Below are 56,513 nucleotides of genomic sequence, written 5' to 3' on the forward strand. Positions count from 1 at the left end.
GCCTCGGCCTGGTCGACGGGACCCGGAACTTCCTGGAGACCTTGGAACCCCGGCAGCTCGCCGAGTACCTGATCGGCGGCCTCGCCACCTCGGATCTGCCGGAAGACTTCCGCACCGGCTACATCGGCCTCGCCCGGGAGGCGACCGGCGCCCGCGAGTACCTGATGCCGCCGCTGCCCAACACCCTCTACACCCGCGACACGACCTGCTGGCTGTACGGCGGTCTGACGCTGAACCCGCTGTACTGGCCGGCGCGGCACGACGAGACCCTGCTGATGAAGGCGATCTACCAGTTCCACCCCGACTTCGCCGGCTCGACCGTGTGGTGGGGTGACCCGGAGCTGTCGTGGGGACGGGCGACGTTCGAGGGCGGCGACATCATGCCGGTCGGGAACGGCGTCGTACTGATGGGGATGAGCGAGCGGACCTCGCGGCAGGCGATCACCCAGGTCGCGGCGGCGCTGTTCGAGAAGGGTGCGGCCGAGCACGTCGTGGTGGCCGGGATGCCCAAGCTGCGGGCGGCGATGCACCTGGACACCGTGCTGACGTTCGCCGATCGCGACATCGTCACGGTGTACCCGGCGATCATGGACGCCGTCCACACCTTCTCGTTGCGGCCGGCGGACACCGCGCCCGGCGTGGAGGTGGTGGACGAGGGATCGCGGCGGTTCGTGGAGGTCGTGGCCGCGGCGCTCGGGCTGCCGGCGCTGCGGGTCCTGGAGACGGGCGGCGACGTGTACGAGTCCGAACGCCAGCAGTGGGACAGCGGCAACAACGCGGTCGCGGTCGAGCCGGGCGTGGTCTTCACGTACGACCGGAACACCCGGACGAACACGCTGCTGCGCCAGGCCGGCGTCGAGGTGATCACGATCGTCGGCGCCGAGCTGGGCCGCGGCCGCGGCGGCGGTCACTGCATGACGTGCCCGATCATCCGCGATCCGGTCGACTTCTGATGGCCGAGCCGGTGCAGTCCAGCCCGCGGCATCATCGGGACTGGTCGCCGCTGCTGGTGGCCGTGCTGGTCCTCGGGATCGTCGCGGTCGTGGCCTCGGTCGGGTGGGCACGGAGCAGCGTGCGGCGGTGTGACGCCAAATCCGTGGCGGAGACCGCGATGCCGTCGGTGGTGACGATCTACGTGCAGTCCAGCACGGGCGGGGGCGGCAACGGGTCCGGTCAGTTCCTAGACACCGAGGGACACATCCTGACCAACAACCACGTCATCTCCGCGGCCGCCACCGGCGGCACGATCACCGTGCTGCGGCCGAACGGCGAGGAACTGCCCGCGACCCTGGTCGGGCGGGACATCCAGACCGACCTCGCGGTCATCTCGGTCACGCCGAAGTCGGCGGTCACGCCGATCGAGTTCGGTCCGGCGCCGGACGTCGGCGACCAGGTCTTCGCGATCGGCGCCCCGCTGGGCCTGACGGACACGATCACGGCCGGCGTGGTGAGCGCGCTCGGCCGGTCGGCCCGGGTCCCGGCGGACAACAACACGACTGCGTTGCTCACCTCGGCGATCCAGACCGACGCGTCGATCAACCCGGGCAACAGCGGCGGGACGCTGGCCGACTGTCGTGGCCGGCTGGTCGGTGTGCCGACAGCCGGCGCGACCGCCAGCGACTCACGTGGGGTGCCTGTGGCCGGGAGCATCGGGCTGGGGTTCGCGATCCCGGCCGACACGGCACAGACGATCGCCGACAAGCTGATCGCGGACGGCCGGGTCGTCCACGGGTACTTCGGGTTGGCCGTCGTACCCCTGTCGCGCGGTGACAGCGCCATCAACCCGGACGCGCTCTACGTGGTGGCCGCGCCCCCTGCTGGGCCTGGCGCGGCGGCCGGTCTGCGCCGCGCCGACGTGATCACCGCCCTCGACGGCGAGGCCGTCACCAGCGCCGACCAGCTCCAGGAGATCTCCCTGAACAAGCAGCCGGGTGCGACGGTCCAGGTCGACTTCGAACGCGCCGGCGTGGCCCAGACGACGACGGTCACCCTCGGCCGGCAGCCGGACCCGGCCTTACCGGGAACCGGCTGACTGTCGGTGGCGCCGTTTACGGTCGGAGGATGAGATACGGCTTCGTAATGGCGTACGGCGATGCACGGGCGGCGGCTGAGTTGGCGGCGCTGGCCGAGGAGCACGGGTGGGACGGGTTCTTCGTCTGGGAGTCGATCTGGGGGATCGACGCCTGGGCGATGCTGGCCGCGGCGGCGATGACGACCGAGCGGATCCGGCTCGGCACGATGCTGACGCCGTTGCCGCGCCGAAAACCGTGGGACGTGGCCGGGCAGACATCGACCGTGGACAACCTGAGCAACGGGCGGGTGAACCTGGTGGTCGGGCTCGGTGTCACCGGCGAGGACCGGTTCTGGCTGTTCGAGGACGATCCGGGGCGCAAGGTCCGTGCGGAGCGGATGGACGAGTCGCTGGAGATGCTGCAGCACCTGTGGCGCGACCAGCCCTTCGAGTTCGCCGGCAAGCACTACCGCTCGCGCAAGATCCCCGACCTGATGCCGCCCGCCCCACCGCCCCCGGTCCAGCAGCCGCGCATCCCGACCTGGGTGGTCGGCGCCTGGCCCCGCCCGAAGTCGATGCGCCGAGCAGCCCTCCAAGACGGCTGGCTCCCCAACTACGCGCCCGTCCTCCAGCCTGGCGAGACCCCTGGTGAGCTGACTCCCGAACACCTCACCGAGGCCATCACCTGGATCCGCGAGGAACGCGCCACTCACGGCCTGACCATGGACGACTACGACATCGTGGTCGAAGGCACCACGAAACCCGACGACGCCGACACTGTCCGCCCGTGGTCCGAAGCAGGCGCCACCTGGTGGATAGAAGCCGACTGGTCCTCCATGGACCCCACCGAAGTCCGCGCCGCCGCCGAAAGCCGTCTCAAAGCAGGCCCACCCCGCGTCAGTAGGTGAGCGGTTGGACGGTGCCGGTGGTGCCGTTGAGGGTCAGTGGCTGGCCGTCGTGGAGGGTGGTCGTGGCGTGGGGGACGCCGAGTACGGCGGGGATGCGGTGCTCGCGGGCGACGATTGCGGCGTGGGAGAGCAAGCCGCCGGTCTCGGTGACCACGCCGGCGACGACACCGAACAGCGGAGTCCACGCCGGGTCCGTGAACCGGCACACGAGGATGTCACCGGGCACCACCCGACCGAAGTCCGCAGGCCCCCGCACGACCCGAGCAGTCCCCGAAGCCACTCCAGCACTCCCACCGGTCCCACGCAGCCCAGGCATTTCGCTGGTGTGGTCGGAGGTTGGGAGCGGAGCTGTGATCGGTCGGGATTGCAGGAGCCAGAGTTGGTCATTCGACAAGGCGAACTCGATGTCTTGTGGGGCGCCTAGGTGGTCGGCGACGTCGGCGGCCAGCTGGGTCAGGCGTAGCAGTTGCGAGTCGCTGAGGCAGAGGCGATCGCGGTCGGCGGAGGGGACCTCCGTCGGGGTGCGGCCGTCGAGGCGGGTCTGTTTGGTGCCGAGGCGGCGGCTGAGGACCTCGGACCGGGTGGTTTTGAAGGTGTCGGGGGTGACGTGGCCGCGGACTACGGACTCGCCTAGACCCCACGAGGCTTCAATCACGGTTGGGGTTCCGGTGAAGACAACTCCGGCGACGTCGGCGTCGACGTGTTGCTGGACCAGAACGGCCATCTCCGGGAGGCCGGTCGAGCGGTAGGCGATCGCGCGGTCGGACCAGAGCGACGCCCAGACAGCAGACACGCAGGCGGCGACTCCCGCGCGGCCGACGGCCAGGAACGAGTCGTGCTGACCGGCGGCTGACGCAGTCGCGGTGTCCTCGTTCGACGCCGAGGAGCGTACGGCGAACGCGTGGCTCCCGAGCCCCTCCAGAGCTGCCTCCACCTCGTCCAGCACGTCTGATGGCAGCCGTTGCGAGGCGACCAGACGTCGTACCTCGGCTGGGCCGTGTTCGGACAGTACGGCGGGCAGGTCCAGACGGCTCGTCACCGCTCGATAGACCTCGACGGGTACGACGAAGCCGGCCGGGACCGGGAAACCGGCGCGGAGCAGCCGGCCGAGGACGGCAGCCTTGCCGCCGGCCTGCTCTGGGGCGGCCTCGGTGAGGGGGACGATCACGAGCACCTCTTCAACACGATGTTGACAACATTCTGTTGAATGATCCAGGGTTCTGGGGTGGAGAGCAACTACCTCGATGATCAAGCGCAGGCTCGACGGGAGCACGACGCGCGCCGTCTCCTGCTCGAACGCGGCGCCGACCAGTTGGCCCGGCGTCCGTGGCAGCACGGCTCGATGCCGCCGTCCGCGGTCGACCTCATCCAGTTCGTCCTGTGGCAGTCCACCGAGGAGCAGGCGGAACGGGACGCGGCGCTGGCCGGCCTGCGATTGCTGGCGGCAGCGCGGGCGGAACTCGAGCAGCTCGAGACCGGGCTGATGTTCAGCGCCCGCGGGCTGGGGCTGACGTGGGCCGAGATGGCACGGGCGCTCGGTCTGAACTCCCCACAGGCGTGCCAGCAGCGGCTAGACCGCCTGGCCGCACGGAGCATGCCGTCGACCGATGGGGAGGAGAGATGACCCACGTGTCCACACCTGAGTTGCTTGCGTTGCACGCGGTGCGCCTGTTGGGGGTGGCGGACGACGAGGCGGTTGCGCGGCGGTTTGCGCTCGACCACGCGGTTGCGAAGGAGCTGCTGCTCGACGGCCAGGCCTTCGGTTGGGTGACCTGGAGCGAGTTCGCCGGCATCGGCGGCTGGTCGCTGACAGCTGCCGGTCGCGCCGAGAACGAGCGCGGGCTGAAGGCCGAGCTCGAGGCCAGAGGTGGCGTGCAGGCCGTCGAGGACGGCTACGGGGAGTTCCTACCGCTCAACGCCCGCCTGCAGAAGGCCTGCACGCAGTGGCAGTTGCGACCCACGGCCGACGACCCGCTCGCGTTCAACGACCACACCGACGCGGGCTGGGATCAGCAGGTCGTCGACGAGCTGGCGGACCTGGCCGACCGCCTGCAACCACTGGCCGACCAGCTCGCGACCCTCCTGGACCGGTTTGACGGCTACCACCGAAGGTTCGCCGCCGCGCTCGACCGCGCCCGAGCCGGCGACCACGCCTGGATCGACCAGACCAGCGTCGACTCCTGCCACAAGGTCTGGTTCGAGCTCCACGAGGACCCGATCGCCACGCTGAACGTGTCCCGAGGCTGAACGCGGGCTGGTTACGCTGGTGGGGTGCGCTCGCGTCCGACACTGCAATGGGTTCCCGGCCCTGACGTGTTGGCATTGGAGCCTGGTACGGCGGATGTCGCCCCGATCGCGGACGTCGTGGCCGCCGGCGAGGTCGTCGTACTGACCGGCGCGGGCATCTCCACCGAGTCGGGGATCCCGGACTATCGCGGTGAGACCGGCAGCCTGCGGACCCACACACCGATGACGTACGGCGACTTCGTGGCGAGCGAATCGGGTCGCCAGCGGTACTGGGCGCGCAGCCATCTCGGCTGGCGCACGATCGCGCGCTCCGCCCCGAATGACGGCCACCGAGCCGTCGCCACCCTCCAGGCGAGCGGCTACCTCGACGGCGTCATCACCCAGAACGTCGACGGCCTCCACCAGGCCGCCGGTGCGCGGGACGTGATCGAGCTGCACGGCAACCTCGACCGGGTGCTCTGCCTCCAGTGCCGGACGACGTCCGCCCGCGAAGCCCTCGACCAGCGGCTCCGCGCTGCGAACCCGGAGTTCGAGGCCGAGGTCACCCGGATCAACCCGGACGGCGATGCGGAGCTCCCCGAGGAGGCCGTGCGCGGCTTCCGGGTCGTGGACTGCACGGTCTGCGGGGGAGTGCTGAAACCCGACGTGGTGTTCTTCGGCGAGAACGTGCCGAAACCGCGGGTCGAGCGCTGCTACCGCCTGATCGACGCCGCGGCCTCGCTGCTCGTTCTCGGCTCGTCCCTGACCGTGATGTCCGGCTTCCGCTTCGTCCGGCACGCCGCGAAGGCGGGGAAACCGGTCCTGATCATCAACCAGGGCGTCACCCGCGGCGACCCGTACGCCGCCCAGCGCGTGAACCTCCCGCTCGGCCGGGCACTCATCGAGCTGACGCAGCTGCTCTGAAAACACCACCGGGCCGTGCCACGCGTGAGGTGGCTCGGCCCGGGGTCCGCCGTACGGATTGGAAAGGGTCAGCGTTGCGCGCTGGTCCGTAGGCGGTCTGGGGAGGCCTCTACGGCCTTGGGTGAGGCTGCCGCTTGCCGCGCCAGTTCCTTGCCGCGGGCAGCCCACGCGGCTTGCTCGGCGGCGGTCACCACGGCCGGGTCGCCACTCAGCGTCTTCGCGGTCAGCGACGCGACGCCGGCCTGTCCTTCGTAGCGCGGGTGGTAGTTCAGTGCCCGCAGCGGGTTGATTTCCTTGCCCTGGATCCACGCCTGACCGTCCGGAGCGCAGGCGTCATGGCCGGTCGACGGCCCGAAGGTGTCGACGTACGTCGCTCCGGTCGCGGCAGCCGCGGACGCGATGGCGCCGTTCAGGGCCTGCTCGATCGAGTACAGGTAGGCGTAGTCGCCGTCCGCGAACGGCAGGATCGCCGGGCAGGTGCCGTGCTCGGGCGCGATCTTCGGGTAGCCGATCAGCGCGATCGTTGCCTTCGGCGACCGCTCCTTGATGCCTTGGACAACGGCCGTGATCCGGACCTGGGTCTGGGCGATCCGCGCCCGCAGCGTGTCGACGCCGTCGACGGTGAAGTGCGCCTTGCAGGGCGCGCCGGCCGGATCACTGGCCCGCAACCCCGGGCAGGTGCCGATGATGTCGCCGAACACCCCGAAGTCGTTGCCGCCGATCCCCAGCGTCACCAGGTCTGTGTCCGGCCGCAACGCGTCGAACTGCGGGCGGGCGGTGCCGAGGACCGTGCTCTGCGGCTGCGTCATGTTCGTGGTGTCCGCGCCGCCGCAGCTCACGTCGGTGAGCTGGTAGACCCGCAGTTGCGCGGCGAGCAGCTTCGGGTAGTTGCCGAAGGACCGCACACAGCCGAGGGACAGCAGGTCCGGCAGCGGAACGAGCGGCGCCGACGTGTAGGAGTCGCCGAGGGCCACGTAGTTCTTGAAGAGCGGCTCCTCCCACGAGGCGGAGGCCGGCGTGGCGGCGATCGCCGTACCGGGAAAGAGCAACAGCGCCACGGCAATGGCGGCAACTCGACGGAGCTTCACCGGTGACCTCCCCGGAATCGACGGTGCCGACACACCCTAAGTTGAGTGACACGCCGATTACAAGGGGTGACCGTGGACCTGCTGCGCCCACCGCGGCTGTGGCATGGAATCCTGCTGTCATGCGTGTCTGGCACGGTTTGGACCAGGTGGAGCCGGAGTTCGGCCCCTCGGTCGTCACCATCGGCAACTTCGACGGCGTGCACCGGGGACACCAGGAGGTGCTCGCGCACGCCAAGGCGCGAGCGGCCGAGCTGGGTGGCCTGCCGGTGGTCGCGCTCACCTTCGACCCGCACCCGATGGCCGTACTGCGGCCGGACCGGGCGCCCGCGATGCTGAGTGAGCCCGCGGACCGGGCCGGGCTGCTCGGCCGGCACGGCGCCGACGCCGTGCTGATCCTGCCGTTCGACAAGGACGTGTCGAACTGGTCGCCGGAGGAGTTCATCGAGCGCGTCCTGGTCGGCACGCTGCACGCCAAGGCGGTCGTGGTCGGCGAGAACTTCCGCTTCGGCCACAAGGCCGCCGGGCACGTGGACACGCTGGTCGAGGCCGGGGCGACGCACGGGTTCCAGGTCGAGGGGCTGAGCCTGGCCGGGGACGCGCAGCCGTGGTCGTCGACGTACATCCGGGGCCGGATCGCCGAGGGCGACGTCGAGGCGGCCGCGGCGGCGCTCGGCCGGCCGCTGCGGGTCACCGGCGTCGTCGTCGAGGGGGACAAGCGGGGCCGGGAGCTCGGGTTCCCGACCGCGAACATCCCCGCCGACCCGCAGGCCGCGGTCCCGCTGGACGGCGTGTACGCGGGCTGGCTGACCGTGCTCGAGCCGGCTCCGGGCGGGCCGTCGTACCCGGACCCACTGCCGGCCGCGATCAGCGTGGGCAGCAACCCGACCTTCGACGGCGTGGACCGGCGGGTGGAGTCGTACGTGCTGGACCGCGACGACCTGGAGCTGTACGGCGCCCGGATCGCGGTGGACTTCGTCGCCCGGCTGCGCGGCACCCAGATCCGGTTCGACACCGTCGACGAGCTGATCTCCCAGATCAAGTCCGACGCCGACCAGGCACGCCGCATCTTGACGGGGAATTAGGGTGACGCGTCCACGGACTGATACGCTGGCTGCTGCCGTCTGAACGGCCGCGGACAGAGAGTGCTCGGGTGAAGAATGCCCCGGTGCGCCGCGCAACGGAAATCGAGAGGAACTCCGTGTCATCTGTTGATGCCGCCACGAAGAAGAAGATCATGGGTGAGTACGCCCTGACCGAGGGTGACACCGGGTCTCCCGAGGTCCAGGTCGCGCTGCTGACGCACCGCATCACGCACCTCACCGAGCACCTGAAGGAGCACAAGCACGACCACCACAGCCGTCGTGGCCTGCTGCTGCTCGTCGGCCAGCGCCGCCGGCTGCTGAACTACCTGGCGAAGAAGGACATCAACCGCTACCGATCCCTGATCGAGCGGCTCGGCCTCCGCCGTTGACGTCGCGAGGAGCGGCCCCCGACCCCGGGTGGCCGCTCCTGGCGTATCCGCGCCCAGGCACGGATCCCACAACTGAATAACGAAGCACGCAAGACGAACGAGGCGACGCGAAGCGCGTGGCGGGAGGACGACCGGTCCTCGGTAGTGGCCTTCGGGTGCGGCTGGAACACAGCCACCCGCGGGCCTCGATCGAAGACCGGCACCCCGGAAGCTCGCGCCTCGCAGTCGTCACACTGTGAGAGAGGGGTATCCCGTGACGGGATCCACCGGTACGCCCATGGAGGGCGCCGAATTCGCTGAGGCCGTCATCGACAACGGCAGCTTCGGCACCCGCACCATCCGCTTCGAGACGGGCCGCCTGGCCCAGCAGGCCGCCGGTTCGGCGGCCGCCTACCTCGACGGCGACACGATGGTGCTGTCGGCCACCACGGCCAGCAAGAAGCCCAAGGACCAGTTCGACTTCTTCCCGCTGACGGTCGACGTCGAGGAGCGGATGTACGCCGCGGGCCGCATTCCCGGCTCGTTCTTCCGCCGGGAGGGCCGTCCGTCCGAGGAGGCCATCCTGACCTGCCGGCTGATCGACCGCCCGCTGCGGCCGTCGTTCGTGTCCGGCCTGCGCAACGAGATCCAGGTCGTCATCACGGTCCTGGCGCTGAACCCGGACAAGCTGTACGACGTGCTCGCCATCAACGCGGCGTCGATGTCGACCCAGCTGGCCGGCCTGCCGTTCTCCGGCCCGATCGGCGGCGTCCGCGTCGCCCTGATCGAGGGCCAGTGGGTGGCGTTCCCGACCCACACCGAGCTCGAGGACGCGGTCTTCGACATGGTCGTCGCGGGCCGGGTCACCGACTCCGGTGACGTCGCGATCATGATGGTCGAGGCGGAGTCCACCCCGGGCACCTTCGACGCGGTCGCCGGCGGCACCCAGGCGCCGACCGAGGAAATCGTCGCCGAGGGCCTGGAGGCCGCCAAGGGCTTCATCAAGACCCTGGTCGAGGCGCAGGCCGACCTGGCCGCGCGGGCCGCGAAGCCGACCGCCGAGTTCCCGGTCTTCCCGGACTACGCCGACGACGCGTTCGCCGCCGTCGAGGCCGCGGCCACCGAGGAGCTGGCGCAGGCGCTGACCATCGCCGGCAAGCACGAGCGCGAGGACGCCACCGACGCGGTCAAGGCCGCCGTGGTGGACAAGCTGGCCGCCGACTTCGAGGGCCGCGAGAAGGAGCTGTCCGCGGCGTTCCGGTCGCTGACCAAGAAGCTGGTCCGGCAGCGGGTGCTGAAGGACAAGGTCCGCATCGACGGCCGCGGGCTGGCCGACATCCGGCCGCTCAAGGCGCAGGTGCGGGTGCTCCCGCGGGTGCACGGCTCGGCGCTGTTCGAGCGTGGCGAGACCCAGATCATGGGTGTCAGCACGCTGAACATGCTCCGGATGGAGCAGCAGCTCGACACGCTCTCCCCGGAGACCCGCAAGCGCTACATGCACAACTACAACTTCCCGCCGTACTCGACCGGTGAGACCGGCCGGGTGGGTTCGCCGAAGCGCCGCGAGATCGGTCACGGCGCGCTGGCCGAGCGGGCCCTGGTGCCGGTGCTGCCGTCGCGTGAGGACTTCCCGTACGCGATCCGCCAGGTCTCCGAGGCGCTCGGCTCGAACGGGTCGACCTCGATGGGCTCGGTCTGCGCCTCCACCCTGTCGCTGCTGTCCGCCGGTGTGCCGCTGAAGGCGCCGGTCGCGGGTATCGCGATGGGCCTGATCTCGGGCGAGGTCGACGGCGAGACGGAGTACGTCGCGCTGACCGACATCCTGGGCGCGGAGGACGCGTTCGGCGACATGGACTTCAAGGTCGCCGGCACCAAGGACTTCGTCACCGCCCTGCAGTTGGACACCAAGCTGGACGGCATCCCGGCCAGCGTGCTGGCCGGCGCCCTGAAGCAGGCCAAGGACGCGCGGCTGACCATCCTGGACGTGATGGCCAAGGCCATCGACGCGCCGGGTGAGATGAGCGAGTTCGCGCCGCGGGTCATCTCGGTGAAGGTCCCGGTCGACAAGATCGGCGAGGTCATCGGCCCGAAGGGCAAGATGATCAACCAGATCACCGAGGACACCGGCGCCGACATCTCGATCGAGGACGACGGCACCGTCTACATCGGCGCGACCGACGGCCCGTCGGCCGAGGCCGCCCGGGCCGCGATCAACGCGATCGCGAACCCGACCATGCCGGAGAAGGGCGAGCGCTACCTGGGCACGGTCGTGAAGACGACCAACTTCGGTGCGTTCATCAGCCTGCTGCCGGGCAAGGACGGCCTGCTGCACATCTCGAAGCTGCGTCCGCTGGCCGGTGGCAAGCGGGTCGAGGCGGTCGAGGACGTGCTCTCGGTCGGCCAGAAGCTGCAGGTCGAGATCGCCGAGATCGACGACCGCGGCAAGCTCTCGCTGATCCCCGTGATCGAGGGCGAGGACGAGAAGAAGTCCGACGAGAAGGGCGCCGAGTCCGCCGAGTGACCCGAGCGATCACCAGCACCCTGCTGAGCCCGGAGGCGGGCGGTCCGGTGAAACGGACCGTCCTGCCCTCCGGGCTCCGGGTTCTGTCCCAGTCAGTCCCCGGCTTCCGGACCGTCACGTTCGGGGTCTGGGTCGGCGTCGGCTCCCGCGACGAGCCGGAGCAGCTGGCCGGCGCCACGCACTTCCTCGAGCACCTGCTGTTCAAGGGCACCGAGCGCCGCGACGCGCTGGAGATCTCCGCCTCGATCGACGCGGTCGGCGGCGAGATGAACGCGTTCACCGGCAAGGAGTACACCTGCTACTACGCGCGGGTGCTCGACTCCGACCTGCCGCTCGCGGTCGACGTCATCTGCGACATGATCACCTCCGCCACGATGACCGCCGCGGACGTGGAGAGTGAGCGCGGCGTCATCGACGAGGAGATCGCGATGCACGCCGACGAGACGTCGGACCACATCCACGACCTCTTCGCCGAGCAACTGTGGGGCAAGTCGCCGCTCGGCCGCTCGATCACCGGTACGCCGGAGACCGTCGCCGGGCTGTCCCGCCAGCAGGTCGTGGGCTGGTACCGCCGCCGCTACAAGCCGTCCAACATCGTCGTCTCGGTCGCCGGGAACGTCGACCACGCCGACGTGGTTCGCCTTGTCCGCAAGGCGTTCGAGCGGCACTGGGTCACCGGCGCGGCCGAGCCGGCTCCGGTGCGACGCGGTGCGTCCAAGCCGGTCCCGACGTACGGCGGGGTGCAGGTGCACCACCGCGACGTCGAGCAGGCACACCTGGTGCTCGGGATGCCGGGCCTGGTCCGCAGCGACGAGCGGCGGTACGTCGCCGGCGTGCTGCACGGGATCGTCGGTGGCGGCATGTCGTCGCGACTGTTCCAGGAGGTCCGGGAGAAGCGCGGCCTGGCGTACTCGGTGTTCACGTTCGGCTCGGCGTACGCCGACTCCGGCATGGTCGGCGTGTACGCGGGCTGCCTGCCGAAGAAGGCCGGCGAGGTGCTCGACGTGGTCCGCTCCGAGCTGGAGTCGATTGCCAGCGGCAACATCACGCCGGACGAGCTGCTCCGCGGCAAGGGCCAGATGCGCGGCTCGGTGGTGATGGGCCTGGAGGACACCGGCGCCAAGATGACCCGGATCGCCAAGGCCGAGCTGGTGTACGGCGAGCTGCCCACCGTCGACGAGATCCTGCGCCGGATCGACGCCGTCACCCTCGACGACGTCAGCCGGCTCGCCGCCGACCTGTACGCCGGCGCCCCCGTGCTGACCGTGATGGGCCCGTTCGACGAGGACACCACGGCCTTCACCCTCTGACCGCGCCGGGCGCATACTGGCGCCAAGGGGGCGGTTATGAGCACTGTGGCAGCGGACGTACATGCACTCAACGAGTTGGCCGCGGACTTCCGTGGCGACCTGATCCAGCCGGGGGACCCGGCGTACGACCAGCTCCGGAAGGTCTGGAACGGGTCGATCGACCGTCGGCCCGGGCTGATCGCACGCTGCACCGGAGTGGCCGATATCCGGGCGGGATTGACGTTTGCCCGCCGTACCGGCGGACCGGTGGCGGTTCGTGGGGGCGGGCACAGCTTCCCGGGGCACTCGACCTGTGACGGCGGGGTCCTGCTGGATCTCGCGCCGCTGAAGGGCATCCGGGTCGATCCGGTACGGCGTACCGCGCGAGCGCAGGCGGGTGTGCTGCTCGGGGAACTCGATCGCGAGACGCAGGCGTTCGGACTGGCCACGCCGGCCGGCATCGTCACCCACACCGGCCTGGCCGGGCTCACGCTCGGCGGCGGGATCGGGTGGCTGATGCGCAAGTACGGGCTCACCATCGACAACCTGCTCTCGGTCGACCTGGTCACCGCCGAGGGCGAGCTGCTGACCGCGAGTGAGGACGTCAACGCGGACCTGCTCTGGGGGATCCGCGGTGGCGGCGGGAACTTCGGCATCGTGACCGAGTTCGAGTTCCGGCTGCACCCGGTCGGCCCGATCCTCTACGCCGGCCCGATCATGTGGCCGATGACCGAGTCGCCACGGTTGCTGCGCTTCTACCGCGAGTGGATCACCGACATCCCCGACGACCTCACCACGGCAGTCATGCACCGGTGGATCCCGGCGGTGCCGGCGATCCCGTCCGAGCTGCACGGCCTGCCGGTCGTGGTCGTGCTGGCCTGCTACGCGGGCTCGATCGAGGACGGCGAACGGGTGCTGGCGCCGCTGAAGGCGTTCGCCCCGCCGCTGCTGGACCTGTGCGCGCCGAAGCCGTTCGTCGACCTGCAGGCGATGTTCGACCTGAGCTTCCCGCACGGCCGGTGGTACTACATGCGCTCGTCCGACGTCGCCGAGCTCACCGACGACGTGGTCGACGTCGCGGCCGCGCGCGGGTTCGCAATCAACGGGCCGCTCACGTCGTACCCGATCTTCCACCTGGGCGGCGCGATCTCCCGGGTCCCGGCGGACGCCACCGCGTTCGGCGGCCGTGACAGCGGACACACCTTCAACTTCGTCGGCTCCACGTTCGGCCCGGACGGCTTCGAGGAGCAGCGCCAGTGGACCAGAGACTCGTGGCAGGCGCTGGAACCGCACCAGACCGGCGTCTACGTCAACTTCCTCGGGGACGAGGGGGCCGGCCGCGTCCAGGACGCGTACGGCGCGACGACGTACGACCGCCTGCAGGCCCTGAAGCAGAAGTACGACCCGAACAACCTCTTCCACCTGAACCAGAACATCACCCCGCACTGATCGGCGTCCGGGAGCGACTGCTCGATGAGGTAACTCCGGTGTGATGGCCTAAGGTGTCCGCCGTGAGGTCGGAGGCCGGAGCGAACACGTTGCGTAGGCAAACCGTGTTGCTTCTTGGCGTAATCGTGGTCGCGGGTGGGCTCGCCGCGTGGTGGGTGCTGTCCGCGGGACGGGTCGCGAACGAGGGGTTCGACCTCACTGACGAGGGCTACTACCTGCTGTCGTACCGCTGGTGGGACCAGAACCCGCTGGCGCTGACCGGGGTGCAGTACCTGTACGGGCCGATCTTCGAGTGGCTCGGGTACGACATCGTCGGGTTGCGGTTCTTCCGGCTGTTCACCGTGGTCGCCGTACACCTGGTCTTCGGCTACAGCTTCATGCGCTGGCTGCGCGGCCGCCGGCCGGGTGCGCCGCCGACCAGGCTGTGGGAGCTGGCCGGGATGGCGACCATCCTGGCGGCCGGTGGGATGTGTTACAGCTGGCTGCCGATGTCGCCCGGGTACAACGACGTCATCCTGCTCGGCGCGCTGACGCTGGTCGCCTGCGTGCTGTGGATGGCGAGCGCGGTCGACCGCGGTACGCCGGTGCCGTTCTGGGTGCTGATGGGCGCCGGGGTCGTCATCGGCGTGATGGTGCTGGCGAAATGGACCTCGGTCGTGGTGATCGGGCTGATCGTGATCGCGGCCGTGATCGTGCTGACCGGGCAGGGCTGGCGGGCTGTTGCCCGGGGCATCGGCCTCAGCCTGGCCGGGCTGGCGCTGACAGCGCTGGTGGTGCAGCTGTTCGTGGTCCGGCTGAACGTCGCGGTGCCGGGGATCATGGCCGTGAACAGGTTCATCGCGGAGACGTCGTACTCGCCGACCGCCTTGCTCGAGGTCTACTGGTCGACCGGTCTCGAACTGCTCGGCAAGACTCTCCGTGAGCACGCGGTCCTGCTCGCGGCGGCCGCCGTCGCGGTGATCGGCCGGTGGCGCTGGTTGCGCATCGCCGCCGGGGTTCTCGTCGCTCTCGGGTTCATTCTCTCGGTACGGCGAGTCGTCGTCGACGATGCCGCGGTCGGCGGGTCGGCGCACACGTCGGACTACACCGTCACGCTGCTGGCCGCCGTACTGGTCGGGCTGGTGACGGCTGTTGCGGCGGTGCTCGCGGGCCGGTACGGGCTGACCCGGCGGTCGACGTTGAGCCGGGAGAAGGCGCGCGGGTGGGTCGTCCTCGGACTGCTCGTGGTCCTGCCGATGGTGCAGGCGTTCGGGACGAACAACCCGCTGTACACGATCGGGTTCAACGCGTTCGCCTCCTGGGTGGCGGTGATGATCGCGGTGCTGACCGGGATCTGGACGGTCCCGGTGGTGGCTCGGGTGACCGTCGGCCTGGTCACGGTGGCTTCGATCGTCGCGGTGGCGTCGATCTCGTACAGCGGGATGTTCCTGCACCCGTACCGCTCGGTCGGGCATGCCGAGCTGACCGAGCCGGCCGCGCTGGAACCGCTGAAGGGGCTCTATCTCCAGCCCTCGGCAGCGCAGAACTACGCCGCCCTGGAGGCCGAACTGCGGCCGTACCTCCAGCCGTCCGGCCGCCCGATCCTCGCCTTCGACAAGATGGCCGGCCTGGTCCTGCTGCTGCAGGGCAAACCGGTCGGCGAGGCGTGGGTGGCGCCGAAGGAACGCAACCGGACGGCCGCCGGGATCGAGGAGGTCTGCCGGGACGGGCAGCCGTGGAGCCCGGGCCGCCCGCCGGTCATCCTGCTGAACCGCGCCATCTCCGACGTCGAGATCACCGCGCTGCGTGCCTGCGCGCTCGACTTCACCGCGGACTACGAACTGCTCGCGCCGAAGCAGAAGACGATGAACCTGCAGGTCTACGTGCCGCGCGCCGAACGGGACACCAAGACGCCCTGACGCCCGGGGGCAGGCCTGACCGGGGTGGTGGGGCGGGGAAGGAATCAGCGCAGATGAGATCCTTGGGCGGTCGAAGTCTGTCGAAAGGGTGCGGATGATCAAGGTCGGTGTGCTGGGGGCCAAGGGCAAGATGGGCGCTCAGACGTGCCTCGCGGTGGAAGAAGCCGGCGACTGCGAGCTGGTCGCGCGGCTCGACCTCGGCGACGAGCTGGACGAGCTGACCAAGACCGGCGCCCAGGTCGTGGTCGACTTCACCCGCCCCGAGGCGGTGATGGACAACCTGGCGTGGTGCATCGAGCACGGCATCCACGCGGTCGTCGGCACGACCGGGTTCGACGAGGCCCGGCTCGAGACGCTGCGCGGCCTGCTGGACAAGTACCCCGGCACCGGCGTCCTGATCGCGCCGAACTTCTCCATCGGCGCCGTGCTGATGATGCAGTTCGCCGCCAAGGCCGCGAAGTACTACGAGTCGGTCGAGATCATCGAGCTGCACCACCCGGAGAAGGTCGACGCTCCCTCCGGTACGGCACGCCGTACCGCCGAGCTGGTCGCCGAGGCCCGCCGGGAGGCCGGCTCGGCTCCGATCCCGGACGCCACCACGACCGCGCTCGACGGCGCGCGTGGCGCCGACGTCGAGGGGATCCGCGTGCACGGTGTCCGGCTGCGCGGCCTGATCGCGCACCAGGAGGTCCTGTTCGGCGACACCGGCGAGACGCTCACCATCCGGCACGACTCGATGGCCCGGGTGTCGTTCATGGCCGGCGTCCTGCTCGGCGTCCGCCGGATCGGTGGCGCTCCCGGCCTCACCGTCGGCCTCGAGCACTTCATGGACCTCGACTGACATGACCGGGCTGTCGTGACGGCCAAGCGCGTGGCGATCGTGCTGGCGGTCGTCTTCGTCGCGTACGCCGTACTGCTCGGCTGGCGGGGTGTGCTGCTGATCGGCACCGGTGATCCGGTCGCCGTCGGGCTCGGGGCCGCCGTACTGGTGATCCCGGTGCTCGGCGCGTTCCTGGTGTGGCGGGAGCTGCAGTTCGGCCGCCGTACCGAGGTCCTGGCGCGCGAGCTGGAGGCGTCCGGCGGCCTGCCGGTCGACGACCTGCCGCGCCGTCCGTCGGGGCGCGTCGACCGGGCCGCGGCCGATGTCGCCTTCGAGAGGTACCGGGCCGAAGCCGAGGCCGCGCCGGACGACTGGCGGGTCTGGTTCCGGCTCTCGACGGCGTACGACGCGGCCGGCGATCGGCGGCGGGCACGGGCCACGATGCGGACCGCGATCGCCAAGCACGAGGCCGCGGTTACTTGAGAGTTGGCTGTAAACGACACCGCGGTAACTGACAACGCGGTGCGGAACGGGATATTTTCAAAGCAAGTGCGTGGCAACCGCCACGTGCAGGTCGGAGACTGGGTGGAGCCGTCCTGTGCCATCAGACGGGTCTCGCCGTGGCTCGGACGACGTGCAGGGGGCAGGTTTTGGTGGCCTGTTGCGAAGGCACCGGCGAGAAGCCGGGCTGTCGCAGGAGGGGCTCGCCGAGCTCGCCGGCCTGAGCGTCGACGCGATCGCGGCTTTGGAGCGGGGTCGTCGTCGCGCGCCTCGGGCGCACACGCTGCGCCTGCTCGCGGACGCCCTGCGGCTCGGCGCGGCCGACCGGGCCACGCTCACCACGGCCGCGCGCCGGGACACCGAGTCCCCGCAGATCCAGCTGCGCCGGCCGCCCGCGCCGCCGAACGAGCTGATCGGCCGCAGCACCGAGCTGACGGCGACGAAACGTTTGCTTGGCCAACGGATCACTCGCTTGCTGACCCTGACCGGACCGGGCGGAGTCGGGAAGACACGGCTGACCCTGGGGCTCGCGGCTCAGCTCGAGGACAGCTTCGCCGACGGCGTCTGCTGGGTCCCGCTCGCATCGCTGACCGACCCCGCTGCCGTGGTTCCGGCGGTCGCGGCCTCGACAGGGATGCATCCGTTGGACACCGCCAGGCTGGTCGAGACGATCGCTGAGCAGATCGGCCGGCGGACCATGCTGCTGGTGTTCGACAACTGCTCGCACGTCGTCGCCACGGTCGGGCAGGTCTGCGCGGCCCTGCTGGAGTACTGCCCGAACCTCTCGGTCCTCGCGTCCAGCCGAGAGCTCCTGCGAGTGCCCGGCGAGAGCGTGTACGTCGTACCCGCGCTGGCGCTGCCGCACGACGAGGACGAGTTCGAGTCATCGTCCGCCGTACGGCTGTTCGTCGAGCGAGCGGCCGCCCGTGGGTACGACGTGGACGGACAGCTCGACCAGGTCGCCCGAGTGGTCCGGCGGCTGGAGGGGATGCCGCTGGCGATCGAGCTGGCCGCGGCCAGAACGAACGTGATGACGATCGAGGAGCTCGCGTCCGAACTGGAGACCTCGTTCGGCATCCTGGCCGGCGGACCGCGGACGGCCTCGCCCCGGCAGCAGTCCATGTACGGCGCGATCGAGTGGAGCCACGACCTGCTCACACCGGCGGAGCGGGACGTGTTCGCGCAGTTGTCGGTGTTCGTCGGCGGCTGGACGTTGAGTGCGGCCGCCACTGTGATGTCCGGGCAGCCGTCACCTGGCCCGCTGGTCCGCGCCGAAGCGCTCGACCTGATCGGCCGGCTGGTCGACAAGTCGCTGATCCGGGTGACTCGGCGCAGCGGCGTCGCGCGGTACTACATGCTCGCCGTGATTCGTGAGTTCGCTGCGGACCGGTTGACCGCTACTGGCTTGGCAGAGGAGGCGGCTCGTCGGCATGCGCACTTCTACGTCGGCCTGGCCGAGGAGGCCGAAGGACAGCTGCGCGGTGTGAACCAGGCTGAGTGGCTGGAACGGCTGGACAGCGAGCTGGACAACCTGCGGGCAGCCATGGCGTGGTCGCTGCGGACCAGATCGATCGACGAGGCGCTGCGGCTGGCCGGTGGGCTCTGGCTGTTCTGCTACCTGCGTGGGCACTACGCCGAAGGCAGTCAGTGGCTCGAACGCGCGCTGGCGCTGGCGGACACCGTCGCGGAGCCGGACATGGCCGGCCTCGCGCCCGCGTGTGCCAAGGCGAACCTGGGCGCCGGCATGCTCGCCTTCCTGCAGTGCGAGTACGACGCCGCGACTGCGCGGCTGCAGGTCGCGCTGACGCAGTACAAGGAGCTGGCCGACACAGCCGGTACGGCGCTCGTGCTGCAACGGCTCGGTGGCGTCTCCAGGGAGCGCGGGGACTACGCGGCCGCGGAGGACCTGCACTGCGAGAGCTACGACCTCTACGAGAGCCTCGGAGACCGGTCGGGGATGGCGTGGGCGCACAACCACCTGGGCTTCGTCGCCTGGCTGCGTGGCGACCTGGAGGTCGGTGCGCGGCGCTGCGGCCGAGCGCGGGACAGCTTCCGGCTGATCGGTGACGGTGAAGGACTCGCGTGGTCGTTGATCAGTCTCGGCACCATCTCGCAGTACAGCGGTGAGCTCGTCGAGGCGGAGGACCTGCTGCAGGAGAGCCTGGCGTTGTCCCAGCGACTCGGGTACCGCGAAGGCGTTGCGTGGTCGCTGAACCAGTTGGGCATCGTCGAACGCCGTCGCGGTCTGACCGAACGCGCCGTACACCTGCTGGACGAGAGTCTTGCGGAGCATCGCGACCTCGGCGACCGGTGGCGGTCGGCGAGTGTTCTCGAGGAGCTGGCGACGGTCGCGCAGCAGCGGGGGAGAAGCGAGTACGCCGCGTTCCTGCTCGGAGCCGCCGACGGGGTGCGCGAGGTCATCGGAGCGCCGGTGCCGGAGATCGAGAAGGCCGACTACCTGGCGACCCGGAGTGCGATCGAGCAGTCGCTCGATCGCCGGGCCTTCCGAACAGCCTGGTCGGCCGGGCGAGCCGCACCACTGGTCGCCGTGGCCGACGGATACCCACCCGCTCCGTCCAGCCCGAACCCGAACCGCACCGGGCGCCTCTGAAAGCTGGCGGAAAAAGAAGACCGACCAGCAGTCCACCTGGGCTGCTGATCGGATGGTTGCCTCGCGGAGCACCACGACCTGGGGGATCGACGGTACCCCGCGAGGGATCCGAGAGCGCGGGATCCGGGTGACGGACCCGGCCGGCTGTGTCCCTGTCTGACCCCCCAGGCAGTCCCCCCACCTCACAGCCGGCCGAAGCCACGTCGGCGATGTCACCTCGCGTCGAGCCCTCCCAGTCGACGGCCGGTTCCTCCGCGCTGACTCAAGGTTGTCGAAATCACGCTGCGTCGCACAGGGACGGAACCCTGACATCCCCCTGACAAATATGTCCTGACAACGAAAGTCCCGCGACAAATTCGCCGACCGTGATCACCGAATGCCGGTCCGTAGGGGATTTCGCCTGAATTCGTGCGATTTTCCTGCCCGTTCGGGCACTCCCTGAATTCAGTAGCGTCAGTGCAAATATCCGGAGACCGCTTTGGTGAAGCCGGCGATCCGGCGCAACGGAGTGTGACCGTACCCGGCGCCGTACTCGTCGAGAGCCGGCGGCGCCGACGGTGCCGGGATGCCTTCGCCGACGCAGGTGACGTCCTTGGCCGGCGCCTTGCCGGTGGTGAGGAACGTGTTGACGATCTTGTCGGCGCACTGGTTCACACCGCCGTAGACGCCGTGGTCGCCCTCCCGGCTGACAGTCACCAGCCGCGAGCCGGCGTACCGGCTGTGGGCCGACACCGCGAGCGAGTAGCTGGTCGCCGGGTCGTGCGCCGACTGCACCATCAGCGTTGTCGGCAAGCCCTTGCCGGTGGGCTGCGGCATGGTCAGGTTCGGGCGGTTCCAGTAGAAGCACGGGTTCTCGTTCAGGCCCCAGCCGAGCAGCGGGTACTTCGGGCCGAGGCGGCCGGCCAGCTGGTCGCCGTACTCGCGGCCCTGCGGCCAGGGGCTGTCGTTGCAGGTGACCGCCGTGAAGGTCGCGTCCTCGGCGTCGTCGCCGACGACCCGGCCGAACGGGCGCAGGCCGACGGTGTCGCGGGAGGCCCGCCGTACCAGCTGGTGCTGCCGGGCCGGGGACAGCGCGTCGACCTTACGTTGCGCAGCGCGGGGCCCGCCCTTGGTCTGGGCCGCGGAAAGGTCGCGGAGAAATGCCAGGTCGACGGCCAATGAATAAAAGTCGATCTTTGTGTACATATCCCCGGACACGATCTGGTCCAGGGTGTTCTGGTCGTAGGTGACCTTGATCGACCCGTCCAGGAACTCCTCGACCACCGGCTGCTTTTTCAGCGCCGCCCGGAGCCGCTCGTAGGTCCTGATCACCAAGCGTGGCGAGGTGCCGAGGTGCAACTCGCTGTCGTACTTCGCCGCCCAGGTCGCGAAGTCCTCGCGGAACCTGCGCTCGAAGGCCTCCGGCTGGGCCACGAAGGTGTTGATCCAGGGCTGGGTGAAGTCGGTGTTCGAGTCCAGCACGAAGCGGCCGACATGCTGTGGGAAGTACGTCTGGTAGTACGCGCCCATCCAGGTGCCGCCGGAGTAGCCGACGAAGTCGATCTTGTCGAAGCCGAGCAGCTGCCGGATCAGGTCCATGTCCTGCACGGTCTGCGCGGTGTTCACGTACGGGAGGAGGCCGCGGGACTGCCGGTCGCAGTACGGCTGGGCCAGCCGCGACGCCTCGGCGATCAGGTCGAGGTTCCACTGGTCCCGGTCGCGGGCGTCCATCGTGTAGCCGGGCGCGCCCTCGCAGGTCACGTTGCTGCTGTCGCCGGTGCCGCGCGGGTCGAACCCGACGGTGAGGTGGTCCTTCGCCAGCGGCGCCTGACTGGCCAGGTACGGCGCCATACCCAGGCCGGCGCCTCCCGGACCACCCGGGTTGCCGAACACCACCCGGCTCGGCTTCCCCTTCACCGGTGCGACCTTGCTGACCGCGATCTGGATGTCGTTGCCCGAGTACTGGTTGGCCCAGTCGCGGGGGACGGTGATCTTCGCGCAGTACGTCCGGTACTCCTTGTCGCCGCACTGCTTCCATCCCGGTGTCTGCTCGAGGTACCGATTCGCCACCGGATGCGGCCGGTCGACAACGGTCGCCTGATCCATCGAGGCGGTCGCCCCGGACCCCGGGACGACGAGAACAGCGGCGGCGGACAGCCCTAGGCCGACGGCCAGGGGTAGGTACTTCATGCAGACTCCTGCGGGTGGCCATGCGTGATCGGACCGTGACAATCTGTCATGCCTTGGTGGAACGGTCGAGCACCACCCCCCGGCCCGTCGCCGATCGGGTGCGTGGTATGTCGGCAGAGGGCTCTACCGTCGTCGCATGGACTGTGGTGACTTGGTGATCGGGCAGCTGGAGTTCTACTGGGACATGCACCTGTGGCCGCGGCTTCAGGGGCTGACAGACGACGAGTACCTGTGGGAGCCGGCCACTCCGGCGTGGTCGGTCCGCCCGGGCGCGGACGGCCGGATCGTGGTCGACCACGAGGACCCGGTGCCGGACCCGCCGCCGGTGACGACGATCGCCTGGCGACTCGTACACATCGGCGTCGGTTGCTTCGCGACCCGTGCGAGCGCGTTCTTCGGCGACGGCAGCGTCCCGGACGACGCGGACATGTTCGACTCCCGGCACGTCCCCACCGACCTCCCCGGCACGGCGGCCGACGGCCTGGCCTTCCTCGACCACTGGTACCACCGCTGGAACGAGTCGATCCGCGCCCTCTCCGAAGCGGAACTCAGCCAACCCCTAGGCCCCAAAGGCTCCTTCTACGCCGAGGACACGATGCTCGCCCTGATCACCCACCTCAACCGGGAAACCATCCACCACGGCGCCGAAATCAGCCTCCTCCGAGACCTCTACCGCTCCCGCCCCAGGTGAGAAACGCGTGTGGGCAATGCCTGCCGGAGGGTGTGCCTGACGTTCTAGATGTCAATGCCGGTGTGGGTTTGGATGTGGGCGGGGAGGGGGTCGTGCTGGTCGCCGGTGGTTGGGATGCCGGTGGGTTCGATGACGACTATGGAGGCGCCGCCGTCGGAGAACGGGCGGTGGAAGACGCCGCGCGGGACGACGAAGACCTGGCCGGGCGCGAGTGAGACGACCCGTTCGTCCGGGTCGCGCACCGCGATGCTCAGTTCGCCGTCGAGGACGAGGAAGAACTCGTCGGTGGTCTCGTGGACGTGCCAGATGTACGAGCCCGCCACCTTGGTCACGCGGACGTCGTAGTCGTTGATCCGCGCGGCGATCCGCGGGCTCCAGAGGTCGTCGAAGGTCTTCAGGACACCGCGCAGGTCGACTGGTTCGTTGCTCATGCCGCCCAGTCTCGCCGGGTGCGCCGAGGCGGAGTGAGTGCTAGAAATGGCAGATGCCGCAAGGATCCTCGCATCGGGTGGTCGTGATCGTCGACCACGGGTCGAACCCGTTCGAGCTCGGGGTCGCGACCGAGCTGTTCGGGCTGCGCCGGCCGGAGCTCGGCCGGGAGTGGTACGAGTTCAGCCTGTGTACGCCGGACCCGTCGGTGCAGATGCACTCCGGGTTCTTCACGCTCACCGGAGTCGCCGGGCTCGACGAGGCGGATCGCGCGGACACGCTGATCGTGCCGAACCGTCCCGATCCCGAGACGCCGCCGTCGGCCGCCGTACTGGACGCCGTACGCCGGGCCGAGCAGCGCGGAGCGCGATTGGTCAGCTTCTGCACCGGGGCCTTCACGCTGGCCGCAGCGGGGGTGCTGGACGGGCGGCGAGCGACGACGCACTGGCGGTGGGAGCGGATGTTCCGGCGGCTGCACCCGGAGGTGGAGTTGCTGCCGGACGTCCTGTTTGTTGACGACGGCAACGTTCTGACCGCGGCCGGGAGCGCGGCGGCGCTCGACCTGGGACTGCACCTGATCCGGCGCGATCACGGTGCCGAGGTCGCGAACGCGGTCAGCCGGCGGCTCGTGTTCACGGCACATCGCGACGGCGGGCAGCGCCAGTTCATCGACCAGCCAGTGCCCGTGGTGGCGGACACCTCGCTGGCGCCGCTGCTCGAGTGGGTGCGGGCACGACTCGGCAGCCCACTGACGGTCGCGGACATCGCAGCGCATGCAGCGGTCAGCCAGGCGACCCTGCATCGACGATTCCAGGCCGAGCTGGGGACGACGCCGCTGGCCTGGCTGACGGCAGAGCGCGTCGCGATGGCCTGCCGGTTGCTCGAACGCGGCGAGGTCAGGCTGGAGACGATCGCCCGAAGCTGCGGGCTGGGTACGGCGGCCAACCTCCGCATCCAACTGAAACGCACGACCGGGCTGACCCCGAGCGACTACCGCCGGCGGTTCGCCTTGCGATCAGTCGGCTGACCCGGGATCGGTGTGCAGCCGGATCTGCTTGATCCGGACGGACTCGTCGCCGTACAGGTCGAGCTCGCGGTGGGCGCCGTCGGGAGCCCAGCCGGCCTCGGTGTAGAAGGCCCGGAGGATGTCGTCGGTCGAGTTGACCCAGACCGTGACCCGGCTGAACCCGTCCGCGCGGACCGTGTCGACGACCGCGTTCAGCAGCCGCGAACCGTGGCCGGCCCGGGTCGCCTCCGGCTTGACCGCGAGCTCGGCGATCAGCGCGTCCCGCTGCGGATCGGCGTCCGGGTCGTCCGACGGCGTGATCGCGGCGAACCCGACCAGCGTCCGGCCGGCCAGCGCGACCATCACCCGGTTGCGCGCCTCGCCGGGAGCGATCAGCGCAGCCCGCCACTGAGCGGCGAACTGCGCCGGGTTGAGATCGGCGAGTACGTCGACCGGCAGCAGGCCGGCGTACGACGCCCGCCAGGACGCGACCTGGATCTCGCCGATCTCGTTCGCCTCGGCCGGAAGCGCCAGCCGCACGCTCGTCTCCGCGACCGGGCTCTCGCCGGCGCCGGACAGCTCGGACAGATTGGCGGGTTCCGGAACGCCGAAGTCACTCATACCGCCATCCTCGCAAACTCCCCTCCACCTCCCGCCCCCCGGGACCTTGAGAAGCCACCGACCACATCTCGGGCGTGAAGATGGTCGGTGGCTTCTCAAGGTCAGTAGACGAGGCGGCGGAGGAGGCTCTCGGCGGGGCCGCGGTAGGTACGTCGGCTCATGGCGTAGGCGCCGGCTACCGAGACGAGCCACACAGCGATCGCGCTGAGGGCTGCGGTGTACGCCGTACTTCCGAGGTCGAGGTCCAGCGTGAACGGGGCCAGCAGGACCAGCCACGACACCGACTGGAAGAGGTAGCCGGACAGCGATCGCTGACCCAGTGCGGAGATCGCCAGAACCGGCAGCGTCACGCGGTTGAGTCGTGCGACCAGCAGGCCGAACAGGGCGACGTACCCGGGTCCGCCGAACATGCCGCTCACGTGCGAGAGGTAGCTGAGCGAGTCGACCGCGGCCGCGTCGACGTGCAGCCAGCCGGCGCCGACCAGGGCGAGCGGGAGACCGCCGACGACGGTGATACCGAGGCCGGTGAATGCAACGCCGCGCAGCAAGGTGCGGTGTGCGGCCGGGTTCTCCAGGATCTGCTTGCGGGCGGCCCAGATCCCCAGCCAGACGACGATGAGGAAGCCGATCACGCTGGCGGTGTGCATCGGGTACTCGTGCAGTCGGTCGACGATGCTCGCGCCGTACGACGTGGCCGCCAGCGACGGGTTCGGGCTGTTGGTGAGGGGCGCCGCCGGACCGGAGCTGTTGAGCACGGCCACGACCGACTGGAAGCCGGTGAAGAGCACATAGAGGATCTCGAAGATCCAGATGCCGAGCACGATCCGATGGAACTTGTCGCCGCGGTTGAGCAGCGCAAGCGTGCAGATGATCCCGACGATGCCGTAGGCGCCGAGGAAGTCGCCGAAGTACAGCAAGGTCGCGTGCGCCAGGCCGATGGCGATCAGCCAGCCGTTGCGCTTCAGCAGGATCCGCCGTACGGCGCTCGTCGTGGCGCCGGCCGATCGCTGCCGCCGGGCCAGCTGGACAAGGCCGTAGCCGAACATCACCGCGAACACCGGGTATGCCCGGGCGTCCACGAAGGTGAGCTTGAGGAAGTTCAGCACCCGCTCGAACCCATGCGGGAAGCTTTCCACGCCGGGCTGGCCGGCGAAGGCGAAGTTGGCGCTGTTGGCCAGGCCGATCAGCAGCAGCATCGCGCCGCGGATCAGGTCGGGCGCGAGGGCGCGCTCCCTGCCGGTGACCGGACCGCGGTGATCGGCGGCCGGTCGGATCAACTGTGTGGTCATCGGATCCACCCCTGTCTGGAAACTGTGTAGGCCTTGCACTGAAATCTTCGCGGCCGGCCCGGCCGTGACCCAGCGCGTTGCCACCACTCCCGGGGGTGGAGATAGCACCACCGTCGTCCGACTTTGTGACACTCGTTCGCTGATCTGGACAGAAAGTGTCACAACTCGGCTATGCTGGCGGGCATGGACGACAGCTTCCAGGCGACCATCGACGCCGACGGCCGGATCGAGCCGCGGGACGCGATGCCGGAGGGGTACCGCAAGACCCTGATCCGGCAGATCGCGCAGCACGCGCACTCCGAGATCATCGGCATGCAGCCGGAGGGCAACTGGATCAGTCGCGCGCCGTCGCTGCGTCGCAAGGCGATCCTGATGGCCAAGGTGCAGGACGAAGCCGGCCACGGGCTCTACCTGTACGCCGCCGCCGAGACCCTCGGCGTGGACCGGGCCGACCTGCTCGACCTGCTGCACAGCGGGAAGCAGAAGTACTCCAGCATCTTCAACTACCCGACGCTGACCTGGGCCGACATCGGCGCGATCGGCTGGCTCGTCGACGGCGCCGCGATCGTCAACCAGGTCCCGCTCTGCCGCTGCTCGTACGGGCCGTACGCGCGGGCAATGGTCCGGGTCTGCAAGGAGGAGTCGTTCCACCAGCGGCAGGGGTTCGAGATCCTGCACACGCTGTGCAACGGCACGGACGCGCAGAAGGCCATGGCGCAGGATGCGCTGGACCGCTGGTGGTGGCCGTCGCTGATGATGTTCGGTCCGCCGGACGCCGCGTCCACGCACTCCGAGCAGTCGATGGCGTGGGGGATCAAGCGGCACAGCAACGACGAGCTGCGCCAGCGCTTCGTCGACATGACCGTCCCGCAGGCCGACGTACTCGGGCTGCGCGTGCCCGACGACGGTCTGTCGTACGACGAGGAGACCGGGCACTACCGCTTCAGCGAGCCGGACTACACCGAGCTGTACGAGGTGGTGAAGGGCAACGGGCCGTGCAACCAGCAGCGGCTCGCGCACCGGGTGAAGGCGCACGAGGACGGCGCGTGGGTCCGTGAGGCTGCGGCGGCCTATGCGGCCAAGCGAGTCATGAAGGAGAGCGCTGCATGAGCGTCGAGCCACTGTGGGAGGTGTTCGTACGGTCGCGCCGCGGCCTGTCGCACACGCATGTCGGCAGCTTGCACGCGCCGGACGCGACGATGGCGCTGCGCAACGCGCGAGACGTCTACACCCGGCGTCAGGAGGGCGTGTCGATCTGGGTCGTGCGGGCGGCAGACATCACCGCGTCGAGCCCGGACGAGAAGGACGAGTTCTTCGACCCGGCCGGCGACAAGGTCTACCGGCACCCGACCTTCTACCAGGTCCCGGAAGGTGTCGAGCACCTGTGAACGACCTCTTCGTCTACGCCCTCCGGCTCGGCGACGACGCGTTGATCTCCGCGCAGCGCACCGCCGAGTGGATCGCGGCCGCCCCGCAGCTCGAGGAGGACGTTGCCCTGGGCAACATCGGCCTCGACCAGCTCGGCCAGGCCCGGTCGCTGCTGCAGTACGCCGGCCAGGTCGAGGGCGACGGGCGGACCGAGGACGACCTCGCCTACTTCCGGGACGAGCGCGACTTCCTCAACCTGCAACTGTGCGAGCTGCCGAACGGCGACTTCGCGCAGACGATGGCGCGGTTGCTGTACTTCGCGTCGTACCAGCAGCTGGTCTACGAAGAGCTGCTCAAGTGCTCCGACGAGACGCTGTCCGGGGTTGCGGGCAAGGCGGTCAAGGAGGTCGCGTACCACGTCGACCATGCGACGCAGTGGGTGTTGCGGCTGGGCGACGGGACCGAGGAGAGTCACCGCCGGATGCAGGCTGGGCTGGAGGCGTTCTGGCCTTACACCGCGGAGATGTTCGAGTCCGACGAGCTTGTACGGCGGTTGCCGGTCGCGGTCGACCCGTCGACGGTGCGGGACGAGTGGGAGCGCCGGGTGCTTGCGGTGATCGACGAGTCCACGTGCAGTCGGCCTGAGTCGTCGTACCAGCACAGTGGTGGTCGATCCGGTCGGCACTCCGAGCACCTGGGCTATCTGCTGGCTGAGCTGCAGCACGTGGCGCGGTCGCATCCGGGGGCGACATGGTGAGCGACGCGGCGATCCTCGAGGCGGTTGGTGAGGTCGCGGATCCTGAGGTGCCGGTGCTGACGATCGCGGATCTCGGCGTGCTGCGTGGGGTTCGGCATGAGGGTGACGAGGTGGTCGTGACGATCACACCGACGTACTCCGGGTGTCCGGCGATGGACCTGATCCGGCATGAGGTCGAGCTGACTCTCGAGTCTCTCCACGTCGATGGCCGGGTCGAGACCGTGCTTTCGCCTGCTTGGACGACGGACTGGATGAGTGAGTCGGGGAAGGCGAAGCTGACCGAGTACGGCATCGCCCCGCCGACCGGCCGGCGTGCCGTCGGGGGACCGGTGATGCTGAGTCTGACCATCCGGTGCCCGTTGTGTGGATCGCCGGACACCTCTGAGCTCAGCCGCTTCGGGTCCACGTCCTGCAAGTCCCTCTGGCGGTGCAACTCCTGCCGGGAGCCCTTCGACCACTTCAAGGCGATCTAGATGACGACTGTTGCGCCCCGTCGGCGGGCTGTCTTCCATCCGTTGAAGGTGGCCGCGATCGAGGCGATCACCGACGACTCGGTGGCGATCACGTTCGCGGTGCCTGCGGAGTTGGTGGACGAGTACGACTTCACTGCGGGCCAGCATCTGACGATCCGCCGTGCCGGGGAGGACGTGCGGCGCAGCTACTCGATCTGCTCGCCGGCCGGGTCCGGTGTGCTGCGGATCGGGGTGAAGCGGATCCCGGGGGGCGAGTTCTCGGCGTACGCGGCCAACGAGTTGAAGATCGGCGACGAGCTCGAGGTGATGACGCCGCTCGGGCGGTTCGGTACGACGCTGGACCCGGCGAACGCGAAGCACTACGCGTTCGTTGCCGCGGGCAGCGGGATCACGCCGGTGCTGTCGCTGGTGGCGACGATCCTGTCCGTCGAGCCGTCCAGCCGGGTGACGCTGCTCTACGGGAACCGGACCGCGGGGTCGGTGATGTTTGCCGACGAGCTGGCCGATCTGAAGGACCGGTACGCCGAGCGGTTCCATCTGGTGCACGTGCTGTCGCGGGAGTCGACGGAGGTGGAGCTGTTCAGCGGGCGCATCGACGCCGAGCGGCTGGAGCGGATGTTCAAGACGATCCTGCCGATCGGGACCGTCGACGAATGGTTCCTGTGTGGTCCGTACGCGATGGTCGTGGGTGCGCAGGATCTCCTTCTGACGCAAGGTGTTCCGCGCGAACACGTGCACGCCGAGCTCTTCCATGTGGGCGACGAGGCCCCTGCCGCTCCCATCGAGGAGGCACCGGTCGACGAGGACGCAGCCCAGGTCACGGTCATCCTCGACGGCCGCCGCTCGACCTTCGCTCTGGCTGAACACTCCAAGCCGGTCCTCGACGCCACTCTCGCCGTACGCTCCGACGCCCCCTTCGCCTGCAAAGGCGGCGTCTGCGGCACCTGCCGAGCCAAAGTCCTCGAAGGCTCCGTCCGCATGGACACCAACTGGGCCCTAGAACCCGACGAAATCCGAGCCGGCTACGTCCTAACCTGCCAATCCCACCCCACCACCCCCGCCGTAACCCTCGACTACGACGCCTGACCCGGGCCATCCGCCCGCCACCAGGGAGGGTCGGGTCGCCTTCCCCGGTTGGTGACAGGCCTGTGCGTCACTCCTGCTCGGCCGCGGTGGCAGGTTGTCGAGCGTGCCTGACCGGCCGCACGGAGGCGGCCGGCCAGGGGAGGGGTGATGGAACAGGTACTTAGTCGGTGCCGGATTCCATGGCGGCTCGGTCGAGGAGTTCGTCTTCTTCGGTGGGTTCGCCTCGGGAAGCGATGGCTTCGGCTCCGCCGGTGGGCATGGGGCCGATGAGGTCGGTGGACGAGGCGAGGGCCGCGTTGGCGGTGCCGAACATGCCGAGGCCTGCGTACTGCTCCAGCTTCGAGCGGGAGTCGGCGATGTCCAGGTTCCGCATCGTCAGCTGACCGATCCGGTCGACCGGGCCGAACGCCGAGTCCACGATCCGCTCCATCGACAGCTTGTCCGGGTGGTAGCTGAGGGCCGGGCCGGTGGTGTCGAGGATCGAGTAGTCCTCACCCCGCCGGAGCCGCAGCGTGACGTCGCCGGTCACCGCCGTACCGACCCACCGCTGCAGGGACTCCCGCAGCATCAGCGACTGCGGGTCCAGCCAGCGGCCTTCGTACATCAGCCGCCCGAGCCGCCGTCCCTCGTTGTGGTAGTTCGCCAGCGTGTCCTCGTTGTGGATCGCGTTGACGAGCCGTTCGTACGCCGCGTGCAGCAGCGCCATCCCGGGAGCCTCGTAGATGCCCCGGCTCTTGGCCTCGATCACCCGGTTCTCGATCTGGTCCGACATGCCCATGCCGTGCCGGCCGCCGATCGCGTTCGCCTCCAGCACCAGGTCGACCGCGGAGCCGAACTCCTTGCCGTTGATCGTCACCGGCCGGCCCTGCTCGAAGCCGATCGTGACGTCCTCGGCCTCGATCACGACGGACGGGTCCCAGTGCTGCACGCCCATGATCGGGTCGACGGTCTCGACCCCGGTGTCGAGGTGCTCGAGGGTCTTGGCCTCGTGGGTGGCGCCCCAGATGTTCGCGTCGGTGGAGTAGGCCTTCTCGGTGCTGTCCCGGTACGGCAGGCCGTGCGCGACCAGCCACTCGGACATCTCCTTCCGGCCGCCGAGCTCGTGCACGAACTGCGCGTCCAGCCATGGCTTGTAGATCCGCAGCTGCGGGTTCGCGAGCAGGCCGTAGCGGTAGAACCGCTCGATGTCGTTGCCCTTGAAGGTCGAGCCGTCGCCCCAGATCTGCACGTCGTCGTCGAGCATCGCCCGGACCAGCAGCGTGCCGGTCACCGCGCGCCCGATCGGGGTGGTGTTGAAGTACGTCCGCCCGGCCGAGCGGATGTGGAAGGCGCCACAGGCCAGCGCGGCCAGGCCCTCCTCGACCAGCGCCGCGCGGCAGTCGACCAGGCGGGTGATCTCGGCGCCGTACGCCGTGGCGCGACCCGGGACGGAGGCGATGTCGGGCTCGTCGTACTGACCGAGATCGGCCGTGTAGGTGCAGGGGATCGCTCCCTTGTCCCGCATCCACGCAACCGCGACCGACGTGTCGAGACCGCCGGAGAAGGCGATGCCGACCCGTTCACCAACAGGCAAAGACGTAAGAACCTTGGACACAGAAAAAGTATGCACTGCCCTGCATGATTATGCAAAGCGGGTGTGACGGGCGTGGCTGCTGGGGCAGAAGCGAAAGGATGGGAGGATGTGAGGCCGGCAGGAGGGGAGTGAGGCAACACCATGATGGGGCGGTCGCATGCGTTGTCAGGGTGGTGCGCGGGGTTGGTGGTCGCGCCGCTGGTCGGGCTGACGTCGGTGGCGGAGGTCGTGCCGTTCGCGGCGGCGACGGCCGGGTATGCGCTGGTGCCGGACCTGGATCACCCGGGCGCCCGGGCGTCCCGGTTGGTCGGTCCGGTGACGCGGCTCGTGTCCGAGGCGGTGCGGGCGTTCTCGGGCGTGCTCTACAACCTCACCAAGGGTCCACGCGACGAGGACAGTACCGGCAAGCACCGCCACGCGACGCACACGCTCGTCGCCGCGATCCTGCTTGGCATGCTCGCGGCGAGCGCCGGCGACCGCGGCAAGTGGGCAGTCCTCGCCGTGGCCGTCACCGGTTTGCTGCTCGCGGCCGACGTACTGGGTGACTGGCTGATCGTCCTCGTGTTCGGCGCCACCGCCTGGTCCGTGACCGGTACGGCGCTACCCGGCACGACCACCGCGGACGCCGTCCAAGCAGGCCTCACCGGCATCGGCGGCTGGATCGGAGTCGCCGTCGCCCTCGGCATGTTCGTTCACTGCCTCGGCGACAGCCTCACCCGCTCCGGCTGCCCGTGGCTGTGGCCGCTGCCGATCCGCGGCGAGACCTGGTACGAGATCCGCCTCCCGCGCCCGCTCCGCTTCCGCACCAACGGCTGGTTCGAGCGCCTGATCGTCGTACCGCTGCTGCTCGGCGCCGCCGTACTCCTGCTGCCCGGCGCCCTGCAAGCAGTAGAGCGCCTGTTCACCGCGACCTCGATCTGGATCGCCGGCCGCTAAACCTCGGTCAGGTACGACGACACGCCGCCGGACTCGAGTGCGGCGGCGAACCGCTGCTGGTTCCGCACGCCCGGCCACACCTCCCACAGGAACAACGGGATCGCGAGCACGGCCCCGATCAGCACGAGGTAGAAGCTGTCGACGACGAACGCCAGCGGAATCGAGATCAGGAACACCGCCTCGCACACCGCGAACCGGACGAACGTCGAGGCGGTGAATCGCTGCCAGGATTCCGTCGCGACGTCGGCCTTCGACCGATCGCTGATCTTCAGTGGACTGGTCCGGAAACCGACCAGCTCGCAGAACGCATAGGCAAGCGCCGCGGTGAGCAGTACGAAGGACGGCGCCCAGGTCGGCGGGAAGTCGCCGATCCCGTCGACGGCCAGCACGAACCACAGGACCAGGGTGATCATCGGGATCGCGGTGAGCATGGCGGCGGCTGTGGTCATCAGCGATCGCTGGGCGGGCGTGAGGGTGGTGGACACGCGGAGAGACTAGCGGTTCGGAAAGTCACCAAAATCTCCACCTTCAGCAAGCACGAAGTAACAGAGAGTGTTCACAGAATTTTTTCCGGACTTTTTTGCGAGAAGCTGTAACGCCTACCGGGCCCGGCCCGATAGGACGAGTGAGCCTGGTGGCTGCCCGGACCCCCGAGCGGACAGCCACCAGGCCTGCTCATTTCTCAGCGGCTTCGGAGCGGTAACCTGAGCCCCATGTCCCCAGCTTCAACTGCGGCCTCAGAGGCGCTGCCGTTCGGCCGCCTCACGACGGCGATGATCACCCCGTTCCGGCCCGACGGGTCGCTCGATCTCGACGCGGCGCAGAAGGTGGCGAAGTACCTCGTCGACCGCGGGAACGACGCGCTGATCGTCAACGGGACGACCGGTGAGGCTCCGACCACCTCCGACCGGGAGAAGGTCCAGCTGCTGAAGGCGGTGCTGGAGGCGGTCGGCGACCGGGCGAAGGTGGTCGCCGGCGTCGGCACCAACGACACCGCGCACACGATCGAGTGCGCCAAGCAGGCCGAGGCTGCCGGTGTGCACGGTCTGCTCGTCGTCACGCCGTACTACAACAAGCCTCCGCAGGACGGGCTGCGCGCGCACTTCACCGCGGTCGCCGACGCCACCGGCCTGCCGAACATGGTCTACGACATCCCCGGCCGGGCCGGCGTCGAGGTCAGGACCGACACCCTGATCGCGCTCGCCGGGCACCCGCGGATCGTCGCGGTGAAGGACGCCAAGGGCGACCTGGCCGGGACCACCAAGGTGCTGGCGAACACCGATCTGTTCTACTACTGCGGTGCCGACGAGCTGAACCTCGCCTCGCTCGCGATCGGCGCGGTCGGCATCGCCAGTGTCGTCGCGCACGTCGCGAGTCCGGAGTACCGGCAGCTGATCGACGCCGTGGTGGCCGGCGACCTCGCCACCGCACGAGAGATCGACCGACGGGTGGTGCCCGCCGTCGAAGCGATCATGACCAGGACCCAGGGCGCCATCATGGTGAAGGCCGCGCTCAAGCTGGCCGGCGTCATCGAGCACGCGACACTCCGGTCGCCGTTGATTGAGGCGACCGCCGAGCAAGTGGACTGGCTCACCACCGACCTCAAGACGGCAGGACTGATTGCATGAGCCATCCCCATCCAGATCTCGACGCGCCCGGGCCCCTCGCCCCGGGCGCTTTGCGGGTGATCCCGCTCGGCGGCCTCGGCGAGGTCGGCCGCAATATGACGGTGTTCGAGTACGACGGCAAGCTGCTGATCGTCGACTGCGGGGTGCTGTTCCCCGACGAGAACCAGCCCGGCGTGGACCTGATCCTGCCGGACTTCCAGCCGATCCGGGACCGCCTCGACGACATCGTCGCGGTGGTGCTGACGCACGGCCACGAGGACCACATCGGCGGCCTGCCCTACCTGCTGCGCGAGCGAGGCGACATCCCGGTGATCGGGTCGCAGCTCACGCTCGCGCTGCTCGAGGGCAAGCTCAAGGAGCACCGGCACCGCAACGTGCCGCAGCAGACCGTGGTCGAGGGCGAGTCGCTCCAGATCGGCCCGTTCGTCTGCGAGTTCATCGCCGTCAACCACTCGATCCCGGACGCGCTGGCGGTGGCGATCAAGACGCCGGCCGGCCTGGTGCTGCACACCGGTGATTTCAAGATGGACCAGCTGCCGCTGGACAACCGGATCACCGATCTGCGCGCGTTCGCCCGGCTCGGCGAGGAGGGCGTGGACCTGTTCTGCGTCGACTCGACCAACTCCGAGGTTCCCGGGTTCACCACCCACGAGCGCGACATTGCGCCGGTGCTGGACGGTGTCTTCACCAAGGCGAAGAACCAGCGCATCATCGTCGCCTGCTTCGCCTCGCACGTGCACCGGGTCCAGCAGGTGATGGACGCGGCCGTGAAGCACCGCCGCAAGGTGGCGTACGTCGGCCGCTCGATGGTCCGCAACATGGCCGTGGCCCGCGACCTCGGCTTCCTGAACGTGCCCGGCGACACCCTGATCGACATGCGCGAGCTGGACAACTACCCGCCGGAGCAGGTGGTGCTGGTCTCGACCGGTTCGCAGGGCGAGCCGATGTCGGCGCTGTCCCGGATCGCCGCGAACGACCACCACGTCGTCCAGATCCAGCCGGGCGACACCGTCGTACTCGCGTCGTCGCTGATCCCGGGGAACGAGAACTCGGTGTACCGGGTGATCAACGGCCTGACCCGGCACGGCGCGAACGTGGTCCACAAGGGCAACGCGCTGGTGCACGTGTCCGGTCACGCCAGCGCAGGCGAGCTGCTGTACTGCTACAACATCGTGAAGCCGCGCAACGTGATGCCGGTGCACGGCGAGATCCGGCACCTGCACGCGAACGCGGACCTGGCCATCCAGACCGGTGTGCCGGCGCAGAACGTGGTCGTCGTCGAGGACGGCGTGGTGGTCGATCTGATCGACCGCAAGGCGATCGTGGCCGGCAAGGTGGACTGCGGGTACGTGTTCGTCGACGGGTCGACGGTCGGCGACATCACCGAGACCTCGCTGAAGGACCGCCGGATTCTCGGCGACGAGGGTTTCATCTCGGTGATCGCCGTGATGGACTCGGTGACCGGCAAACTGACGGCAGGGCCGGAGATCCAGGCGCGCGGGTTCGCCGAGGACGACACTGTCTTCGACGACCTGAAGCCGAAGATCGAGGCGGAGATCGAGAAGGCGATCGGCAGCGGCGTGGACGACATGTACCAGCTGCAGCAGGTGATCCGCCGGGTGGTCGGCAAGTGGGTCAGCGACACCCACCGCCGGCGCCCGATGATCATCCCGGTCGTCGTCGAGAGCTGAGCTGCAACAACAGGGGAGAGAGGGGCCGGCGATGACGATCAGCGGAGTGAACGGGACGGGCCAGCGCCGGCCCACGATGAAGGAGGTCGCGGCCCGGGCCGGTGTCGCGCTGAAGACCGTCTCCCGGGTGGTGAACGAGGAGCCGAACGTCAGCCCGGAGCTGACCGCGAAGGTCCAGGCCGCGATCAAGGAGCTCAACTACACCCCGAACGAGAGCGCCCGGATGCTGCGGCGCGGCAAGACCGGGACGATCGCAGTGGTCATCCGCGACATCGGCGACCCGTTCTTCGCCTCCCTCGGCCGGGCGGTCGAGCTCTGGGCGCGGTCGTCCGGCTCGGTGGTGATGATCGGCCTGACCGACGAGGACCCGGACCGGGAGCGCGACGTCTGCCTCGAGTTCGTCGCCCGGCGGCCCGACGCGCTGATCATGGCGCCGATCGGCGAGACCCAGGAGTACCTCGCGCCGCACGTGGACGCCGGCATGGCGGTCGTCACGATCGACCGGCCGGCGCACGGGATCGAGGCGGACGCCGTACTGGCCGACAACGCCGGCGGGATCGACCAGGCGATCGACCACCTGGTCCGGCAGGGCCACCGGCGGATCGCCTACCTCGGTGACGACGAGCGGATCTTCACCGCCCGCGAACGCGTGGTCGCCTACCGGGCCGCGATGGCGCGGCACGGGATCGAGGTGGACGAGGACCTGGTCCACCTGTCCGAGCCGACGACCGAGGGCATCGGCATCACGCTGTCCGCCGTACTCGATCGTTCCGAGCCGGCCACCGCGTTGCTGTCGGCGAACAACATGACCACGGCCGAGGTGCTCCGCGGGCTCGCGGGCCGCCGGGACCAGGTCGCCCTGGTGTCCTTCGACGACCTCGCGCTCGGCGACCTGCTCAGCCCCGGGCTGACCGCGGTCGCGCAGTCCGCGGACGTGATGGCCCGTACGGCGATCCAGCTGATGACCGAGCGCCTCCCGGAACCCCACCGTCCCGGTCGCACCGTCCGCGTCCCGGTGAAACTCACCATCCGCGGATCAGGCGAGATCCCGCCCAGCAGCTGACTGTCACTTCCGGTAGAGCTCGACGAGCGGGCACTGGAAGGGATCACGGGCCCGCAGGCCGACGTTGTTCAGGTACCCGACGACGATCCGGTACGACGTGAACAGTCCGACCTCGGTGTACGTGATGTCATGCCGCGCGCAGTACTCGCGGACGATCGGCCGGACAACCTTGAGGGTCGGCCTGGGCATGCTCGGGAACAGATGGTGCTCGATCTGGTAGTTCAGCCCGCCCATCGCGAAGTCCACCAGCACACCACCGCGAATGTTGCGCGACGTCAGCACCTGGCGGCGCAGGAAGTCGAGCTTCATCGTGGCCGGCACCAGGGGCATGCCCTTGTGGTTCGGCGCGAACGAAGCACCCAGCCATACCCCGAACACGGCGAGCTGGACAGCCAGGAACGCGCTGGCCTTGCCGACCGGCAGCAGCAGGTACAGCGCCCCGACGTAGCCGCCGATCCTCGACATCACGACCGCCGCTTCGACGCGCTCGAGCCGAGTCGCTCCGCGGCGCAGCAGGTGCCGCAGGCTCGACACGTGCAGGCCGACCCCTTCCAGCGTCAGGAGCGGGAAGAACAGCCAGCCCTGCCGGGCGGCGATCCACTGACCTGCCGGCCCGCGCTTCGCGACGGCGTCGGGGTGGAACGCGATCACCTCGAGCTCGACATCGGGGTCGCGGCCTACCTGGTTCGGCGCGTTGTGGTGCCGGTTGTGCTTGTGGCGCCACCACGTGGCACTCATGCCGGCGATCGGCCCGGCGAGGAAGCGTGCCGTCCAGTCGTTCCAGGTGGGGGAGTGGAAGATCTGCCGGTGTGCGCTGTCGTGACTGAGGAAGGCGACCTGCGTGAGTACGGCGGCCAGTGCGCCTGCCAGTAGCAGCTGGTACCAGGAGTCGCCCAGCACGACGACGCCGGCGCCGACGCCCGCCAGCGCGGTGAGCACGAGCGCAATCCGGGTGAAGTAGTAGCCCTTGCGCCGGCGGAGGAGGCCGAGCTCGCGGACAGTCCGTACAAGATCCGTGTAGCGGCTGGTGTATCGCTGCTGCGCGCTGTGGGGGTGGGCGGCGAGCTGTGACATGGGTCTGCCCCGTCCTGGGAGTGTGCGCTCCACCATCCGGTCGCATGGCCAAGGGGCCGTTAAGCAGGTCGGGCCCGCAGATGGCCCGCTGCGGTCGGCTCGGCAAAGCCGTGCTCCGGCCCCCGGCTGATTTGGCGCCCAGTTCGCCCGGGTGTCACCTGGCTGTCATCGCGGCGGCGCACCTTCAGGTCATGAACTTGAGCCGCCGCCAGCTCCTGGCCGCATCCACCGTTGCCGGTGCGTCCCTCGCAGTACCAGGGACTGCCACTGCCGCGACGCCGAACCTCGTCCGTCGCGACCGGCCCGCCCTGCCGTCCGGGATCATGTCCGGTGACGTCACCGAGAACTCGGCCGTCGTCTGGTCCCGGACCGACCGCCGCGCCCGCCTCGTCGTCGACCTGACCAGCCACGGCCGGTTCGACCGGGCGATCCGGCTGCGCGGCCCGGTCACCGGGCCGGACGACGACTTCACCGCGCAGCTGCCGCTGAAGGGCCTGCGCCCGGGCCAGCGCTACGACTACCGGATCGCCTTCGAGGACGCCGGCGGCCGCCGCGGCGAGTCGCTCGAGGGTTCCTTCAGTACGCCGGGCCGCAACCGCGGACTGTCGTTCGTCTGGACCGGCGACACCGCCGGCCAGGGCTACGGCATCAACCCCGACCTCGGCGGCATGATCGCGTACCAGGCGATGCACGACACCCGGCCGGACTTCTTCCTGCACTCCGGTGACAACATCTACGCCGACGGCCCGATCGCGGCCGAGGTGAAGGTTGCCGACGGCACCATCTGGCGGAACGTGGTGACCGAGGAGGTCGCCAAGGTCGCCGAGACGCTGGCCGAGTACCGCGGCCGGTACAAGTACAACCTGCTCGACGAGCACGTCCGGGCCCTGTACGCCGACGTGCCGATCGTCAGCCAGTGGGACGACCACGAGACGGTCAACAACTGGTACCCCGGCGAGATCCTCACCGACGAGCGCTACACCGAGAAGCGGGTCGACGTCCTGGCGGCCCGGGCCCGGAAGGCGTTCCTGGAGTACCTGCCGATGGTCCACACCGCCGGCCGGGGCCGGATCTACCGCAAGGTGAGCTACGGCCCGCTGCTGGACATCTTCTGCCTGGACATGCGGACCTACCGCGACACCAACCCGAAGCCGGACGTGGCCGGCGAGGTCGCGATCCTCGGCGCGGAGCAGTCCGAGTGGCTGGTCCGCGAGGTCGCGAAATCGAAGGCGACCTGGAAGGTGATCGCCAGCGACATGCCGATCGGCGTGCTGGTCCCGGACGGCACCGAGATCGAGGCGGTCGCGAACGGACTGGCCGGCGCGCCCGGTGGCCGCGAGCACGAGATCGCCTGGATCCTCAGCCAGTTCAAGCGGCGCAAGATCCGCAACACGATCTGGCTGACCGCGGACGTGCATTACTGCGCGGCGCACCACTACGACCCGTCGCGGGCGGCCTTCACCGACTTCGACCCGTTCTGGGAGTTGGTCGCCGGGCCGATCAACGCCGGCACGTTCGGGCCGAACGCGCTGGACTCCACGTTCGGGCCGAAGGTCGAGTTCGTGAAGGCGGCCGACTTCCCGAACCAGCCGCCGAGCGGCGGCAACCAGTTCTTCGGCCACGTCGACATCGATCCCCGCACCGGCGTCTTCACCGCGTCGCTGCGCGACCTCTACGGCAAGGTCCTGTGGTCCAAAGACATCAAACCCGCCCAATAGAAGAGGCGGTTGAGAGGGCCACTGAGGCCCGTCGTACTCACTGGCCCCGGCGCCAGTGCGGGATGCCGCCCACCGGGGCCGGTGGGTACGACGCTCACCCTTTGAAGAACTCCAGGGCGTGCGCGACCACAGCCTCCGGCTGGTCGTCGACGACGAAGTGCGACGCGCCCGGGATCTCGATCAGCTGCAGATCGTCGACGTACGGCTCGTAGCCGTGCAGGAACTCGGCCCGGACGTTCGGATCCTCGGCGCCGAGCAGAACCAGCGTCCGGGTGGTCAGCTGCCGGTCCTTGTACTTGCCGCGCAGCATCTGCATCCCGACCGGCTGGATGAAGTGCCGGTACAGCGCGGACCCGGCCCGGGCGCGGGCCGGCTCGCGCAGCCGCTCGGTGAAGATCTCCAGGTCCTCGTCGCTGATCCCATGGGAGACCGACGCCAGCAGGTGGCGCGTCAGCCAGGTGCGCAGGGCCCACGGGCCGAGGCCCGGCACGGGCAGGATGAAGTTGAACCAGGCGTGCCGCACGAGGCTGCGCATCATCGCGCCGTCGAAATCGACGTACGGCGGCGGGATCGCGATCGACACCTGGTCGCGGACGCGCTCGGGATGTTCCAGGCACAGCAAGTACGCGACGATCGCGGACCAGTCGTGCGCGATCAGGTGCACCTGGTCGAGGTCCAGCGCGTCCAGCAGCGCGAGCACGTCGCCGAGCAACTGGTCGGCGGTGTACCCGTCGGGCGGCGCGTCGGTCCACCCGGCGCCGCGCAGGTCGGGGCAGATCACACGGTAGTGCTGAGCCATGGCGGGAATGACGTCGCGCCATTCCCACCAGTGCTGCGTGAAACCGTGGAGCATCAGGACGGCGTCGCCGCTGCCGGCTTCGGTCACATGCATCCGGAGTCCAGGCAGCTCGACGTAGGTGTGGGTCACCCCATCGAGTGTCGGAAGCATGGCATCGACGGTACTACGAACGTAGTACGAAGTCACTACGTCTATAGTGACCGCATGACGCCAACTCGTGTTCGCGTCCTGGACGCCGCGGTTGAGCTGCTCGGCACGGAGGGCCTGCGCGCTCTCACCCACGCCCGCGTCGACGAGAGGGCCGGCCTGCCCAAGGGCTCGACCTCGAACTACTTCCGCACCCGAGCGGCCCTGCTCACCGGTGTGGTCGACTGGATCACCGAGACCGAGGGGCAGGCGCTGAACACGGCGTTCACTCCGGCCACGGCCGAGGAGTTCGTCGACATCATGTGCGGACTGTTCGACTACCTCACCCGGGTCAACCGGGTTCGGACCACCGCACGGCTGGTGCTGTTCCTGGAAGGCAGCCACGATCCAGCCATCCGGGCCGGGCTGTCCCGCGGCCGGGAGGTGATGGAGAACATCGCCGTGACGGCACTGGCCGGCCTCGGGGCCCCCGATCCGCCGGCCGCCGCCCGGGCTCTCGCCGCCGCCTCGGAGGGGCTGATCCTGCACCGGATCGCACGGCACGACGACGTCGACCCCCGGCCCACTTTCGAACTGCTGTTGAAGGTTGCACTTGCCGGTTAGGTTTGTTGCACTTGCCGGTTAGGTTTGTCCGCATGACCTACCCGGAGAGCCGCCGCGACGACGTCGTCGAGACACTGCACGGGCATCGGATCGCCGATCCGTACCGCTGGCTGGAGGACCCCGACGCACCCGGCACCCGGGACTGGGTCACCCGCCAGAACGCGCTGACCGAGGCCGAGCTGTCGAGCTACCCGGAGCGGGCGTGGTTCCAGACCACGATGTCCGCGATCCTGGCCCGGCCGCGGGCCGGCGTCCCGGTGAAGAAGTCCGGCTGGTACTTCGTCGGCCGCAACGACGGCACCCAGGCGCAGGACGTCGTGTACGTCGCCGAGACCCTCGAGGACCTGGTCGACCGCGGCCGGGTGCTGATCGACCCGAACACGCTGTCCGAGGCGGGCACCGACTCACTGGGCACCTTCACGGTCAGCCCGGACGGCAAGTACTTCGCCTACGGCATCAACGAGAGCGGCAGCGACTGGACGACGTTCCGGCTGCTCGACATCGCCACCGGCACGCCGGTCGACGACGTGGTCACGGAAGCCAAGTTCTGCGAGGCGACCTGGTTGCCTGACAGCTCGGCGTACCTCTATCTGCACTACCCGGCGAGCGGGCGCAGCGAGGGCACCGAGACGAAGACGCTGGCCGGCGGCCGGTTGATGCTGCACCGGGTCGGCACGCCGCAGTCGTCGGACGAGCTGGTGCTGGACTTCCCGGAGAACGACCGCATCTTCATCACGCCCGAGGTGTCCGAGGACGACCGGTATCTCGTCGTCCACATCAGCGAAGGCACCGACCCGGCGACCCGGCTGTGGGTCTACCCGATCACCTCGGACGGCGGCATCGGCGAGCCGATCAAGGTGGTCGACTACCTCGCGGACGAGATCACGTTCGTGCGTATGTCCGGCGACCAACTGGTCGTGCGCACCGACCGCGACGCATCCCGCGGCCGCGTCGTGCTCGCTTCCCTTGACGGGCAGTTCACCGACCTGATCCCGGAGGGCGAAGGCACTCTGCAAGCGGTCCGCGGTACGGCGAGCGGTCTCGCCACGCTGACCCTGCTCAACGCGCAACCCGTGCTCACGCTCTACGCGCTGGACGGCTCCGACGCGCGCGTCGTCGAGGCGCCGGGCGGGGGAGTGGTCGGCATGAACGCCTCCCCGGAGTACGACGAGCTCTTCGTCGGGCTGTCCACGCCGACCGACCCGACCCTCTCGTACGTCGTGTCCGCCTCGACCGGCGCCGTACGCGCACTGCCCGAGCTCGTCCGCGGGTCCGGCGGCTTCACGTCACCGGCCATCACGGTCGAACGCCGGCTCGAGCCCGGCCGCGAGGTGCCGTACTTCCTGATCAGCCGCGCCGACCTGGACTACTCGTCCCCGCGACCGACCATGCTCTACGGGTACGGCGGCTTCCGCATCCCGATCCTGGCCGAGTACCGGCCCGGCTGGCCGGCATGGCTGGCCGCCGGCGGGGTGCTGGTGATCGCGAACCTGCGCGGTGGCGGCGAGTACGGCAGCGCCTGGCACGACGCTGGTCGCCTGAAGAACAAGCAGAACGTCTTCGACGACTTCATCGCCGTCGCCGAGCACCTGCGCGACACCGGCGTGACCACGTCGGAGCAGCTCGCCATCCACGGTCGCAGCAACGGCGGTCTGCTGGTCGGCGCCGTGATGACGCAGCGGCCCGACCTGTTCGCGGTCGCGCTGCCGGGTGTCGGCGTACTCGACATGCTGAGGTTCCACCTGTTCACGGTGGGGGCCGCGTGGACGTCGGACTTCGGGCATCCGGGCGACGCGAAGCAGTTCGAGGACCTGCTGGCCTACTCGCCACTGCACCGGGTGCAGGACGGGACGGCGTACCCGGCCACGCTCGTGGTCACCGGTGACCACGACGACCGGGTGGTGCCGTTGCACAGTCACAAGTTCATCGCCGCGTTGCAGCATGCCCAGTCCTCCGCCGAACCTGTCTTGACCAGGGTCGAGGTCAACACCGGCCACGGCTTCGGGAAACCCGCCGCGATGGTCGCGTCGGAATGGGCGGACCTACTGGCGTTCGCTGCTCACCATGTAGGCCTTGAACCTCCTGAGCAGTAGGAGGGCTGCATCACCAGATGCGAGGCGCTTGGAGGTCGCGGGGGTCGTCGGCGGGCTGACAGCCGTGCGCGGACTCCTCGTACTCCGACCGCGGTCCGCTGGTGGCCAGCGTCCGTACGGCGTTGACGAGACGGTCCACGTGCTCTCGGGTCGTCCCGAGGCCGAGGCTCGCGCGGACCGCCGTACCGTGCTCGGGGGAGTCCGCGAGCAGGTGGCCGACGAGCGGGTGCGCACAGAACTTGCCATCGCGGACGCCGACGCCGTACTCGGCGCTCAGCGCCGCGGACACCAGGGTCGAGGTCAGGCCGGCGACGGTGAAACACACCGTGCCGACGCGGTCCGCGTCCTGGCCGAAGATCGAGTACGTCGTGACGCCGGGAATCTGCGCGAGACCGGTCCGGAGCCGGGCGAGCAGGCTGCGCTCGTGCTGCTCGATGGCGTCGCGGTGCTTGCTGATCGCCGCACAGGCCGAAGCCAGCGCGATCGCGCCGATCACGTTCGGGGAGCCGCCCTCGTGCCGCGCCGGGCCGGTCGCCCAGACCACGAGGTCCTCGGTGACCGCAGTCGTCGCGCCGCCGCCGTACAGGTAGGGCTCAGCGGCGTCCAGCCAGTCGGAGCGGCCGATCAGGGCGCCCGCGCCGTACGGCGCGTAGAGCTTGTGGCCGGACAGCGCGACCCAGTCGACGTCGAGCTCGGCGATGTCGACCGGCCGGTGCGGCGCGAGCTGCGCGGCGTCCAGGCAGACACGCGCACCGTGCGCCTTGGCGACGGCCGCGATCTCGGCGATCGGGAAGATCTCGCCGGTCACGTTGGACGCACCGGTGACGACGACGAGCCGCGGGCCCTCGGGCGCGTTGCGGAGCGCGTCGGCGACGTTGGTCACCGCCTCGCTCGGGCTGGCCGGCGCAGCGAGGCGCACGGTCCGCTCAGCCGGCCAGGGCAGAAGCGCGGCGTGGTGCTCGGACTCGAACACGATCACGGTCGCGTCAGCTGGTACGGCGTGGGCTAGTAGGTTGAGCGCATCGGTCGTCTGCCGGGTGAAGATCACCTGGTCGTCGTCACGGGCGCCGATGAAGGCATGCACCTCGGCGCGGGCCCGCTCGTACCACTGCGTGGTAATGCGGGAGGCGTAGCCGTTGCCGCGGTGCACCGACGCGTACGACGGCAGTGCCGCCTCGACGCTGGCGCGCACCGACTCCAGACACGGCGCGCTGGCGCCGTGGTCGAAGTTCGCGTAGTCGGTGACCCGGCCGTCGGCCAGTGGGACCAGCAGGTCGGAGCCGACGGTGGCGGGGATGCTGCCGGTCGCGAGGCGGGCCACAGTCGGCCGCGCGGTCGTCGTACTGGCAGGCTCGAGGATGGAGAGGATCGACATGCTGCTGCTCCCAGGAAGTCCGCACTTGCCGAGCGGGGTATCCGCACGGCCTGGTCTTCACCCGGGGCACCCCACCGCGGAGGAGGGTTGCCGGCCAGCGAGCCGGGGCTTGACGCTGGCGCTCATGACCTGCCGAAGACGGTAACGAACGGGCTACGGTCGACGCCAGTGGCTATCTCATGTGATGAGATGGGCGAACACATCGTGGACAACTTGGGGACTGCATGACTTGGAGAGCGCCTGCCGTCGAGCGACCGGACGGCTCGTTGATCGCACCGGAGCGCGAGTTGCTCCAGGGCTACCTGGATTTCTACCGCACGACGCTGCTGTTCAAGTGCGCGGGGCTCACGGCGGCGCAGCTGGCCGAGCGGCCATCGCCGCCGTCGAACCTCTCGCTGCTCGGGCTGATCCGGCATCTGACCAAGGTCGAGCGGATCTGGTTCCGGATCCACTTCGCCGCCGATCCCGCCGAGCCGGTGTTTCCGCTCGAGCTCGGGAAGGACGCGGACTTCGAGCTGATCGATGCTTCGCTGGCCGAAGCGGAGTACGACGGCCTGATCGAGGAGTGGAAGCTGTCCGACGAGGCTGCTGCCGGGCACTCGCTGGACGAGCGCTTCACCTTCAAGGAAACTGAGTCGACGCTGCGGATGATCTACATCCACCTGATCGGCGAGTACGCCCGGCACTGCGGCCACGCCGACCTCGTCCGTGAACAACTGGACGGCACCACCGGCGCCTAAGCTGCGGACCTGGTCCGGTCGTGGCGCCGTGACGCTACGGATGGGGCAGCGTGATCGGCGTGTGACACGTGGGACTCGAGAGGTAATCGGGGTAGCCTGAGGTATATGGCGACCCGCACGTCTTCCCCGGCGCGGGCGCAGAAGTCGGCAGCCAACCGGCCGAGTACGGCGCGGTCGGCTGCTGGTGGACGCTCCCGTCCGTCAGGCGCCCAGAAACGTGGGCAGAGCACGAAGCGCGGCGGTGGATCCACCGCCGCGCGGACCAGCACGCCCAAAGTCAGCGGACCGGGCCCCTTCGCGGCCGCCATGCTCGCGCTCGGCCGCGGCTTCGTGAAGCTCTGGATCGGCATCGCGCACCTGCTCGGCGGCATGGTCCGCGGGATCGGCAACGGCGCCCGCGACCTCGACCCCGAGCACCGCCGCGACGGCGCCGGCCTGTTCCTGATCGGCCTCGGCGTCGTGGTCGCCGCTGCCATCTGGTGGCAGCTGCCAGGTGCCGTCGGCAACGTCATCCGGACCGTCGTCGGCGGCAGCGTCGGCATGATCGGCTGGGCCGTGCCGCTGATGCTGCTGTTCATCGCGCTGCGCACCATGCGCCACCCGGACCGCAACGGCCCGGTCGGCCGCCAGGTGATCGGCTGGACGACGTTCGCGCTCGGTGTGCTCGGCCTGATCCACATCGCCAACGGCCTGCCCCGGCCCGGCAACCCGGCCGACGCGCCGATCCAGGAGGCCGGCGGCGCGATCGGGTACTTCATCTCCACGTTCCTGTCCGACCTGCTCACGCAGTACGTCGCGGCCCCGCTGCTGGTCCTGCTGTCGATCTTCGGCGCCCTGGTGATCACCGGGACGCCGGTCTACGCGATACCCCTGCGGGTCCGCGCGGCCTTCGACGTACTGATGGGACGTACGGCGCTGCCCGAGGACGCACCGTCCGTCGTGGCCGCGCCGACCGACGACACCGTCCGGCTGACCCGCAAGGAGCGCCGCGCCAAGGCCGCCGCCTCCGAGGACGAGGACGGCGAGCCCACGGTCAAGCCGTACGACTCGCCGGTGCTCGAGGGGCGGGAAATCAGCAAGCGCGGCCGCAAGTCGAAGGCCGCGCCGCCTCCCCCGGAGGAGGACGCGTACGACGCCGACGCCGCGGCGGCCGCCGTACCCTCGCCGTCACCGGTCGTTGCCTCGGGCAAGTCTTCTTCGGACTCGCCGCCCGAGCCGCCGCCGCACACGCCGCTGCCGCAGCGGGTCGAGCAGCTGAGCCTGTCCGGCGACATCACCTACACGCTCCCCGACGGGCAGATGCTCAAGCCCGGCTCGGTGCACAAGGCGCGGACCAAGGCGTCCGACCAGGTCGTCGACCGGCTCACCGAGGTGTTCGAGCAGTTCGGCATCGACGCCCAGGTCACCGGCTACACCCGCGGCCCGACCGTCACCCGGTACGAGGTCGAGCTCGGCTCCGCGGTGAAGGTCGAGAAGGTCACCGCGCTGTCGAAGAACATCGCCTACGCGGTCGCCTCGGCCGACGTCCGGATCCTGTCGCCGATCCCGGGCAAGTCCGCGATCGGCATCGAGATCCCGAACACCGACAAGGAGATCGTCAGCCTCGGCGACGTGATCCGGTCGGCGACCGCGCGCAACGACCACCATCCGATGGTGGCCGGGCTCGGCAAGGACGTCGAGGGCGGGTTCGTCGTCGCGAACATGGCGAAGATGCCGCACCTGCTGGTCGCGGGCGCCACCGGTTCGGGTAAGTCGTCGTTCGTGAACTCGCTGATCACCTCGATCCTGATGCGGGCCACGCCGGACGAGGTGCGGATGATCCTGGTCGACCCCAAGCGGGTCGAGCTGAACAACTACGAGGGCATCCCGCACCTGATCACGCCGATCATCACCAACGCCAAGAAGGCCGCCGAGGCGCTGCAGTGGGTCGTCCGCGAGATGGACATGCGGTACGACGACCTGGCCGCGTTCGGGTTCCGGCACGTCGACGACTTCAACAAGGCGGTCCGGGCGGGCAAGGTGAAGCCGCCACCGGGGTCCGAGCGGGTGCTGACGCCGTACCCCTATCTGCTGGTGATCGTCGACGAGCTGGCCGACCTGATGATGGTCGCTCCGCGTGACGTCGAGGACTCGATCGTCCGGATCACCCAGCTCGCGCGTGCAGCCGGCATCCACCTGGTGCTTGCCACCCAGCGGCCGTCGGTGGACGTCGTGACCGGTCTGATCAAGGCGAACGTGCCGTCGCGGCTGGCGTTCGCGACCTCGTCGCTGGCCGACAGCCGGGTCATCCTGGACCAGCCTGGCGCGGAGAAGCTGGTCGGCCAGGGTGACGGACTGTTCCTGCCGATGGGCGCGAGCAAGCCGATGCGTATCCAGGGCGCCTGGGTCACCGAGTCCGAGATCCGCGGCGTGGTCGAGCACTGCAAGGAGCAGCTGCAGCCGACGTACCGCGAGGACGTCACCGCCGCGGCCGGCCCGAGCCGGGAGCTCGACGACGAGATCGGCGACGACATGGACCTGGTCGTCCAGGCCGCCGAGCTGATCGTCTCCACCCAGTTCGGCTCCACCTCGATGCTGCAGCGTAAGCTCCGGGTCGGCTTCGCCAAGGCCGGCCGCCTGATGGACATCCTGGAAAGCCGAGGCGTCGTCGGCCCGAGCGAAGGCTCCAAGGCCCGCGACGTCCTTGTCAAGCCCGACGACCTAGAGGACTTCATCACCACCCTCCGAGGAGAGTGACGTGCTCCCCAGGACGCTCGCCACCACGACCACGTGTCCAGGCACACCCCGACCGGGCGTCAGCCCAGCCGCGCCTCCGGTCGGCTCCGTTCACCTTCACCCGGTCGCGCAGCGGCCGGGTCGTGTTGGGCGAGGGGTATGCCGATGACTGCTGCCAGTGCTCTGCCCAGGCAGGAACGCTTCGACCTCGACCCGGAGCCGGTGCCGTTCACCGTCCGCGCGTCCCAGAAGGTGCACGGCGGGATCGCCGTCGGCGCCCTCCTGGTCGCGATCGGCTTCGCCACCTCCGCCTCCACCAGCCCGACCGGCGTACTGCGCTGGATCGCTGCCGCCGGGTTCGCCGTACTGGCCCTGGTCTGCGCGCGCGCCCTGACGGTCGGCGACATGCTCGTGGCCGACGACGTCGGCATCCGCCTGCGCATCCGCAACGAGTGGATCGGAACCCGATGGGAGGACATCGAGGAAGTGACGGTGCTGAAGCGCCGGCATCTGCTGGACGACGGCAGAATCGCCGTCCACCTTCAGGATCCGGGCCCGGTCCTGGGCGCGATGCCGAGTTCGACTCGCAAGACAACGGATGCGAACCGGCGGTTGACCGGCTCGTCACTCGCGGTACCGTTCGGGTTGACGGCTCGGCCGTCGGACGGGGAAGTGGTACAGGCACTGCACATGCTGGCGGATGCCAGGTGTCCGGTCAGGGAACAACTCTGACTCGTCCGTGACCCTGTCGGACAAAGGCCGTTGAGTTGGTGTCGGCGGTCCCGCTGTCGGCGTTTCGGAGTCGACGGTCCGCTGAACAGTCGGGCGATGGAGAGGACGGTGGGGACGTGAGCATCGGCAGCGAGCTCACGGCGGCCCGCGAACGGGCCGACATGACGATCGAGCAGCTGAGCGCCGCAACCCGGATCAGAACGGGGCTGCTCGTCGCCATGGAGGCCGACGACTTCTCCCGCTGCGGCGGGAACTTCTACGCGCGCGGCCATATCCGCGCGATCGCCCGCGTGGTCAAGGCCGACCCGGCGCCCCTGCTCGCCACCTTCGACGCCGAGCACGCAGTCGAGGAGGACAAGGCCCGTCGCGAGGAACGGGCCGCCATCAAGGGCCCGACCCTGCACCCGGCCCGGCCGCGCTGGGCAGTCGTGGTCGGCGCGATCCTGATCGGCCTGATGGGCTGGGGCATGGTCCGGCTCTTCACCGTGCCGAGCGACGTCGAGGCGAACGCCTCCAAGTCCGCCACCTCGACCCCGGTCGTCACCACCGTGACCCCGAAGGCGACGCCCACGCCGACCGTCAAACCCACCAAGCGCAAGCCGACCAAGCCTCCGGTGCCCACCAAGGTCAAGCTCACCCTGACCGCGAAGGGCGACGGCTCCTATGTCACGGTCCGGGACAAGAAGGGCAAGCGCCTCTTCCAGGGCCTCCTCGGCCCCGGCACCTCCCAGACCGTCACCACCACCGGCGACGTCCGCGTCTCCGTAGGCGTCCCCGCCAACCTCTCCGTCACCGTCAACGGCCACACCCACTCCATCAAGCTCTACCGCTTCGAAGCCCACCCCAACGGCACCCTCACCAAACCCGACTAATCCCCGCCAATCGCCGCACGACCCCGCCCAAACACCACCTCCGGGCGACGTTGCTCCGCCACCGCCGGGCCACCTTCCACCGCGGCTGGCTGACCGCCGCCTGGGGGACGGCTCGCCACCAGGCAGCGGTGAGTGGGGTGATGTGGGCGGGTGTGAGATGTGGTGGTGAGTTAGGTCGCGGGGTGTACGTCGCGTCATACTCGTGGTGATGACTACGCCTCCCACCACCGTCGCCCTGGTCACGCTGGGCTGTGCCCGCAACGATGTCGACTCCGAGGAGCTGGCCGGTCGGCTCGAAGCCGGCGGGTTCCGGCTCGTCGAGGACGCCGCCGAAGCGGACACCGTGGTGGTGAACACCTGCGGTTTCGTCGAGGCCGCCAAGAAGGACTCGGTCGACACGCTCCTCGCAGCCGCGGACTACAAAGACGGCGGCCGCACCCAGGCCGTCGTCGCGGTCGGCTGCCTCGCCGAGCGGTACGGCGAGCAACTCGCCGAAGCCCTGCCCGAAACCGACGCAGTCCTCAGCTTCGACGACTATGCCGACATCTCGGACCGCCTCCGCTCGATCCTCTCCGGCACCAAGCACCAGCCCCACGTACCCCGCGACCGCCGCAAACTCCTCCCGCTGGCCCCCGCGGCCCGCGCCTCAGCCACCGATGTAGCCATCCCCGGCCACGGCAACCACATCCCCACCTCCCTCAAGGCTCGCCCAACCCCCGCCACGCCATCTTCCACCACGCCCCCGGCGAGCAGCGGAGCCGCAGCTCCCAGCGGTGCGGCGACCACCGCCGCTCGGCCAGTGACCGGCGGAGGCGCGGCGGCTGCCGGCGCAGAGTCGCCGACCTCACCGGACGGCACCTCTGCAGCCAGCACTTCTGCCCTCGGTGACGCTGCCGCGGCTGCGCGGGCGCTGGGCGGTCCGTCGGCGGCGGCGCGTGAGGGCTCGGCGGAGACCTTGGCGGCGGACGGTTCCGAGGGTGGGCTCGAGCTGAAGATCGAGGCACCGGATCTGCAGGCGGCGCCGGCGAGTGGTCCTCGGGTGGTGCGGCGACGGCTGGACGGTGGGCCAATGGCGCCGCTGAAGCTGGCATCCGGGTGCGACCGGCGGTGCGCGTTCTGCGCGATCCCGATGTTCCGCGGCGCGTTCGTCTCCCGGCGGCCGACCGAAGTACTCGGCGAAGCCCACTGGCTGGCGGAGAACGGCGTACGCGAACTCTTCCTCGTCTCCGAGAACTCCACCTCGTACGGCAAGGACCTCGGCGACCTGCGGCTGCTCGAGACCCTCGTCGGCGAGATCGCCGAGGTGCCGGGCATCACCCGCGTGCGTGTCTCCTACCTGCAGCCCGCCGAGATGCGCCCCACGCTGATCACCGCGATGACGTCGACTCCCGGCGTCGTCCCGTACTTCGATCTGTCGTTCCAGCACGCCTCCGGTCCGCTGCTGCGCCGCATGCGCCGCTTCGGTGACGCCGAGCGCTTCCTGGAGCTCATCGCACAGGTCCGCGCGGCCGCGCCGTCCGCAGGCATCCGCAGCAACGTGATCGTCGGCTTCCCGGGCGAGACCGAGGAAGACGTCGACATCCTCTGCGACTTCCTGTCCCGCGCCGGCCTCGACGCGATCGGCGTCTTCGGCTACTCCGACGAGGACGGCACCGAGGCCGAGACGTACGACGGCAAGCTCGACGAGGACACCATCGCCGCCCGCCTGGACCGCGTCACCCGCCTCGCCGAAGACCTCACCTCCGCCCGAGCCGAATCCCGCATCGGCGAACTCGTCGAGGTCATCCTCGAGTCCACCGCCCCCGACTCCACCGCCATGGCGACCGACTCGACCCCCGGCGCGAAGCTCGACTCCGCTGCTGGCGCCGACCTCGGCTCCGGGTTCGGCTCCGCCTCCGGCTCCGGGTTCGGCTCCGGGTTCGGCTCCGCCTCCGGCTCCGGGCTCGACTCCGGGTTGAGTTCCGGGCTCGACTCCGGTGTCGCGCGGGCTGACGCTGGCGAGGGTCTGGCGGGCGTCGGCGGCCGGCACGAGGTGCGGCCGGAAGGGCGTACCGGCGAGGGGCGGGCGGCCCATCAGGGGCCTGAAGTCGATGGGTCGACGTCGGTGACTGGTCTTCCGGATGGCGTGCGTGTTGGTGATCTTGTGACGGCGAAAGTGGTCGGAAGCGACGGGGTTGACCTGATTGCGGAGTTCGCGGCACTCGTGAACCCCCGGGACGGCCGTCCGGCAGCTAACCTGACCGCGTGACCAACCCGCCGTCGAACCCGGTGCCGAGCGCAGCCGGTCCGCTCAGCGCGCCCAGCGCGTGGAACGTGGCCAATGCGCTGACGGTCCTGCGGCTGATCTTGGTCCCGCTGTTCGTCTGGTTGCTGCTGCGCGACGGCGGCACCGACGACGGGAACCGCCTGCTCGCCACCGCCGCGTTCGTGGTCGCGATCGTCACCGACCGGTTCGACGGCGACATCGCGCGCCGGTGGAACCTGGTCACGAACTTCGGCAAGATCGCCGACCCGATCGCCGACAAGGCACTGACTGGAGCCGCGTTCATCGGCCTGTCCCTCCTCGGCGAGCTGCCGTGGTGGGTCACCGTGGTCGTGATGGTCCGCGAGTGGGGTGTGACCGCACTCCGATTCTGGGTGATCCGGCACGGCGTCATGCCGGCCAGCCGCGGCGGCAAGCTGAAGACCGTCCTTCAGGCGATCGCGCTAGGCCTCTACCTCCTTCCCTGGCAGTCGGTGCCTGTCCTGCACTGGACTGCAGTCGCGTTCATGGGCGCGGCCGTCCTCGTGACCATCGTCACCGGCCTCGACTACGTAGGCCGAGCCCTCCGTCTCCGAGCCGCCGCCAAACGCCCACTCCCATAACCCGAGCAAGCCGGCACCGGCCGTGGGTGCACGGGCGCGGGTGCGTTCGGCGCGTGGGTGTTGGGGGCTGGTGCGGCTAGGGGAGCGTGTTGTTGGTTGGTGCCGTGGTTGGTGGTGCGCATGGTGATCGGCTTTCGGAGGTGTGTGGGTGTCTGAGGGGCTGGAAGCGGTTCTGGGGCGGTTGGTCGGGCTGCTCAAGAGTCGCGAGGAGACTGTGGCCACGGCGGAGTCGCTGACTGGTGGGCTGGTGGGGGCAGCGCTGACCGACGTACCTGGGGTGTCGGCTGTGTACCGCGGTGGCGTGATCGTGTACGCCACTGATCTGAAGGCCAAGCTCGCGGGCGTTCCTGACGACCTGCTGGCCGCTGTCGGGCCTGTGCACCCGGACACAGCCGCAGCACTGGCTACGGGTGTGCGGGAGCGCCTGGGCGCCACCTATGGGCTCGCCACGACCGGTGTGGCCGGCCCGGACCCGCAGGCGGGGGTTGAGGCTGGAACTGTTTATGTCGCAGCCGCTGGACCAGACGCGGTTGAAGTGCGCAAGCTAGAGCTGAGCGGGGATCGGACAGCCATCCGCAGGGGGAGTGTGCAAGCGGTGCTGGAACTGGCCGTGGCTGTGGTGGCGGAAGAACTCGACTGACCGGCGTGTTGAGACCAGCATGGGGACAGGTAGGGCAGACTGGCACGGCGCACCGAAGCTGGACATTGCGAGGAGTAGTGACCCAGCAACGGGTACCGTTGGTTCCTACGGTCGAGCTACCGTGCGAGTAGAGACGACCGGACAGGCGGAAGGGAGAAACCTCATGGTGCTGGTTCGTGGCCTGCTGGGCGACGTCCTGCGGCGTAAGCGGCTGCGCCAGGGGCGCACCCTCCGCGAGGTATCCGCCGATGCCCGGGTGAGTCTGGGCTACCTGTCCGAGGTCGAGCGCGGCCAGAAGGAGGCCTCCAGCGAACTGCTGGCGGCGATCTGCATGGCGCTCGACGTCCCGCTGTCGACCGTCTTCGCCGAGGTCAGCGAGGACCTGGCGCGTGAAGAGGCCCTCGTCCTGGCGCACCCGACCATCGAGCCCGAGGTCGCCTCCGCCGCCTGATCGCCCAGCCGGTCCCACAGGCCGGCGCGATTCGGCCGGACCGAATGTCGGCGCCCGTCGCGCCGCAGTGCCTGCATTACTGGCAGTCGCTGAAGGTGTCGTAGACCTGATCTGCAGCAGATGGGGCAGCGTTTGTCGTGCGGTGCACCTGGGCAGGCACTTGTGAGCTTGTGACCGACATCGGTCGGCCTGCAGGTATCCGTACGAGCTTCCAGTTCAACCCGGACGCACTCGCGGTCGGTCATCGGTCGGCGTCCCGGCGTGTCTGGGTTGTCAGGGCAGCCTGGATGAGGCTGTTCCGGGTCGGCCAGATCAGTTGCAGGGCCGGGATCGGGCCTTCGCCAGACCGGCGAAACATGGTGTTCGCCGTGAACAGATGAGTCGCCGAGTCCGGGAAGCGCAGCAACGCGGCCTGCTCGGGCGGTGGAAAGTACGCCGAGAGGTCGTCGCCCTCGTCGAACTCCTCGCCGGTCTGCACCGCCCACACGAGCGGCTTGAGGCCAAGGTGAATGAAGGCCGGGTCGGGATCGAAGACAATGATCTCCGGGTGGTCGTAGAGACTCAGGCCCAGCGTGTAGCCGAAGGCTGGGTTGCGTACGCCGTCACCCTCGATGAACTGCATGGTCCAGCCATAGGTCCGGATGTTCCGCTCCAGCCGGCGCTCGATCTCCTCGTCGGTCTGTCCGCCGCATGCGTCGCACATAAGCCTCTCCTCTCGTTCGAACAAATGTTCGATGCATCGGAGAAGATATCGGTTTCGGACCCGTCACAGCGCCTGTCCACAGGCCATTTCCTGGGCTACCCGATCCTGGGCTGGGCGATCCCAGGCTAGGGGTGCTCAGGTTGGCAAGTGGGGCACCAGTAGGTGACTCGGTCGCGTGGGGGAGTGCCGATGGAGGCGGTCTCGATCTTGGTGCCGCAGCGGCGGCAGGATTTGTTGCCGCGCTCGAAGACCCAGGTGCGCTGGCCGGGGCGGTCGATGCCGGTGCTGACCTGGGATCCGTTGCGGAGGTTGGCCTTCATCAGGCGGCGACTGAGGTCGACGGCAGCCGCGACATCGATTGCTGCGACCGGGCGCCAAGGGTGGAGGCCGAGCAGGAAGCAGACCTCGGTGCGATAGAAGTTGCCGATGCCGGCGAGGTTGCGCTGGTCGAGTAACGCCTCGCTGATCGTCCGTTCCGGATCGGCCTGGACGTTGGCGATCGCCTGCTCGCGGTCGAACGTCGGCGACAGCAGATCCGGCCCGAGATGACCGACCACGCTCGCCTCGTCGTCCGTCGCCACCAACTCGAGTACCGGCAGGCGGTAGCCGACGGCGATCCAGGACGACGTCTCCAGCACCGCGCGCACCTGATGGTCCGGCCCGCCCCGCCAGCGCTCGCCCGGCCGATACAAATGCCAACTCCCGTCCATCCGGAAGTGACTGTGCACGGTCACCCCACCGGACACCCGCATCAGCAGATGCTTGCCACGTGCAACGACCTCCAGCACCGTTCGCCCGCTCAGGTCAGTCGTGGCCAAGGCCGGCACGCGAAAGTCGGTCCGAATCAACTCCTGCCCACCCAGAGCCTGGTCGAGCCGCTTGCACGCTCGCCAGACGGTGTCGCCCTCAGGCATGACTCAGGCTCGCAATCGCAATCCCCGCGGCGTCGCGTGGAAGCCCGCCTTAGCCAGCGCATCACCGAACGCCGTATGCCGGACCTGCTCACCATCCGCCGTCTCGACACTGAGCTTCCCGAGCTGCCCGTCCCTGATCGCCAGGGCCAGCGCATCGACGGCAGGCTGCAGCAGATCCGGGTCCTCGGTGAAGCTGAGAACGGTCCGCCCGCCGCGTTCGACGTACACGATGAGTTGGCCGTCGACGAGCATGACGAGCGCTCCGGCCTTCCGCCCAGGCCGATGCCCGCCGGCGTTCTCCCGCTCGGGCCACGGCAGCGCCGCGCCGTACGGGTTGGCCGGATCGGAAGCAGCGAGTACGACGGCACGCGCAGCCGGCTCCTCATCACGCCGACCGCGAGCCGAATCTGCCGACCCAGGCAACTCAGCCATCGCCCGCAACCGGTCGACCGCGCCGGGCAACGCGAACTGTGCCGCCCCCAACCCCGCCACGAAGTACCCGCGCCGGCACCGGCCCGACTCCTCGAACGCGCTCAGCACCTTGTAGACGGCCGCAAACCCACCGGGAGTCCGTTCGGTGATCACCGACCCGCGGGTGACGATCCCGTAGCGGTCGAGCAGCGTCTCGGCCGCCGCATGCGCCCGCCGGGTCGCGTCCGGATTCCGGGCCGGAAGCAACGACCACCGTCCACCCGCCGTCGGCGGTCCGCTACGGGCCGGCATCGCCGGGCGCCCCGGCCGCGGCAGGCGTCCAGGCCGAGCGCGAGGCGTCGTACGGCGGGCTCGATGAGCGCCGCGTCCACCGCCGACAAGTGACCGGACGGGTGCGAGTGTGTCGTTGGTCAGCTGACCCGCCCACACCAGATCCCACAGCACGCCGACCAGGGTCTCGTCGTCCACCACACCGGCGGCCGCCCCGACGACATCGCTCAACTGGCGGAAGAAGAACGCACCCCCGCCCGACAACGCGTCGAGCACTGCCTGATGTGTCTCACCGATCTCGAACGCCGGATCCGGATCGGGCAACGTCAGGTCGCAGTTGTCCGCGAGATGCAACGACACCCAGCCGTCCGTCCCCGGCAACGAACCCGAACCCGCCCACACGACCTCACCGGTCGCGGTCAACTCGTCCAGCATCGACGGCTGGTATCCGGGCACCCGTGACGGCAGCACGATCGACTCGAGCGCCGATGCCGGCACCGCACAGCCGGCCAACTGCTCGACCGCTCCGAGCAGGACGTCGTATCCACGGCCGCGGCTGCTGGTGATGCCTTGCCAAGCCGGCAGGAACCGCGCGAGCGCCGACGGATCGACAGGCTCGACCTCCTTGCGCAGCGCGGCCAGCGACCGGCGTCGCAGCAACCGGAGCACCTCGCTGTCGCACCACTCCAGCGCAATGCCACCCGGCAGGAACTCGCCCTCGACGACCCGGCCGGCCGCACCCAACCGCCGCAGCGCATCCGTCACCACCGCCACGCCGATGCCCAAGTTCGTCGCGAGATCGACCGCACGGAACGGCCCGTGCGTCCGCGCATACCGCGACACAAGATCCCCGAGCGGATCGGCGACCGGTTCGGCATGTGCCTCCGCGATCCC

51 protein-coding genes, 2 pseudogenes and 1 riboswitch (2 of these 54 only partly in view) are annotated in these 56,513 nt (G+C 69.5%); of the genes and pseudogenes, 39 read left to right on the forward strand and 14 right to left on the reverse strand.

The window, feature by feature from the left end; all coding sequences use genetic code 11:
• The 3 genes in view from ACIBGM_RS19185 to ACIBGM_RS19195 are tightly spaced (at most 29 nt apart) and all read left to right on the forward strand, a layout consistent with a single transcriptional unit that may run on beyond the window.
• On the forward strand, positions 1 to 953 hold the 3' portion of the coding sequence (locus ACIBGM_RS19185; protein WP_360522515.1) for an arginine deiminase. The gene continues 304 nt to the left of window position 1, outside the view; only the last 953 of its 1,257 coding nucleotides appear in the window; the start codon falls outside the window, past its left edge; it ends in the stop codon at positions 951 to 953.
• Complete coding sequence (locus ACIBGM_RS19190; protein WP_396386330.1) at positions 953 to 2,032, forward strand: S1C family serine protease; 1,080 nt, start codon at positions 953 to 955, stop codon at positions 2,030 to 2,032. Before ACIBGM_RS19185 ends, ACIBGM_RS19190 begins: the two co-directional genes overlap by 1 nt.
• 29 nt (positions 2,033 to 2,061) lie before the next feature.
• Positions 2,062 to 2,919 carry an LLM class flavin-dependent oxidoreductase gene (locus tag ACIBGM_RS19195; RefSeq protein WP_396386331.1) on the forward strand — a complete coding sequence of 286 codons (858 nt, stop codon included), beginning with the start codon at positions 2,062 to 2,064 and terminating at the stop codon, positions 2,917 to 2,919.
• Here the strand turns inward: ACIBGM_RS19195 and ACIBGM_RS19200 are convergent.
• The gene (locus tag ACIBGM_RS19200; RefSeq protein WP_396386332.1) at positions 2,909 to 4,087 is read right to left on the reverse strand and encodes a PEP/pyruvate-binding domain-containing protein; all 1,179 of its coding nucleotides are present in this window, start codon (positions 4,085 to 4,087) and stop codon (positions 2,909 to 2,911) included. The genes ACIBGM_RS19195 and ACIBGM_RS19200 overlap by 11 nt on opposite strands.
• A gap of 39 nt (positions 4,088 to 4,126) precedes the next feature.
• On the opposite strand from ACIBGM_RS19200, the gene ACIBGM_RS19205 reads away from it, so the two are divergent.
• From ACIBGM_RS19205 to ACIBGM_RS19215, 3 genes are read left to right on the forward strand one after another with little or no spacing between them, the layout of a single operon-like run.
• Positions 4,127 to 4,543, forward strand: a complete 417-nt coding sequence (locus ACIBGM_RS19205) for a hypothetical protein (RefSeq protein WP_396386333.1) — start codon at positions 4,127 to 4,129, stop codon at positions 4,541 to 4,543.
• Entirely contained in the window at positions 4,540 to 5,166 is a 627-nt protein-coding gene (locus ACIBGM_RS19210) for a transcriptional regulator (RefSeq protein WP_396386334.1), read from the forward strand. The genes ACIBGM_RS19205 and ACIBGM_RS19210 overlap by 4 nt, the downstream gene beginning before the upstream one ends.
• Before the next feature lie 24 nt (positions 5,167 to 5,190).
• Positions 5,191 to 6,069 (forward strand): NAD-dependent protein deacetylase, encoded by an 879-nt coding sequence (locus ACIBGM_RS19215; protein ID WP_360522497.1) that lies wholly within the window; start codon positions 5,191 to 5,193, stop codon positions 6,067 to 6,069.
• Between the two features lie 68 nt (positions 6,070 to 6,137).
• Here ACIBGM_RS19215 and ACIBGM_RS19220 read toward each other — a convergent pair whose 3' ends face one another.
• A complete protein-coding gene (locus ACIBGM_RS19220) occupies positions 6,138 to 7,157 on the reverse strand; it encodes an SGNH/GDSL hydrolase family protein (RefSeq protein WP_360522494.1) in 1,020 nt (339 codons plus the stop codon).
• A gap of 119 nt (positions 7,158 to 7,276) precedes the next feature.
• On the opposite strand from ACIBGM_RS19220, the gene ACIBGM_RS19225 reads away from it, so the two are divergent.
• From ACIBGM_RS19225 to ACIBGM_RS19265, 9 genes are all read left to right on the forward strand, one after another.
• Positions 7,277 to 8,239, forward strand: coding sequence for a bifunctional riboflavin kinase/FAD synthetase (locus ACIBGM_RS19225; RefSeq protein ID WP_396386335.1), 963 nt, complete (start codon positions 7,277 to 7,279; stop codon positions 8,237 to 8,239).
• Between the two features lie 116 nt (positions 8,240 to 8,355).
• Positions 8,356 to 8,628: a 30S ribosomal protein S15 gene (rpsO, locus tag ACIBGM_RS19230; RefSeq protein WP_360522488.1), complete on the forward strand. Its 273-nt coding sequence runs from the start codon at positions 8,356 to 8,358 to the stop codon at positions 8,626 to 8,628.
• Between the two features lie 277 nt (positions 8,629 to 8,905).
• Positions 8,906 to 11,128 (forward strand): polyribonucleotide nucleotidyltransferase, encoded by a 2,223-nt coding sequence (locus tag ACIBGM_RS19235; RefSeq protein WP_360522533.1) that lies wholly within the window; start codon positions 8,906 to 8,908, stop codon positions 11,126 to 11,128.
• A complete protein-coding gene (locus ACIBGM_RS19240; protein WP_360522485.1) occupies positions 11,125 to 12,438 on the forward strand; it encodes a pitrilysin family protein in 1,314 nt (437 codons plus the stop codon). Before ACIBGM_RS19235 ends, ACIBGM_RS19240 begins: the two co-directional genes overlap by 4 nt.
• A 36-nt stretch (positions 12,439 to 12,474) precedes the next feature.
• Positions 12,475 to 13,866, forward strand: coding sequence for an FAD-binding oxidoreductase (locus ACIBGM_RS19245; protein ID WP_396386336.1), 1,392 nt, complete (start codon positions 12,475 to 12,477; stop codon positions 13,864 to 13,866).
• 62 nt (positions 13,867 to 13,928) lie between these two features.
• Positions 13,929 to 15,764, forward strand: coding sequence for a hypothetical protein (locus ACIBGM_RS19250; protein WP_360522478.1), 1,836 nt, complete (start codon positions 13,929 to 13,931; stop codon positions 15,762 to 15,764).
• Between the two features lie 94 nt (positions 15,765 to 15,858).
• Positions 15,859 to 16,605, forward strand: a complete 747-nt coding sequence (dapB, locus tag ACIBGM_RS19255; RefSeq protein ID WP_360522475.1) for a 4-hydroxy-tetrahydrodipicolinate reductase — start codon at positions 15,859 to 15,861, stop codon at positions 16,603 to 16,605.
• A gap of 15 nt (positions 16,606 to 16,620) precedes the next feature.
• Complete coding sequence (locus ACIBGM_RS19260) at positions 16,621 to 17,067, forward strand: hypothetical protein (RefSeq protein WP_360522472.1); 447 nt, start codon at positions 16,621 to 16,623, stop codon at positions 17,065 to 17,067.
• 178 nt (positions 17,068 to 17,245) lie between these two features.
• Positions 17,246 to 19,696: a tetratricopeptide repeat protein gene (locus ACIBGM_RS19265; RefSeq protein ID WP_360522469.1), complete on the forward strand. Its 2,451-nt coding sequence runs from the start codon at positions 17,246 to 17,248 to the stop codon at positions 19,694 to 19,696.
• Between the two features lie 453 nt (positions 19,697 to 20,149).
• Here ACIBGM_RS19265 and ACIBGM_RS19270 read toward each other — a convergent pair whose 3' ends face one another.
• Complete coding sequence (locus tag ACIBGM_RS19270) at positions 20,150 to 21,865, reverse strand: alpha/beta hydrolase (RefSeq protein WP_360522466.1); 1,716 nt, start codon at positions 21,863 to 21,865, stop codon at positions 20,150 to 20,152.
• A gap of 136 nt (positions 21,866 to 22,001) precedes the next feature.
• On the opposite strand from ACIBGM_RS19270, the gene ACIBGM_RS19275 reads away from it, so the two are divergent.
• Positions 22,002 to 22,556: a DinB family protein gene (locus ACIBGM_RS19275; RefSeq protein ID WP_396386337.1), complete on the forward strand. Its 555-nt coding sequence runs from the start codon at positions 22,002 to 22,004 to the stop codon at positions 22,554 to 22,556.
• A 44-nt stretch (positions 22,557 to 22,600) separates the two neighbouring features.
• Here ACIBGM_RS19275 and ACIBGM_RS19280 read toward each other — a convergent pair whose 3' ends face one another.
• On the reverse strand, positions 22,601 to 22,987 hold the full coding sequence (locus ACIBGM_RS19280) for a cupin domain-containing protein (protein ID WP_360522460.1): 387 nt from the start codon (positions 22,985 to 22,987) through the stop codon (positions 22,601 to 22,603).
• A gap of 53 nt (positions 22,988 to 23,040) precedes the next feature.
• Between ACIBGM_RS19280 and ACIBGM_RS19285 the strand changes: the two genes are divergently transcribed.
• A complete protein-coding gene (locus ACIBGM_RS19285) occupies positions 23,041 to 24,012 on the forward strand; it encodes a helix-turn-helix domain-containing protein (RefSeq protein ID WP_360522457.1) in 972 nt (323 codons plus the stop codon).
• Here the strand turns inward: ACIBGM_RS19285 and ACIBGM_RS19290 are convergent.
• On the reverse strand, positions 24,001 to 24,612 hold the full coding sequence (locus ACIBGM_RS19290; protein WP_360522454.1) for a GNAT family N-acetyltransferase: 612 nt from the start codon (positions 24,610 to 24,612) through the stop codon (positions 24,001 to 24,003). The two genes, ACIBGM_RS19285 and ACIBGM_RS19290, sit on opposite strands and share 12 nt — an antisense overlap.
• 101 nt (positions 24,613 to 24,713) lie before the next feature.
• Positions 24,714 to 25,901, reverse strand: coding sequence for a DUF418 domain-containing protein (locus ACIBGM_RS19295; protein ID WP_396386338.1), 1,188 nt, complete (start codon positions 25,899 to 25,901; stop codon positions 24,714 to 24,716).
• Positions 25,902 to 26,084: 183 nt separating this feature from the next.
• On the opposite strand from ACIBGM_RS19295, the gene paaA reads away from it, so the two are divergent.
• From paaA to paaE, 5 genes are read left to right on the forward strand one after another with little or no spacing between them, the layout of a single operon-like run.
• A complete protein-coding gene (gene paaA, locus ACIBGM_RS19300) occupies positions 26,085 to 27,011 on the forward strand; it encodes a 1,2-phenylacetyl-CoA epoxidase subunit PaaA (protein ID WP_396386339.1) in 927 nt (308 codons plus the stop codon).
• Positions 27,008 to 27,289, forward strand: a complete 282-nt coding sequence (gene paaB / locus ACIBGM_RS19305; RefSeq protein WP_360146066.1) for a 1,2-phenylacetyl-CoA epoxidase subunit PaaB — start codon at positions 27,008 to 27,010, stop codon at positions 27,287 to 27,289. Before paaA ends, paaB begins: the two co-directional genes overlap by 4 nt.
• Positions 27,286 to 28,026 carry a 1,2-phenylacetyl-CoA epoxidase subunit PaaC gene (paaC, locus tag ACIBGM_RS19310; RefSeq protein WP_396386340.1) on the forward strand — a complete coding sequence of 247 codons (741 nt, stop codon included), beginning with the start codon at positions 27,286 to 27,288 and terminating at the stop codon, positions 28,024 to 28,026. Before paaB ends, paaC begins: the two co-directional genes overlap by 4 nt.
• Positions 28,020 to 28,499 carry a 1,2-phenylacetyl-CoA epoxidase subunit PaaD gene (paaD, locus tag ACIBGM_RS19315; protein ID WP_360522442.1) on the forward strand — a complete coding sequence of 160 codons (480 nt, stop codon included), beginning with the start codon at positions 28,020 to 28,022 and terminating at the stop codon, positions 28,497 to 28,499. Before paaC ends, paaD begins: the two co-directional genes overlap by 7 nt.
• The gene (gene paaE, locus ACIBGM_RS19320; RefSeq protein WP_360522439.1) at positions 28,500 to 29,585 is read left to right on the forward strand and encodes a 1,2-phenylacetyl-CoA epoxidase subunit PaaE; all 1,086 of its coding nucleotides are present in this window, start codon (positions 28,500 to 28,502) and stop codon (positions 29,583 to 29,585) included.
• Positions 29,586 to 29,745: 160 nt separating this feature from the next.
• Here the strand turns inward: paaE and argG are convergent, their stop codons facing one another.
• The gene (gene argG / locus ACIBGM_RS19325; RefSeq protein ID WP_360522436.1) at positions 29,746 to 31,179 is read right to left on the reverse strand and encodes an argininosuccinate synthase; all 1,434 of its coding nucleotides are present in this window, start codon (positions 31,177 to 31,179) and stop codon (positions 29,746 to 29,748) included.
• 123 nt (positions 31,180 to 31,302) lie between these two features.
• Here argG and ACIBGM_RS19330 point away from each other — a divergent pair, with 123 nt between their 5' ends.
• Positions 31,303 to 32,094, forward strand: coding sequence for a metal-dependent hydrolase (locus tag ACIBGM_RS19330; protein ID WP_396386341.1), 792 nt, complete (start codon positions 31,303 to 31,305; stop codon positions 32,092 to 32,094).
• On the opposite strand, the gene ACIBGM_RS19335 is transcribed toward ACIBGM_RS19330, so the two are convergent.
• A complete protein-coding gene (locus ACIBGM_RS19335) occupies positions 32,091 to 32,579 on the reverse strand; it encodes a hypothetical protein (protein ID WP_360522430.1) in 489 nt (162 codons plus the stop codon). The genes ACIBGM_RS19330 and ACIBGM_RS19335 overlap by 4 nt on opposite strands.
• Before the next feature lie 228 nt (positions 32,580 to 32,807).
• On the opposite strand from ACIBGM_RS19335, the gene dapA reads away from it, so the two are divergent.
• From dapA to ACIBGM_RS19350, 3 genes are read left to right on the forward strand one after another with little or no spacing between them, the layout of a single operon-like run.
• Positions 32,808 to 33,722, forward strand: a complete 915-nt coding sequence (dapA, locus tag ACIBGM_RS19340) for a 4-hydroxy-tetrahydrodipicolinate synthase (protein WP_360522427.1) — start codon at positions 32,808 to 32,810, stop codon at positions 33,720 to 33,722.
• On the forward strand, positions 33,719 to 35,413 hold the full coding sequence (locus ACIBGM_RS19345) for a ribonuclease J (RefSeq protein ID WP_360522424.1): 1,695 nt from the start codon (positions 33,719 to 33,721) through the stop codon (positions 35,411 to 35,413). Before dapA ends, ACIBGM_RS19345 begins: the two co-directional genes overlap by 4 nt.
• A 31-nt stretch (positions 35,414 to 35,444) precedes the next feature.
• Positions 35,445 to 36,476, forward strand: coding sequence for a LacI family DNA-binding transcriptional regulator (locus tag ACIBGM_RS19350; protein ID WP_360522421.1), 1,032 nt, complete (start codon positions 35,445 to 35,447; stop codon positions 36,474 to 36,476).
• A 3-nt stretch (positions 36,477 to 36,479) separates the two neighbouring features.
• On the opposite strand, the gene ACIBGM_RS19355 is transcribed toward ACIBGM_RS19350, so the two are convergent.
• Positions 36,480 to 37,550 (reverse strand): acyl-CoA desaturase, encoded by a 1,071-nt coding sequence (locus ACIBGM_RS19355; protein ID WP_360522418.1) that lies wholly within the window; start codon positions 37,548 to 37,550, stop codon positions 36,480 to 36,482.
• Positions 37,551 to 37,741: 191 nt separating this feature from the next.
• On the opposite strand from ACIBGM_RS19355, the gene ACIBGM_RS19360 reads away from it, so the two are divergent.
• On the forward strand, positions 37,742 to 39,268 hold the full coding sequence (locus tag ACIBGM_RS19360) for an alkaline phosphatase D family protein (protein WP_360522415.1): 1,527 nt from the start codon (positions 37,742 to 37,744) through the stop codon (positions 39,266 to 39,268).
• Between the two features lie 94 nt (positions 39,269 to 39,362).
• Here the strand turns inward: ACIBGM_RS19360 and ACIBGM_RS19365 are convergent, their stop codons facing one another.
• Complete coding sequence (locus ACIBGM_RS19365) at positions 39,363 to 40,217, reverse strand: alpha/beta fold hydrolase (RefSeq protein ID WP_396386342.1); 855 nt, start codon at positions 40,215 to 40,217, stop codon at positions 39,363 to 39,365.
• Between the two features lie 54 nt (positions 40,218 to 40,271).
• Between ACIBGM_RS19365 and ACIBGM_RS19370 the strand changes: the two genes are divergently transcribed.
• Complete coding sequence (locus ACIBGM_RS19370; RefSeq protein WP_396386343.1) at positions 40,272 to 40,817, forward strand: TetR/AcrR family transcriptional regulator; 546 nt, start codon at positions 40,272 to 40,274, stop codon at positions 40,815 to 40,817.
• 32 nt (positions 40,818 to 40,849) lie between these two features.
• On the forward strand, positions 40,850 to 42,910 hold the full coding sequence (locus ACIBGM_RS19375) for a prolyl oligopeptidase family protein (RefSeq protein WP_396386344.1): 2,061 nt from the start codon (positions 40,850 to 40,852) through the stop codon (positions 42,908 to 42,910).
• A 10-nt stretch (positions 42,911 to 42,920) separates the two neighbouring features.
• On the opposite strand, the gene ACIBGM_RS19380 is transcribed toward ACIBGM_RS19375, so the two are convergent.
• A complete protein-coding gene (locus tag ACIBGM_RS19380) occupies positions 42,921 to 44,285 on the reverse strand; it encodes an aminotransferase class V-fold PLP-dependent enzyme (RefSeq protein ID WP_360522403.1) in 1,365 nt (454 codons plus the stop codon).
• Positions 44,286 to 44,301: 16 nt separating this feature from the next.
• Positions 44,302 to 44,415, reverse strand: a riboswitch (SAM riboswitch).
• Positions 44,416 to 44,509: 94 nt separating this feature from the next.
• Between ACIBGM_RS19380 and ACIBGM_RS19385 the strand changes: the two genes are divergently transcribed.
• The 10 genes and pseudogenes from ACIBGM_RS19385 to ACIBGM_RS19430 all read left to right on the forward strand — a co-directional run bounded on the left by ACIBGM_RS19385 (position 44,510) and on the right by ACIBGM_RS19430 (position 53,300).
• Positions 44,510 to 45,025 carry a DinB family protein gene (locus ACIBGM_RS19385; protein ID WP_396386345.1) on the forward strand — a complete coding sequence of 172 codons (516 nt, stop codon included), beginning with the start codon at positions 44,510 to 44,512 and terminating at the stop codon, positions 45,023 to 45,025.
• Between the two features lie 105 nt (positions 45,026 to 45,130).
• Entirely contained in the window at positions 45,131 to 47,761 is a 2,631-nt protein-coding gene (locus tag ACIBGM_RS19390) for a DNA translocase FtsK 4TM domain-containing protein (protein WP_396386346.1), read from the forward strand.
• A gap of 144 nt (positions 47,762 to 47,905) precedes the next feature.
• Complete coding sequence (locus ACIBGM_RS19395) at positions 47,906 to 48,472, forward strand: hypothetical protein (RefSeq protein WP_360522394.1); 567 nt, start codon at positions 47,906 to 47,908, stop codon at positions 48,470 to 48,472.
• 116 nt (positions 48,473 to 48,588) lie between these two features.
• Positions 48,589 to 49,344, forward strand: coding sequence for a RodZ domain-containing protein (locus ACIBGM_RS19400; RefSeq protein WP_360522391.1), 756 nt, complete (start codon positions 48,589 to 48,591; stop codon positions 49,342 to 49,344).
• Positions 49,345 to 49,552: 208 nt separating this feature from the next.
• A pseudogene (locus ACIBGM_RS19405) lies at positions 49,553 to 49,807 on the forward strand (MiaB/RimO family radical SAM methylthiotransferase); the annotation flags it as partial.
• Between the two features lie 537 nt (positions 49,808 to 50,344).
• Positions 50,345 to 51,136: pseudogene (locus ACIBGM_RS19410) on the forward strand (radical SAM protein); the annotation flags it as partial.
• 24 nt (positions 51,137 to 51,160) lie between these two features.
• Positions 51,161 to 51,592 carry a hypothetical protein gene (locus ACIBGM_RS19415; protein ID WP_396386501.1) on the forward strand — a complete coding sequence of 144 codons (432 nt, stop codon included), beginning with the start codon at positions 51,161 to 51,163 and terminating at the stop codon, positions 51,590 to 51,592.
• Complete coding sequence (gene pgsA, locus ACIBGM_RS19420; protein ID WP_360522385.1) at positions 51,589 to 52,209, forward strand: CDP-diacylglycerol--glycerol-3-phosphate 3-phosphatidyltransferase; 621 nt, start codon at positions 51,589 to 51,591, stop codon at positions 52,207 to 52,209. The genes ACIBGM_RS19415 and pgsA overlap by 4 nt, the downstream gene beginning before the upstream one ends.
• A gap of 148 nt (positions 52,210 to 52,357) precedes the next feature.
• Positions 52,358 to 52,849, forward strand: a complete 492-nt coding sequence (locus ACIBGM_RS19425; RefSeq protein ID WP_396386347.1) for a CinA family protein — start codon at positions 52,358 to 52,360, stop codon at positions 52,847 to 52,849.
• 163 nt (positions 52,850 to 53,012) lie between these two features.
• Positions 53,013 to 53,300: a helix-turn-helix transcriptional regulator gene (locus tag ACIBGM_RS19430; RefSeq protein ID WP_360522379.1), complete on the forward strand. Its 288-nt coding sequence runs from the start codon at positions 53,013 to 53,015 to the stop codon at positions 53,298 to 53,300.
• A 241-nt stretch (positions 53,301 to 53,541) separates the two neighbouring features.
• On the opposite strand, the gene ACIBGM_RS19435 is transcribed toward ACIBGM_RS19430, so the two are convergent.
• The 3 genes from ACIBGM_RS19435 to ACIBGM_RS19445 all read right to left on the reverse strand — a co-directional run.
• The gene (locus ACIBGM_RS19435) at positions 53,542 to 54,003 is read right to left on the reverse strand and encodes a DUF4262 domain-containing protein (protein WP_396386348.1); all 462 of its coding nucleotides are present in this window, start codon (positions 54,001 to 54,003) and stop codon (positions 53,542 to 53,544) included.
• A 125-nt stretch (positions 54,004 to 54,128) separates the two neighbouring features.
• Entirely contained in the window at positions 54,129 to 54,917 is a 789-nt protein-coding gene (locus tag ACIBGM_RS19440; RefSeq protein WP_396386349.1) for a DNA-formamidopyrimidine glycosylase family protein, read from the reverse strand.
• 3 nt (positions 54,918 to 54,920) lie between these two features.
• Positions 54,921 to 56,513: the final stretch of an ATP-dependent helicase gene (locus ACIBGM_RS19445; protein WP_396386350.1), read on the reverse strand. The gene runs 2,997 nt beyond the window's last position; only the last 1,593 of its 4,590 coding nucleotides appear in the window; its start codon lies beyond the right edge, outside the window — the gene reads right to left on this strand; the stop codon is at positions 54,921 to 54,923.

This window comes from Kribbella sp. NPDC050470 (genome assembly GCF_044458365.1).
In the GTDB taxonomy this organism is placed as follows: domain Bacteria; phylum Actinomycetota; class Actinomycetes; order Propionibacteriales; family Kribbellaceae; genus Kribbella.

Bases quoted from the DNA above. Each gene is read 5' to 3' on its own strand.
- ACIBGM_RS19190 (WP_396386330.1), top strand. From the start codon at position 953: ATGGCCGAGCCGGTGCAGTCCAGCCCGCGGCATCATCGGGACTGGTCG.
- ACIBGM_RS19195 (WP_396386331.1), top strand. From the start codon at position 2,062: ATGAGATACGGCTTCGTAATGGCGTACGGCGATGCACGGGCGGCGGCT.
- ACIBGM_RS19205 (WP_396386333.1), top strand. From the start codon at position 4,127: ATGATCCAGGGTTCTGGGGTGGAGAGCAACTACCTCGATGATCAAGCG.
- ACIBGM_RS19210 (WP_396386334.1), top strand. From the start codon at position 4,540: ATGACCCACGTGTCCACACCTGAGTTGCTTGCGTTGCACGCGGTGCGC.
- ACIBGM_RS19225 (WP_396386335.1), top strand. From the start codon at position 7,277: ATGCGTGTCTGGCACGGTTTGGACCAGGTGGAGCCGGAGTTCGGCCCC.
- ACIBGM_RS19235 (WP_360522533.1), top strand. From the start codon at position 8,906: ATGGAGGGCGCCGAATTCGCTGAGGCCGTCATCGACAACGGCAGCTTC.
- ACIBGM_RS19245 (WP_396386336.1), top strand. From the start codon at position 12,475: ATGAGCACTGTGGCAGCGGACGTACATGCACTCAACGAGTTGGCCGCG.
- dapB (WP_360522475.1), top strand. From the start codon at position 15,859: ATGATCAAGGTCGGTGTGCTGGGGGCCAAGGGCAAGATGGGCGCTCAG.
- ACIBGM_RS19270 (WP_360522466.1), bottom strand. From the start codon at position 21,865: ATGAAGTACCTACCCCTGGCCGTCGGCCTAGGGCTGTCCGCCGCCGCT.
- ACIBGM_RS19275 (WP_396386337.1), top strand. From the start codon at position 22,002: ATGGACTGTGGTGACTTGGTGATCGGGCAGCTGGAGTTCTACTGGGAC.
- ACIBGM_RS19280 (WP_360522460.1), bottom strand. From the start codon at position 22,987: ATGAGCAACGAACCAGTCGACCTGCGCGGTGTCCTGAAGACCTTCGAC.
- ACIBGM_RS19285 (WP_360522457.1), top strand. From the start codon at position 23,041: ATGCCGCAAGGATCCTCGCATCGGGTGGTCGTGATCGTCGACCACGGG.
- ACIBGM_RS19290 (WP_360522454.1), bottom strand. From the start codon at position 24,612: ATGAGTGACTTCGGCGTTCCGGAACCCGCCAATCTGTCCGAGCTGTCC.
- ACIBGM_RS19295 (WP_396386338.1), bottom strand. From the start codon at position 25,901: ATGACCACACAGTTGATCCGACCGGCCGCCGATCACCGCGGTCCGGTC.
- paaA (WP_396386339.1), top strand. From the start codon at position 26,085: ATGGACGACAGCTTCCAGGCGACCATCGACGCCGACGGCCGGATCGAG.
- paaB (WP_360146066.1), top strand. From the start codon at position 27,008: ATGAGCGTCGAGCCACTGTGGGAGGTGTTCGTACGGTCGCGCCGCGGC.
- paaD (WP_360522442.1), top strand. From the start codon at position 28,020: ATGGTGAGCGACGCGGCGATCCTCGAGGCGGTTGGTGAGGTCGCGGAT.
- paaE (WP_360522439.1), top strand. From the start codon at position 28,500: ATGACGACTGTTGCGCCCCGTCGGCGGGCTGTCTTCCATCCGTTGAAG.
- ACIBGM_RS19330 (WP_396386341.1), top strand. From the start codon at position 31,303: ATGGGGCGGTCGCATGCGTTGTCAGGGTGGTGCGCGGGGTTGGTGGTC.
- dapA (WP_360522427.1), top strand. From the start codon at position 32,808: ATGTCCCCAGCTTCAACTGCGGCCTCAGAGGCGCTGCCGTTCGGCCGC.
- ACIBGM_RS19345 (WP_360522424.1), top strand. From the start codon at position 33,719: ATGAGCCATCCCCATCCAGATCTCGACGCGCCCGGGCCCCTCGCCCCG.
- ACIBGM_RS19350 (WP_360522421.1), top strand. From the start codon at position 35,445: ATGACGATCAGCGGAGTGAACGGGACGGGCCAGCGCCGGCCCACGATG.
- ACIBGM_RS19355 (WP_360522418.1), bottom strand. From the start codon at position 37,550: ATGTCACAGCTCGCCGCCCACCCCCACAGCGCGCAGCAGCGATACACC.
- ACIBGM_RS19360 (WP_360522415.1), top strand. From the start codon at position 37,742: ATGAACTTGAGCCGCCGCCAGCTCCTGGCCGCATCCACCGTTGCCGGT.
- ACIBGM_RS19365 (WP_396386342.1), bottom strand. From the start codon at position 40,217: ATGCTTCCGACACTCGATGGGGTGACCCACACCTACGTCGAGCTGCCT.
- ACIBGM_RS19370 (WP_396386343.1), top strand. From the start codon at position 40,272: ATGACGCCAACTCGTGTTCGCGTCCTGGACGCCGCGGTTGAGCTGCTC.
- ACIBGM_RS19375 (WP_396386344.1), top strand. From the start codon at position 40,850: ATGACCTACCCGGAGAGCCGCCGCGACGACGTCGTCGAGACACTGCAC.
- ACIBGM_RS19380 (WP_360522403.1), bottom strand. From the start codon at position 44,285: ATGTCGATCCTCTCCATCCTCGAGCCTGCCAGTACGACGACCGCGCGG.
- ACIBGM_RS19385 (WP_396386345.1), top strand. From the start codon at position 44,510: ATGACTTGGAGAGCGCCTGCCGTCGAGCGACCGGACGGCTCGTTGATC.
- ACIBGM_RS19390 (WP_396386346.1), top strand. From the start codon at position 45,131: ATGGCGACCCGCACGTCTTCCCCGGCGCGGGCGCAGAAGTCGGCAGCC.
- ACIBGM_RS19395 (WP_360522394.1), top strand. From the start codon at position 47,906: ATGACTGCTGCCAGTGCTCTGCCCAGGCAGGAACGCTTCGACCTCGAC.
- ACIBGM_RS19415 (WP_396386501.1), top strand. From the start codon at position 51,161: ATGGCGACCGACTCGACCCCCGGCGCGAAGCTCGACTCCGCTGCTGGC.
- ACIBGM_RS19430 (WP_360522379.1), top strand. From the start codon at position 53,013: ATGGTGCTGGTTCGTGGCCTGCTGGGCGACGTCCTGCGGCGTAAGCGG.
- ACIBGM_RS19435 (WP_396386348.1), bottom strand. From the start codon at position 54,003: ATGTGCGACGCATGCGGCGGACAGACCGACGAGGAGATCGAGCGCCGG.
- ACIBGM_RS19440 (WP_396386349.1), bottom strand. From the start codon at position 54,917: ATGCCTGAGGGCGACACCGTCTGGCGAGCGTGCAAGCGGCTCGACCAG.